56 protein-coding genes and 1 tRNA gene (2 of these 57 running past the window's edge) are annotated in these 57,671 nt (G+C 32.4%); 24 read left to right on the forward strand and 33 right to left on the reverse strand.

Annotated features, from left to right (window positions below; translation table 11 throughout):
- The 13 genes from ACN0WI_RS03535 to ACN0WI_RS03595 all read right to left on the reverse strand — a co-directional run.
- Nucleotides 1–350, reverse strand: the beginning of a protein-coding gene (locus ACN0WI_RS03535) for a hypothetical protein (RefSeq protein ID WP_417885242.1). Its footprint begins 1,186 nt before the window's first position; 350 of the gene's 1,536 nt are visible here — the first part of the coding sequence; it begins with the start codon at nucleotides 348–350; its stop codon lies off the left edge, out of view.
- Nucleotides 351–671: 321 nt separating this feature from the next.
- Nucleotides 672–980 carry a GDP-mannose 4,6-dehydratase gene (locus ACN0WI_RS03540; protein WP_417885243.1) on the reverse strand — a complete coding sequence of 103 codons (309 nt, stop codon included), beginning with the start codon at nucleotides 978–980 and terminating at the stop codon, nucleotides 672–674.
- Nucleotides 981–1,736: 756 nt separating this feature from the next.
- Nucleotides 1,737–2,753, reverse strand: coding sequence for an NAD-dependent epimerase/dehydratase family protein (locus tag ACN0WI_RS03545; protein ID WP_417885244.1), 1,017 nt, complete (start codon nucleotides 2,751–2,753; stop codon nucleotides 1,737–1,739).
- A gap of 164 nt (nucleotides 2,754–2,917) precedes the next feature.
- Nucleotides 2,918–3,808, reverse strand: a complete 891-nt coding sequence (gene rfbA / locus ACN0WI_RS03550; protein ID WP_417885245.1) for a glucose-1-phosphate thymidylyltransferase RfbA — start codon at nucleotides 3,806–3,808, stop codon at nucleotides 2,918–2,920.
- 113 nt (nucleotides 3,809–3,921) lie between these two features.
- The gene (gene gmd / locus ACN0WI_RS03555; RefSeq protein WP_417885247.1) at nucleotides 3,922–5,046 is read right to left on the reverse strand and encodes a GDP-mannose 4,6-dehydratase; all 1,125 of its coding nucleotides are present in this window, start codon (nucleotides 5,044–5,046) and stop codon (nucleotides 3,922–3,924) included.
- A 41-nt stretch (nucleotides 5,047–5,087) separates the two neighbouring features.
- Nucleotides 5,088–6,038 carry a GDP-L-fucose synthase family protein gene (locus ACN0WI_RS03560; protein ID WP_417885248.1) on the reverse strand — a complete coding sequence of 317 codons (951 nt, stop codon included), beginning with the start codon at nucleotides 6,036–6,038 and terminating at the stop codon, nucleotides 5,088–5,090.
- 69 nt (nucleotides 6,039–6,107) lie between these two features.
- Nucleotides 6,108–7,502: a nucleotide sugar dehydrogenase gene (locus tag ACN0WI_RS03565; RefSeq protein ID WP_417885249.1), complete on the reverse strand. Its 1,395-nt coding sequence runs from the start codon at nucleotides 7,500–7,502 to the stop codon at nucleotides 6,108–6,110.
- Between the two features lie 39 nt (nucleotides 7,503–7,541).
- A complete protein-coding gene (gene cysQ / locus ACN0WI_RS03570) occupies nucleotides 7,542–8,327 on the reverse strand; it encodes a 3'(2'),5'-bisphosphate nucleotidase CysQ (protein WP_417885250.1) in 786 nt (261 codons plus the stop codon).
- A gap of 11 nt (nucleotides 8,328–8,338) precedes the next feature.
- Complete coding sequence (locus ACN0WI_RS03575) at nucleotides 8,339–9,595, reverse strand: sulfate adenylyltransferase subunit 1 (protein WP_417885251.1); 1,257 nt, start codon at nucleotides 9,593–9,595, stop codon at nucleotides 8,339–8,341.
- 24 nt (nucleotides 9,596–9,619) lie between these two features.
- Nucleotides 9,620–10,525 (reverse strand): sulfate adenylyltransferase subunit CysD, encoded by a 906-nt coding sequence (gene cysD, locus ACN0WI_RS03580; RefSeq protein WP_417885252.1) that lies wholly within the window; start codon nucleotides 10,523–10,525, stop codon nucleotides 9,620–9,622.
- Nucleotides 10,525–11,118, reverse strand: a complete 594-nt coding sequence (gene cysC / locus ACN0WI_RS03585; protein ID WP_417885253.1) for an adenylyl-sulfate kinase — start codon at nucleotides 11,116–11,118, stop codon at nucleotides 10,525–10,527. Before cysC ends, cysD begins: the two co-directional genes overlap by 1 nt.
- Nucleotides 11,119–11,121: 3 nt before the next feature.
- Nucleotides 11,122–12,120, reverse strand: a complete 999-nt coding sequence (locus tag ACN0WI_RS03590) for a mannose-1-phosphate guanylyltransferase (protein ID WP_417885254.1) — start codon at nucleotides 12,118–12,120, stop codon at nucleotides 11,122–11,124.
- Between the two features lie 323 nt (nucleotides 12,121–12,443).
- On the reverse strand, nucleotides 12,444–12,920 hold the full coding sequence (locus ACN0WI_RS03595) for a UpxY family transcription antiterminator (RefSeq protein ID WP_417885255.1): 477 nt from the start codon (nucleotides 12,918–12,920) through the stop codon (nucleotides 12,444–12,446).
- A 251-nt stretch (nucleotides 12,921–13,171) separates the two neighbouring features.
- Here ACN0WI_RS03595 and ACN0WI_RS03600 point away from each other — a divergent pair, with 251 nt between their 5' ends.
- The 3 genes from ACN0WI_RS03600 (at nucleotide 13,172) to ACN0WI_RS03610 (ending at nucleotide 15,661) form a co-directional block, all read left to right on the forward strand.
- The gene (locus tag ACN0WI_RS03600) at nucleotides 13,172–13,705 is read left to right on the forward strand and encodes a YceI family protein (protein WP_417885256.1); all 534 of its coding nucleotides are present in this window, start codon (nucleotides 13,172–13,174) and stop codon (nucleotides 13,703–13,705) included.
- Between the two features lie 27 nt (nucleotides 13,706–13,732).
- On the forward strand, nucleotides 13,733–15,022 hold the full coding sequence (locus tag ACN0WI_RS03605; protein ID WP_417885257.1) for a hypothetical protein: 1,290 nt from the start codon (nucleotides 13,733–13,735) through the stop codon (nucleotides 15,020–15,022).
- Nucleotides 15,023–15,085: 63 nt separating this feature from the next.
- Complete coding sequence (locus ACN0WI_RS03610; RefSeq protein ID WP_417885258.1) at nucleotides 15,086–15,661, forward strand: YceI family protein; 576 nt, start codon at nucleotides 15,086–15,088, stop codon at nucleotides 15,659–15,661.
- A gap of 142 nt (nucleotides 15,662–15,803) precedes the next feature.
- On the opposite strand, the gene ACN0WI_RS03615 is transcribed toward ACN0WI_RS03610, so the two are convergent.
- Nucleotides 15,804–17,594 (reverse strand): sodium:proton antiporter, encoded by a 1,791-nt coding sequence (locus tag ACN0WI_RS03615; RefSeq protein ID WP_417885259.1) that lies wholly within the window; start codon nucleotides 17,592–17,594, stop codon nucleotides 15,804–15,806.
- A 314-nt stretch (nucleotides 17,595–17,908) separates the two neighbouring features.
- Nucleotides 17,909–17,981 (reverse strand) — tRNA-Gln (locus ACN0WI_RS03620).
- 203 nt (nucleotides 17,982–18,184) lie between these two features.
- Between ACN0WI_RS03620 and ACN0WI_RS03625 the strand changes: the two genes are divergently transcribed.
- The gene (locus tag ACN0WI_RS03625; RefSeq protein ID WP_417885260.1) at nucleotides 18,185–21,487 is read left to right on the forward strand and encodes a DUF2723 domain-containing protein; all 3,303 of its coding nucleotides are present in this window, start codon (nucleotides 18,185–18,187) and stop codon (nucleotides 21,485–21,487) included.
- Between the two features lie 57 nt (nucleotides 21,488–21,544).
- Nucleotides 21,545–22,186, forward strand: coding sequence for a polysaccharide deacetylase family protein (locus tag ACN0WI_RS03630; RefSeq protein ID WP_417885261.1), 642 nt, complete (start codon nucleotides 21,545–21,547; stop codon nucleotides 22,184–22,186).
- 8 nt (nucleotides 22,187–22,194) lie between these two features.
- Here ACN0WI_RS03630 and ACN0WI_RS03635 read toward each other — a convergent pair whose 3' ends face one another.
- Nucleotides 22,195–22,491, reverse strand: a complete 297-nt coding sequence (locus ACN0WI_RS03635; RefSeq protein ID WP_417885262.1) for a thioredoxin family protein — start codon at nucleotides 22,489–22,491, stop codon at nucleotides 22,195–22,197.
- A 72-nt stretch (nucleotides 22,492–22,563) separates the two neighbouring features.
- Nucleotides 22,564–23,781: a metallophosphoesterase gene (locus tag ACN0WI_RS03640; RefSeq protein ID WP_417885263.1), complete on the reverse strand. Its 1,218-nt coding sequence runs from the start codon at nucleotides 23,779–23,781 to the stop codon at nucleotides 22,564–22,566.
- Nucleotides 23,782–23,993: 212 nt separating this feature from the next.
- On the opposite strand from ACN0WI_RS03640, the gene polA reads away from it, so the two are divergent.
- From polA to ACN0WI_RS03675, 7 genes are all read left to right on the forward strand, one after another.
- On the forward strand, nucleotides 23,994–26,822 hold the full coding sequence (polA, locus tag ACN0WI_RS03645) for a DNA polymerase I (protein ID WP_417885264.1): 2,829 nt from the start codon (nucleotides 23,994–23,996) through the stop codon (nucleotides 26,820–26,822).
- Between the two features lie 461 nt (nucleotides 26,823–27,283).
- Nucleotides 27,284–27,739, forward strand: a complete 456-nt coding sequence (gene rplM / locus ACN0WI_RS03650; RefSeq protein ID WP_417885265.1) for a 50S ribosomal protein L13 — start codon at nucleotides 27,284–27,286, stop codon at nucleotides 27,737–27,739.
- Nucleotides 27,739–28,125, forward strand: a complete 387-nt coding sequence (gene rpsI, locus ACN0WI_RS03655; RefSeq protein WP_417885266.1) for a 30S ribosomal protein S9 — start codon at nucleotides 27,739–27,741, stop codon at nucleotides 28,123–28,125. Before rplM ends, rpsI begins: the two co-directional genes overlap by 1 nt.
- Nucleotides 28,126–28,289: 164 nt before the next feature.
- Nucleotides 28,290–29,174, forward strand: a complete 885-nt coding sequence (rpsB, locus tag ACN0WI_RS03660) for a 30S ribosomal protein S2 (RefSeq protein WP_417885267.1) — start codon at nucleotides 28,290–28,292, stop codon at nucleotides 29,172–29,174.
- A 93-nt stretch (nucleotides 29,175–29,267) separates the two neighbouring features.
- Entirely contained in the window at nucleotides 29,268–30,092 is an 825-nt protein-coding gene (gene tsf, locus ACN0WI_RS03665) for a translation elongation factor Ts (RefSeq protein WP_417885268.1), read from the forward strand.
- Between the two features lie 63 nt (nucleotides 30,093–30,155).
- On the forward strand, nucleotides 30,156–30,875 hold the full coding sequence (locus tag ACN0WI_RS03670; protein ID WP_417885269.1) for a tRNA1(Val) (adenine(37)-N6)-methyltransferase: 720 nt from the start codon (nucleotides 30,156–30,158) through the stop codon (nucleotides 30,873–30,875).
- 355 nt (nucleotides 30,876–31,230) lie between these two features.
- Nucleotides 31,231–32,004 (forward strand): DUF3050 domain-containing protein, encoded by a 774-nt coding sequence (locus ACN0WI_RS03675; RefSeq protein WP_417885270.1) that lies wholly within the window; start codon nucleotides 31,231–31,233, stop codon nucleotides 32,002–32,004.
- 317 nt (nucleotides 32,005–32,321) lie between these two features.
- Here the strand turns inward: ACN0WI_RS03675 and ACN0WI_RS03680 are convergent, their stop codons facing one another.
- From ACN0WI_RS03680 to trmB, 7 genes are all read right to left on the reverse strand, one after another.
- Complete coding sequence (locus ACN0WI_RS03680; RefSeq protein ID WP_417885271.1) at nucleotides 32,322–32,657, reverse strand: 2Fe-2S iron-sulfur cluster-binding protein; 336 nt, start codon at nucleotides 32,655–32,657, stop codon at nucleotides 32,322–32,324.
- 51 nt (nucleotides 32,658–32,708) lie between these two features.
- Entirely contained in the window at nucleotides 32,709–33,770 is a 1,062-nt protein-coding gene (locus ACN0WI_RS03685; RefSeq protein WP_417885272.1) for an NAD(P)/FAD-dependent oxidoreductase, read from the reverse strand.
- A gap of 21 nt (nucleotides 33,771–33,791) precedes the next feature.
- On the reverse strand, nucleotides 33,792–34,037 hold the full coding sequence (locus ACN0WI_RS03690) for a NifU family protein (protein ID WP_417885273.1): 246 nt from the start codon (nucleotides 34,035–34,037) through the stop codon (nucleotides 33,792–33,794).
- Nucleotides 34,038–34,040: 3 nt separating this feature from the next.
- Nucleotides 34,041–35,180, reverse strand: a complete 1,140-nt coding sequence (locus ACN0WI_RS03695; RefSeq protein WP_417885274.1) for a P-loop NTPase — start codon at nucleotides 35,178–35,180, stop codon at nucleotides 34,041–34,043.
- A 182-nt stretch (nucleotides 35,181–35,362) separates the two neighbouring features.
- Nucleotides 35,363–35,698 (reverse strand): MGMT family protein, encoded by a 336-nt coding sequence (locus ACN0WI_RS03700; RefSeq protein ID WP_417885275.1) that lies wholly within the window; start codon nucleotides 35,696–35,698, stop codon nucleotides 35,363–35,365.
- Nucleotides 35,698–36,321, reverse strand: a complete 624-nt coding sequence (locus ACN0WI_RS03705; protein ID WP_417885276.1) for a LysE family translocator — start codon at nucleotides 36,319–36,321, stop codon at nucleotides 35,698–35,700. Before ACN0WI_RS03705 ends, ACN0WI_RS03700 begins: the two co-directional genes overlap by 1 nt.
- A 6-nt stretch (nucleotides 36,322–36,327) precedes the next feature.
- Complete coding sequence (trmB, locus tag ACN0WI_RS03710) at nucleotides 36,328–36,999, reverse strand: tRNA (guanosine(46)-N7)-methyltransferase TrmB (RefSeq protein WP_417885277.1); 672 nt, start codon at nucleotides 36,997–36,999, stop codon at nucleotides 36,328–36,330.
- Between the two features lie 171 nt (nucleotides 37,000–37,170).
- Here trmB and ACN0WI_RS03715 point away from each other — a divergent pair, with 171 nt between their 5' ends.
- Entirely contained in the window at nucleotides 37,171–38,250 is a 1,080-nt protein-coding gene (locus tag ACN0WI_RS03715; RefSeq protein ID WP_417885278.1) for a glycosyltransferase, read from the forward strand.
- Here ACN0WI_RS03715 and ACN0WI_RS03720 read toward each other — a convergent pair.
- Together ACN0WI_RS03720 and ACN0WI_RS03725 are read right to left on the reverse strand one after the other, a co-directional pair.
- Complete coding sequence (locus ACN0WI_RS03720; protein ID WP_417885279.1) at nucleotides 38,233–39,276, reverse strand: sensor histidine kinase; 1,044 nt, start codon at nucleotides 39,274–39,276, stop codon at nucleotides 38,233–38,235. The two genes, ACN0WI_RS03715 and ACN0WI_RS03720, sit on opposite strands and share 18 nt — an antisense overlap.
- Nucleotides 39,276–39,959 carry a response regulator transcription factor gene (locus ACN0WI_RS03725; RefSeq protein ID WP_417885280.1) on the reverse strand — a complete coding sequence of 228 codons (684 nt, stop codon included), beginning with the start codon at nucleotides 39,957–39,959 and terminating at the stop codon, nucleotides 39,276–39,278. Before ACN0WI_RS03725 ends, ACN0WI_RS03720 begins: the two co-directional genes overlap by 1 nt.
- A gap of 173 nt (nucleotides 39,960–40,132) precedes the next feature.
- On the opposite strand from ACN0WI_RS03725, the gene ACN0WI_RS03730 reads away from it, so the two are divergent.
- The 4 genes from ACN0WI_RS03730 to ACN0WI_RS03745 all read left to right on the forward strand — a co-directional run bounded on the left by ACN0WI_RS03730 (nucleotide 40,133) and on the right by ACN0WI_RS03745 (nucleotide 45,837).
- A complete protein-coding gene (locus tag ACN0WI_RS03730; protein WP_417885281.1) occupies nucleotides 40,133–42,907 on the forward strand; it encodes a TonB-dependent receptor domain-containing protein in 2,775 nt (924 codons plus the stop codon).
- An 88-nt stretch (nucleotides 42,908–42,995) separates the two neighbouring features.
- Complete coding sequence (locus ACN0WI_RS03735; RefSeq protein WP_417885282.1) at nucleotides 42,996–44,237, forward strand: hypothetical protein; 1,242 nt, start codon at nucleotides 42,996–42,998, stop codon at nucleotides 44,235–44,237.
- Between the two features lie 172 nt (nucleotides 44,238–44,409).
- On the forward strand, nucleotides 44,410–44,751 hold the full coding sequence (locus ACN0WI_RS03740) for a T9SS type A sorting domain-containing protein (protein ID WP_417885283.1): 342 nt from the start codon (nucleotides 44,410–44,412) through the stop codon (nucleotides 44,749–44,751).
- 108 nt (nucleotides 44,752–44,859) lie between these two features.
- Nucleotides 44,860–45,837: an acyl transferase gene (locus ACN0WI_RS03745; protein ID WP_417885284.1), complete on the forward strand. Its 978-nt coding sequence runs from the start codon at nucleotides 44,860–44,862 to the stop codon at nucleotides 45,835–45,837.
- Nucleotides 45,838–46,040: 203 nt separating this feature from the next.
- Here ACN0WI_RS03745 and tyrS read toward each other — a convergent pair whose 3' ends face one another.
- A complete protein-coding gene (tyrS, locus tag ACN0WI_RS03750; protein ID WP_417885285.1) occupies nucleotides 46,041–47,336 on the reverse strand; it encodes a tyrosine--tRNA ligase in 1,296 nt (431 codons plus the stop codon).
- Between the two features lie 81 nt (nucleotides 47,337–47,417).
- Here tyrS and ACN0WI_RS03755 point away from each other — a divergent pair, with 81 nt between their 5' ends.
- Complete coding sequence (locus tag ACN0WI_RS03755; protein ID WP_417885286.1) at nucleotides 47,418–48,437, forward strand: NAD-dependent epimerase/dehydratase family protein; 1,020 nt, start codon at nucleotides 47,418–47,420, stop codon at nucleotides 48,435–48,437.
- 13 nt (nucleotides 48,438–48,450) lie between these two features.
- Here the strand turns inward: ACN0WI_RS03755 and ACN0WI_RS03760 are convergent, their stop codons facing one another.
- From ACN0WI_RS03760 to ACN0WI_RS03770, 3 genes are read right to left on the reverse strand one after another with little or no spacing between them, the layout of a single operon-like run.
- Entirely contained in the window at nucleotides 48,451–48,930 is a 480-nt protein-coding gene (locus ACN0WI_RS03760; protein WP_417885287.1) for a DUF4296 domain-containing protein, read from the reverse strand.
- Nucleotides 48,930–50,273: a dihydroorotase gene (locus ACN0WI_RS03765; protein WP_417885288.1), complete on the reverse strand. Its 1,344-nt coding sequence runs from the start codon at nucleotides 50,271–50,273 to the stop codon at nucleotides 48,930–48,932. The genes ACN0WI_RS03760 and ACN0WI_RS03765 overlap by 1 nt, the downstream gene beginning before the upstream one ends.
- Nucleotides 50,273–51,004 carry a polyprenol monophosphomannose synthase gene (locus tag ACN0WI_RS03770; RefSeq protein ID WP_417885289.1) on the reverse strand — a complete coding sequence of 244 codons (732 nt, stop codon included), beginning with the start codon at nucleotides 51,002–51,004 and terminating at the stop codon, nucleotides 50,273–50,275. The genes ACN0WI_RS03765 and ACN0WI_RS03770 overlap by 1 nt, the downstream gene beginning before the upstream one ends.
- Nucleotides 51,005–51,103: 99 nt before the next feature.
- On the opposite strand from ACN0WI_RS03770, the gene ACN0WI_RS03775 reads away from it, so the two are divergent.
- Nucleotides 51,104–51,769: a DUF4271 domain-containing protein gene (locus tag ACN0WI_RS03775; RefSeq protein ID WP_417885290.1), complete on the forward strand. Its 666-nt coding sequence runs from the start codon at nucleotides 51,104–51,106 to the stop codon at nucleotides 51,767–51,769.
- A 21-nt stretch (nucleotides 51,770–51,790) separates the two neighbouring features.
- On the forward strand, nucleotides 51,791–52,537 hold the full coding sequence (locus tag ACN0WI_RS03780) for a uroporphyrinogen-III synthase (protein WP_417885291.1): 747 nt from the start codon (nucleotides 51,791–51,793) through the stop codon (nucleotides 52,535–52,537).
- A gap of 62 nt (nucleotides 52,538–52,599) precedes the next feature.
- On the opposite strand, the gene ACN0WI_RS03785 is transcribed toward ACN0WI_RS03780, so the two are convergent.
- Nucleotides 52,600–52,992 carry a DUF423 domain-containing protein gene (locus ACN0WI_RS03785; protein ID WP_417885292.1) on the reverse strand — a complete coding sequence of 131 codons (393 nt, stop codon included), beginning with the start codon at nucleotides 52,990–52,992 and terminating at the stop codon, nucleotides 52,600–52,602.
- Nucleotides 52,993–53,252: 260 nt separating this feature from the next.
- Between ACN0WI_RS03785 and ACN0WI_RS03790 the strand changes: the two genes are divergently transcribed.
- From ACN0WI_RS03790 to ACN0WI_RS03800, 3 genes are all read left to right on the forward strand, one after another.
- Nucleotides 53,253–53,723, forward strand: a complete 471-nt coding sequence (locus ACN0WI_RS03790; RefSeq protein ID WP_417885293.1) for an Lrp/AsnC ligand binding domain-containing protein — start codon at nucleotides 53,253–53,255, stop codon at nucleotides 53,721–53,723.
- A gap of 39 nt (nucleotides 53,724–53,762) precedes the next feature.
- Complete coding sequence (locus tag ACN0WI_RS03795; protein ID WP_417885294.1) at nucleotides 53,763–54,068, forward strand: hypothetical protein; 306 nt, start codon at nucleotides 53,763–53,765, stop codon at nucleotides 54,066–54,068.
- A 78-nt stretch (nucleotides 54,069–54,146) separates the two neighbouring features.
- The gene (locus ACN0WI_RS03800; RefSeq protein WP_417885295.1) at nucleotides 54,147–54,680 is read left to right on the forward strand and encodes a ferritin; all 534 of its coding nucleotides are present in this window, start codon (nucleotides 54,147–54,149) and stop codon (nucleotides 54,678–54,680) included.
- A 67-nt stretch (nucleotides 54,681–54,747) separates the two neighbouring features.
- On the opposite strand, the gene ACN0WI_RS03805 is transcribed toward ACN0WI_RS03800, so the two are convergent.
- Entirely contained in the window at nucleotides 54,748–56,289 is a 1,542-nt protein-coding gene (locus ACN0WI_RS03805; protein ID WP_417885296.1) for a glycine--tRNA ligase, read from the reverse strand.
- A gap of 54 nt (nucleotides 56,290–56,343) precedes the next feature.
- On the reverse strand, nucleotides 56,344–57,228 hold the full coding sequence (locus ACN0WI_RS03810; protein ID WP_417885297.1) for a hypothetical protein: 885 nt from the start codon (nucleotides 57,226–57,228) through the stop codon (nucleotides 56,344–56,346).
- Between the two features lie 59 nt (nucleotides 57,229–57,287).
- Between ACN0WI_RS03810 and ACN0WI_RS03815 the strand changes: the two genes are divergently transcribed.
- A protein-coding gene (locus tag ACN0WI_RS03815) for a ComF family protein (RefSeq protein WP_417885298.1) crosses the window boundary here: on the forward strand, nucleotides 57,288–57,671 show its 5' portion. The gene runs 297 nt beyond the window's last position; 384 of the gene's 681 nt are visible here — the first part of the coding sequence; the start codon lies at nucleotides 57,288–57,290; the stop codon falls past the right edge of the window.

Genomic DNA, 57,671 nt, shown 5'->3' on the forward strand with positions numbered 1-57,671 from the left:
AAACCATTAAAAAGAAATGGTTTAGCACCCAAAAAAAGTAAAACTAAAATAATAGACATAAGTATATGTAAACCAAAACCTGAATTAAAAATTTGTTGAGTTCCCTTTTTATCCTCCTTACCTATAGCTACCGACAAATATCTTTGTGTAGACTGTAGCAGTGCCCCATTAAGAAACGATAACATTGCTACTACCCCGCCTATCAAACTATAAAGTCCAAAATCAACTTTCCCTAAAAATTCAAGTACAATTTTTGTAGTAAAAAAAGCAACAAAAACATTTATTATAATTTTTCCATATAAAGCCACTGCATTAATTACAGTTCTCTTTTTTATATTATTGTTACTCATATATCCTATTTATGATATCTATTTTTTTTCTTAATGCAAACATTATGAACATTTTTTGAATATTATGAGCTAACAAAAAATAGCCCATATCTAAAATAAAAGGTAAATATTTCATGTTCTACTTATTTTGTAATAAAACAGTGAAAACTAATTAATAGAGACATACACATATATGTTTTTATAGGAATAAAGATGACATGACATTTTAAAGTTAAACATGATATCTTACATCTGAAATAAAAACCTCTTTTTAGATTCTATTACTAGCATTCGAAAAATCAACAACAACTTTCTTCACCAATTTACCCCCACCATTATATCTTAAACCAAATCTTTTAAATAACACTCAGAAATCCATCCTAATTTCTCCTTAGATTTTGTAACATCTCCTAATAATAAATCTACTTCTGTAGGATGGTAATAGGAAGAATCTAAAAACAATACTTTGGCACCTATTTCTACCTGATAATTCTTATTTTTATAATCTACTACGTATGCTTTATCATCTACTTCTTTAAATTCTAACCTAATATCTATTTCTCCAAAAGCCATACGTAAATTTATAGTTACAACAATAGCAACACCCAATCTTCTGCTTTTTAAGCTTGAAGAATCATCCAAATCATACACACGTTATCTTTAACATGCCATAGTCACTTTGAGCTTCAAGATTCCCTATAATTTCATCTTGTAAACATAGTGCCATTTTAGCAACGCCACGGATAATTTTTCTTTTAACAAATCTAACCTCGCCTAGGTTATTCATGATTAAACTAGATACCATTACAAGCTTAGATATCATATGCATAGCTATAGTCTTTACTACCCCATAAGAAAAACTTAGATAAAACGGCAAGTCTTATCATGAAAACCATTTACATTTTTATTTTCAGGTAGCCCTAATTATAAATTCAAAGCTTGATATTTTTAAACTAATATGTGAACATTCCAAATATGCTCAAGAAAATCGATAGAAACTTTTACATGTGAGACATTGCATTAGGTTATAAATTTAATCTGATTGATTTTCTTGAATGATACAGATAAAATTAATAGAGTCTGTTAAATTTCAATCATGAAATTTCAATTTTCGTTTTTGTATTGTTAGAATCTTGATACAAATAATCAATTTGATTAAGATTCTCTCTTAATACCATTTACAATGTATCCTTTTCTAATAATAGTTCTACCAAATAAAACATTATCGCTCTATAATAGCTGTAATATGTATGACCATAACTTTAATAAATGTAACATTAAATCATTTAGTTTTTATTCTATTAATTTATTCTCAAATAGCAATATATATGATAAACTTTTATATTATTAAAACTAATTTCAATTTATTTTTTTGCTTAACTATAACTAATAACTCCTAATATAAAATTAAACGCTATAGAACTCTTTGTACCAATTAACAAACGATTCTACTCCTTCATTTATAGAAGTATTGCTTTTATAACCTAACTTCGTTAACTCACTTGTATCTGCCGAAGTTCTAAGCACATCTCCTGGCTGCATAGGTAAATAATGTTTCTCTGCTACTTTACCCATACTGTATTCAATAGCATTTACAAATGACATTAATGGTTGTGGATTCCCATTACCTATATTTGATAAAAAGAACTTCGGATTATTTTTCTTCGCTGGCTCTTTTTTGAGTAGAATTGTAATTCCCGTTATAATATCATCGATATAAGTAAAATCTCTGCTCATATCACCATTATTAAAAATTTTAATCGGCCTATCTTTTGCAATTGCATCAGTAAATAAAAATATAGCCATATCAGGTCTACCCCATGGCCCGTAGACCGTAAAAAATCTTAATCCTGTTGCTTGAAGCCCATACAAATGGCTATAAGTAAAAGCCATTAATTCATTACTTTTTTTAGTAGCAGCATACAAACTAATAGGATGATCTACCCTATCACTAACAGAAAAAATTTCTTTTTCACTCTCACCATAAACACTTGAACTACTAGCATATAATAAATGCTTAATATTATTATGGCGGCAACATTCTAAAATATTAAGAAATCCAACTACGTTACTATCAATATAGCTTTCAGGATTCTCTAAACTATAGCGCACACCCGCTTGAGCAGCTAGGTTACACACTATTTCAATTTTTTTAGATTGAAATAATTCAGGCAACCCAACTCTATCCTCTAAATTCATACGAATAAAAGAAAAATTCTCAAATTTAGAAGATTCACAACGAAAATTCCATTGTTCCGCATGCTCTCTAGAAACACCTAATTGATTTAGTCTTGCATATTTCAGATTGGTATCGTAGTAATCATTTATATTATCTAGACCTATAACTATATGTCCTTCTTCTAATAATTTCTTTGCAAGAAAAAAGCCAATAAAACCTGCTGTACCAGTAACTAATATTTTCATATTACTATTTTTTATTCTTTTTAATATACGGTCTTCAGAATACCTTCTTCAAAATTTTCATTATTATAAAGTCTAGGAATAATATAAACTATACCTGAAATATTTTATTATGTAAAGATTAAACATCATTATTTATTCATTATTGAACAAGAAATCTTTTAAATCTAATTATTAGAGCTACTCTTTTTTAATTTTTTAAATAAATATTGACCATAAGTATTTTTCTGAAGAGACTCCGCTAATTTTGCTAGTTGATTTTTATTAATATATCCTTTATCGTAAGCAATTTCTTCAATACAAGCTATTTTTAAACCTTGCCTCGTTTCGATAGTTTGAATAAAGTTTGACGCTTGTAACATCGATTCATGAGTACCGGTATCTAACCAAGCGTATCCTCTTCCCATTAATTCAACTTTCAATTTATCTTTTTTCAAATATTCTTCATTAACCGAAGTGATTTCTAATTCCCCTCGATTACTTGGTTTTATGCTTTTAGCTATCTGAATTACTGAATTTGGATAAAAATACAAGCCTACAATTGCGTAATTACTTTTTGGCTCTTTTGGTTTTTCTTCAATTGAAAGCACATTTCCATCATTATCAAATTCTGCCACTCCGTAACGTTCCGGATCATTTACATAATATCCAAATACTGTAGCATCTTTATTTTCAGTTACGTTTTTCACAGAATTGGCTAACAATTCTGTCAAGCCGTGTCCATAAAAAATATTATCGCCTAAAACTAAACAAACATCATCATTTCCTATAAAATCTTCTCCAAGTATAAAAGCTTGTGCCAATCCATCGGGGCTTGGTTGTTCTTTATATTCAAAATGCATTCCTATTTCATTTCCATTTCCTAGAAGGCGTTGAAAATGAGTTAAATCCTGAGGAGTAGATATAATTAATATATCTCGAATACCTGCTAGCATCAAAACCGATAAGGGATAATATATCATCGGTTTATCATAAACATTTAACAACTGCTTAGATACCCCTCTAGTAATTGGATAAAGCCTAGTACCCGAACCTCCGGCTAAAATAATTCCTTTCATATTTAGCTATATATTAAATAGGATATAATTTTGTTGAAAATGTGTAATCATACAAACGGTTCAATAAAACAACAATTGTATTTTATTTTTTTCAAGAAATATAAAATCTAATGTTATTCCAATTGCTTTAAAATGGTATGACCAGCTTTTAGTAAATCAACATCTCTCTTCATCAATTTAACATCACCTTCCATCATATCATGTACCAAAGCTTTTAAATCATATTCCGGCACCCATCCCAATTTTTCTTTAGCTTTAGAAGGGTCTCCTAACAACAAGTCTACCTCGGTAGGACGGAAGTAAGAAGGATCTACAGAAAGCACCTCTTTTCCTGTTTCAATCTTATAATCTCCATTACAAGCAACTACGTAAGCTTTTTCATCAACTCCCTCTCCTTTAAATTCCAGCTCTATACCTACTTCGTCAAAAGCCATACGTACAAATTCCCTTACTGTTGTAGTCACTCCGGTGGCAATCACCCAATCCTCAGGTTTATCTGCCTGCAAGATCATCCACATCATACGAACATAATCTTTGGCATGCCCCCAATCACGTTGCGCTTCTAAGTTTCCTAAATAAATTTTATCTTGTAAACCTAAGGCTATTTTAGCAACAGCACGGGTGATTTTTCTTGTAACAAAAGTTTCCCCTCTTCTTGGCGATTCATGATTAAACAGAATACCATTACATGCAAACAGATCATAGGCTTCACGATAATTTTTTGTTATCCAAAATCCATAAATTTTAGCTACACCATAAGGAGAGCGTGGATAAAACGGACAAGTTTCATCATAAAAACCATTTGCGTTCTTATTTTCTGGTAAACCTCCATATAACTCCGAAGTGGAAGCTTGGTAAATCCTTGTTTTTTTCTCTAAACCTAATAAGCGCACTGCTTCGAGAATTCGTAAAGTTCCTAAACCATCTACGTTACCTACGTATTCCGGGGAATCAAAAGATACTTTGACATGAGACATTGCTCCTAAATTATAGATCTCGTCCGGTTGCGTTTCCTGAATAATACGGGTCAAATTCATAGAATCTGTTAAATCACCATAGTGCAACTTTAACCTTTGTTCTGGATCATGTGGATCCTGATATAAATGATCTATTCTATCGGTATTGAATAAAGAAGCTCTTCTTTTAATTCCATGGACAATATAGCCTTTTTCTAATAATAATTCGGCTAAATAAGATCCGTCCTGACCTGTAATTCCTGTAATTAGTGCGACTTTCATATTTAAAGTATTACGTATGTATTAATTTTCTACTATTAATATTATAATTTCACTTCTTTAATATTATCAATATTGTCTAGAAACCAATTATAGGTTCTTTCAATCCCTTCGTCCAGCTCGACTTTGTGTTTCCATCCTAAATCATGCATCTTGGAAATATCCATAAGCTTACGAGGCGTTCCATCAGGTTTAGAACTATCCCATATTATCTCTCCTGTATGCCCTACTTCTTTTTGTATGGTTTCTGCCAATTCTTTTATAGTAATATCCAACCCAGTACCTATATTGTATAAATGTTCTGGTAGTTTATTTTCTAGAGCGAAAACGACACTTTCTGCCATATCATCTACAAACAAAAATTCTCTCATTGGAGTACCACTTCCCCATAACGTTACCGGTGCATTCCCGTTTTCTTTTGCCTCATGAAATTTGCGAATCATTGCCGGTAACACGTGTGAAGTTTCAAGATCGAAATTATCATGTTTTCCATATAAATTTGTAGGCATTAAACTAACAAAATCTTTACCAAATTGTTTTCGTATTGCTTGGCAGCTCTTTACTCCGGTAATTTTTGCTATGGCATACCATTCATTGGTTGGCTCTAAAGGACCCGTAAGCAAATATTCTTCCTTTAATGGCTGTGGGGCTAATTTAGGATAGATACAAGAGCTGCCGAGAAATATAAATTTCTTAACATCTAATTCATGAGCTGCATTAATTAGATTGTTTTGGATTTGCATGTTTTCCATAATAAACTGATATGGATACTCATTATTAGCTAGAATTCCCCCAACGCGTGCTGCTGCATCTATGATAACATCTGGTTTTTCTTCTGAAATAAAATGAATAACTTCACTTTGATTTCTAAGATCCAGCTCTTTACTTGTTCTTCCTATCAAATTCGAATAGCCTTTATTCTCTAAAGTCCTCCATATAGCCCCTCCTACCATACCACGGTGACCTGCAATATAAATTTTAGCAGTTTTCTCCATAACAGTTATTTTTATTCAATTCCTTAAAACAATCTTATTTTTTAGCGATTAATACAATCCAATTAGCATCTAATTTCCTATGGTATACAATTTAAAGCCTAAATCTTCCATATCTTTTTTATTTAATAGGCGTCTACCATCAAATAAAAATGCAGGTTTTAACATTGATTCATAAATTTTTTCCCAGTTTAATTCTAAGAATTCATCCCACTCGGTCATAACGGCAACTGCATGAGATTCACTACAAGCAACTTCTGGATCGTTAACGACAGTAATTAATTTTCTATTTTCTTCTGAGCTTCTAGTACCCAAATAATCTAAATCTGCATAAATCTGCTCTTCCGTCACTTTAGGATCATATACTACAATTTCAGCTTGTTCATTTAGTAAATAATCGGCCACATAAATTGAAGCTGCCTCTCGCGTATCGTTGGTATCTTTTTTAAAGGCCCAACCTAGCATGGCTATTTTTTTACCCGATACGGTATTAAATAATGTCTTTACAATATTAGCCGCAAATCGACGTTTTTGATGATCGTTTAACAAGATAACTTGCTCCCAATAATCAGCTACTTGATTTAATCCAAAAGATTTAGCGATATATACTAAATTTAGTATGTCCTTCTGGAAACAAGAACCACCAAAACCAACAGAAGCTTGTAAGAATTTAGGCCCGATTCGGGTGTCCATTCCGACTGCTTTGGATACTTCATTCACATCTGCACCAGTTGCCTCACACAGTTCGGACATCGCATTGATACTAGACACACGCTGTGCTAAAAATGCGTTTGCCGTTAATTTGGATAATTCTGAAGACCATACATTAGTGGTTAAAATATGTTCTGGTTTTACCCAATGCCCATATATATCGACAAGTGTTTGTACTGCTTTTTTTCCTTTTTCTGTATCAATATCTCCTCCAATAAGTACTCGATCTGGAGCTAATAAATCAGTTACCGCAGTTCCTTCCGCTAAAAATTCTGGATTTGAAAGTATCTGGAAATTAACACCATTACCAGTATTGTCTAAAATATTCTTTAACGCTTGTGCTGTACGTACTGGCAATGTAGATTTTTCAACTACAATTTTATCATTTGTAGCAACTCTCGCTATTTGCCGTGCACATAACTCTATGTATTTTAAGTCTGCCGCCATCCCTTTACCTATTCCATAGGTTTTAGTAGGTGTATTTACAGAAATAAATATCATATCTGCTTTATCAATAGCCCCATCTACATCCGTAGAGAAAAATAAGTTTCTATCTCTCGCTTCCTCAACTATTTCGGCCAATCCTGGTTCGTATATTGGTATATTATTAACATCTGTATCATTCCAAGCTGCGATACGCTTTTCATTGATATCGACTACAGTTACGGTAATCTCAGGACACCTTTGGGCTATTACAGCCATTGTAGGCCCCCCAACGTAACCGGCACCTATACAACAGATATTCTTAACTTTCATATTATATTCTTTTATAGTTGGATAAATTAGTACTCAAAATCATTTTGCCAAAAACCAATCGTTTTTCAGGCTTTCTTTATTATACACAAGCGCTAAATTTGTAGTATAATTTTTTATATTTTTTTTTGCACTTAAACAAATGGCATGGGCTGCAGCTGTATCCCATTCCATAGTGGTTCCTAAACGTGGATAACAATCTACTGCTCCTTCTGCAACCATACACATTTTCAGAGAACTCCCTTTAGCTAAAATTTCAACTTTAGTTTTTTTTGATTTTTGTTGTATAAAATCTTTTGTTTTTTCTGAAAGATGGGATTTACTAGTTGCGATTATATAATTAGGATGCATTTTTTGAAGCGGCAATACCTTAGCTGTATCAACTGCTGCTTTAAAATCAGCATAGCTATATATATTTTGAAGTTTGTAGGCATTCTGAAAAGAATCATTCCAATAAATAATTCCCAAAGCAGGAGCATACACTACTCCTAAAACCGGTTTATTTTGAGTTACTAAGCCTATATTGATAGTAAACTCTCCGCTTCTTTTTATAAATTCTTTGGTCCCATCAATAGGATCGACTATCCATAATGTTTCCCAGAGCTTCCGTTTTTCAAAAGGAATTTTTTTTCCTTCTTCGGATAAAATAGGCAAATCTGCCTTTTCTAACTCTTTTTTTATAAGTTGATGCGCAGCAAGATCTGCTTTTGTTAATGGAGAGTCGTCTTCTTTCCACTGAATTTCAAAATCAGAAGTAGAATAGATTTTCATAACCGATTCTGCAGCTTTAAAACAGGCTTGAAGAGCAATCTCCAAATAATTATTCATCAGCATGCCCATTATATAATCATCCCGGCTGCTACCGTTTCATTAGTGTTTTCATCAATAAGAATAATGCTCCCTGTATTTCTGTTATCACGATACGCATCAATCATTAATCGACGAGTAGTTCGTATTTTAACTCTGGCAATATCATTCATATTTAAATTACTATCGCCTTCTTTTCGCTCATAACTATTAATATCTATTTTATACACTACTTCTTTAATCATTGCTCGTTCTTCATTAGAAGTATGAAGTATGCTATATTTAGCTCGTGGTTTGGCTGCATCGTTATTTAACCAACATAGCATTACATCAAACTCTTGAGAAGGCTCTGGCTGATTATTCTTTTTAACAATCATATCACCACGACTAATATCGATATCATCTTCTAGTGTTATTGAAATAGACATTGGAGCAAATGCTTCTTGCACACCCTTTTCACCACTATTAATAGATTCAATTTTCGAATTAAATCCAGAAGGTAAAACAGTAACCTCATCACCCACTCGGTAGATTCCACTAGCAACTCTACCGGCATATCCTCTATAATCCCTAAATTTTTCGTTTTGAGGACGCAAAACTGTTTGTACAGGGAAACGAGCATCAATTTTATTGATATCGCTGCTAATATGTAATGTCTCCAAAACATTTAATAATGTTCCACCCGAAAACCAAGTCATATTTTCAGAGGTATTAACTACATTATCTCCAACTAATGCACTAATTGGCAAAAAACGAACATCTTTTACTAATAACTTACTACTAAATTCTTCAAATTGATGCGTTATTTTATCGAAAACCTCTTCTTGATAATCGACCAAATCCATTTTATTAATACAAACAATTAAATGAGGAATGTTTAATAAAGATGCTATAAAAGCATGTCTTTTAGTTTGTTCTATCACTCCATTTCTAGCATCGATAAGTATTACCGCTGCATTAGCTGTTGAAGCGCCAGTAACCATATTACGAGTATACTGAATATGCCCAGGCGTATCGGCTATTATAAATTTTCGTTTAGGAGTTGTGAAATATCGATAAGCAACATCTATAGTTATACCTTGTTCTCGTTCATCCTTTAAACCATCGGTAAATAATGCTAAATCGACTCCATCGAAACCTTTTTTGGTGCTCGTTGCTGTCACGGAAGCTAATTGATCTTCAAATATAGATTTCGAGTCAAACAAAAGTCTCCCGATTAGGGTACTTTTACCGTCATCTACACTTCCTGCGGTTGTAAATCTAAGTAACTGATTGGTACTAATCTCCATTAAAAACTCTTTATCCAATAATAATTAAAAATAGCCTTGCTTTTTTCGATCTTCCATTGCGGTTTCCGAACGCTTATCATCCGATCGATCGCCTCTTTCTGTCTTACGCATGGCTGCTACTTCTTCTGCTATTTTTTCTAGCGTATCGGCATCCGATTCTATACCTCCAGTAATTGTAATATCACCTAAGGTTCTAAAACGTATTTTTTTACGCTCTATTTTTTCTCCTTCTTCTAATTTCAAAAATTCAGAAACCGGAATCCAAGAATTGCTTCTCCAAACCACTTCCCGATCATGAGCATAATATAAGGATGGTATTTCAATATTCTCTCTCTTTATATAATTCCAAACATCCATCTCAGTCCAGTTACTTATCGGAAAGGCTCTAAAGTGTTCTCCTTCAAAACACTTTCCGTTTAATAAGTTCCATAATTCCGGACGCTGATTTTTAGGATCCCATTGCCCAAAATCATCTCGATGCGAAAAGAAACGTTCTTTTGCTCGAGCTTTTTCTTCATCTCGGCGACCACCGCCAATGGCACAATCTATTTTATGATTTTCGATTGCATCGAGCAAGGTTGTAATTTGCAAGGCATTTCGAGTGGCATTTTTTCCTTTTTCTTCTGCTACGCGACCTTCATCTATAGATTCCTGCACAGAACCTACTAACAAATTAACCCCAAGTTTATTTACTAAACGATCTCTAAAAGCAATTGTTTCAGGAAAATTATGCCCGGTATCTATATGCATTAATGAGAATGGAATTTTACTCGGATAAAATGCTTTTTTTGCTAAATGAGTAACCAAAATAGAATCTTTTCCTCCTGAAAAAAGGATCACCGGATTTTCAAATTGCGCCCAAACTTCTCGTAATACGAAAATTGCTTCTGATTCTAATTCGTCTAAATAATTTAGATAATATTTCTTCATTATTCGCCTTCGATTATAAAGGGTCTAATATAGTTATATATTAGACCAATACTTTCTTTTATTGATTCTTCTTCAGTTTTAATTGTAAGATCCGGATGAGTTGGCGTTTCAAAGGTACAACTCACTCCTGTAAAATTAGCAATTTCACCTGCTCTTGCTTTTTTATATAAGCCTTTTACATCTCGCTTTTCACAAACTTCGAGCGGCGTATCCACAAAAATATTAATTAGAGATTCTCCTAATATCGATTTGATCAACTTTCTATCTTTTTGCTTTGGGGTAATGAATGCTGCCAACACTATAATGCCTGATTTTAAAAATAGCTGAGCTACTTCGGCAATTCTTCGTAAATTCTCTTTTCGATCTTCTAATGAAAAACTTAAATCTTGACTTAACCCCATACGGATATTATCGCCGTCTAGTACAAATGTATGGAATCCATCTTGAAATAGTTTATTTTCTAATAGATTTGCAAGCGTCGATTTACCTGAGCCCGAAAGACCACTAAACCAAATAACTTTGGGACGTTGATTTTTGAGTTTAGCTCTATCTGTATTTGTAATATCATAATAATGTGGAATTATATTCCCCATTTACTATTGAATTAAAGCTGAATTAGCGTCGGTTAGTTCTTGATATATTCCTTTTACATCTTGCGAAGCTTCTTTTGAAAGAATTAGATTCGCATCTTTAGTACACACAAAAATACAATCTTTCAAACCCACAAAAGCGGTAAAATTATTAGCTCCAATTACCATATTCCCATTTTCATCTACCGGATGACCGGTCTCCTTCAAATAATCATATACCGCTTCAAAACTTCCCATGTCGCTCCATTCAAATTCCGCATTCACTACCTGTATATGCTGACTGCGCTCCATAACCGCATAATCCACACTTATGGATGGAATTTCATTTGATAAAGCTTCGTCTAAATATCCATTTTCCGCATTTTCAAAAGCTTTTTTTGAAGCTTCGTATACTTTTGGTTCGTATTGTTTTAATTCTTCTAAAAAAACACCCGCTTTAAAACAAAACATACCACTATTCCATAGAAAATTACCTTTATGTAAAAAACTTTTAGCTGTTTCTAAATTAGGCTTTTCTCTAAATGATATAACATCTTGCCCTTTAGATTCTATGTATCCATATCCCGTTTCAGGACGCGTAGGTTTCACACCAAAAGTAACAATAGCACCGCTTTGAGCTAACTGTATAGCATCACTTACTGCTTTTTCGTAAGAGTCATCTGCTTTAATAATATGATCTGCCGGTGTTACTAGAAGAATATCTCCCGGAGCTGCCTGAAAAGCCGAAAAAGCAATTGCAGGTGCTGTATTTCTTGGCGTTGCTTCTACAACTTCCCCATAATCTTCAACACCCATCTTATGAAGACTATTCAAAGATAATTCTCTATTATCTTTATTTCCTACTACAATTAAACCATTAGTCAATTTTTGATTTCTTTCAACGGCAAGTTCGAAAAGCGACTGATCGTTAAAAATCTCAAGGTATTGTTTTGGTTTAGACTTACGGGATAATGGCCAAAGTCTACTTCCCACTCCACCGGTTAACACCACATGATACACATTCATATTTTGGATAAGTTAGATTTCACTTTCAATATAACAGAAGAATTCATTTTTTTATACAGCTTCGCAAAATGAATCCCACTTACACTTGTAAAAGACTCATTGTTAAAAACATACATTCTACTTAAAAAATAGTATAATTTTAGTAATACTCAAAAATTAGTATATCATACAACTAATAATGAAAAACCAAAACTATTTATTTAACAGTAAGAAACAAATAATTCTTTGTTAATTTATTTAAGTTAAAATTTAACATTTTCTTATAAGAAGAAAAAACAAAAAGAAGATTAACTTACAAATAAGAACTATTCTTAAAATAAAGATTAAATATTAATGATATCACATAATTTAGCTTCTATTTTATAGCCTAATTTTGGAAGTATCAATTTTGCTTTTCCTCGACAAATTTCTTCTATTATCAATTTATTTTTATCTATCGTATTCGCTAATTGAACCTCATCTCCAACCTTAAATGAAGTCGCTTTTATTTGTGTCAGATCTTTCCTACTAAGCCATTGCTTTAAATCTTCAATTTCACAGTTTCTAACTATAGCAGGCTTTCCTAACCAGAAAAGATAGCGTACTACCCCCGGAACGTCAAAAACAATAGGGCGTTCTTTTTCTTTCAGCCGAACAAATACATAAGATTTAAATAAAGGTGTGGTAATTTTCTTTTTTCGATCACTCCATTGCCGAATTTCTTCAAAAGTTGGACAATAAACTTCTACTCCTAACTTCTCTAAAGTATTAGTTACTTTAAGTTCAGCTTTAGGTTTTGTATAAATTACATACCACTTCATAATAATATCCTTATTTATTCAAACACCTCAATATTATTTTAATAACAAATTGAAGATAAATACAATTAATCCAAAGGTAATAAAAATTAAAATTTCACTTTAATTAGATCAAAATGAAGCATTAAAACAAATAACGAAATCCATATTGTTAATAAATAGTTGAAGGGAAATACTAAAACATGACATTAGTCATATTCACAGTGGTACTTCTTACCTAATTTTGCTTCAAATACTTTTAAAAAACAATAATTATGATTTCAAAATCCCTTACCAAATTAGCTGTTTTAGTAACATTTATTTTAAGTGTTTCTTCCATATCTGCTCAAAATTTCACACTTGAAAAAAGTGATATTTTAGTAGAAGGTACTTCTAACATTCACGATTGGGAAATGGAAGGAAATAAAGCACAAGGAACTCTTGTTGCTGAAAATGGAAATATAACTTCAATAAAAGTTCAAATCCCTACCGAATCTTTAGATAGTGGCAAAGGAGGAATGAATAAAAATGCTTTTGAAGCTTTAAAATCTGATGATAACCCAAACATTACTTTCAAATCTAAAAATGTAACCGACAAAAAAGTTACTGGAATTTTACAAATTGCTGGACAGCAAAAAACAGTAACCATTCCATTCACTACTTCAGAAACTAATCAACAAATTACTGTAAAAGGAAAGAAAACAGTAAACATGACTCATTATGGAGTTGAACCTCCTACAGCTTTAATGGGAACTATCAAAACTGGAGAAGAGGTAACTATTAACTTCGAATTCAACTTTAAACAATAATCACTATATCTATTAAACATTATTACGATGAATAAATTATTAAAAATCTCCGCAATTGCTTCTTTATTCCTCTTTGGAATAAAGAATACCCAAGCACAAGAAATAAATAGTTCTAGAATTTTAGATAACTATAGATTACCCGACCAAAGAGGTATTAATGTGTTTGAAGCACCAAAAGATACAGTTACTTCTTTTGATGGAATCGATGTTAGAATTGGTGGAGCATTTGCTTTACAATTTCAAGCAATTGACAATGAAAACTCAAATACAGAACTAAATCAAGTTCAGGGTGTTGGTGAAAATTTCAATCTACCTACGGCAAATTTCGATTTAGACGTAGTTCTTTATGATGGAGTTAGATTACACCTTCGTACTTACCTATCTTCTAGACACCATCACGAACCTTATGTAAAAGGAGGTTATTTATTAGTGGATAAATTAGATTTTGTTCAAAAAGGCTTTTTGAAAGACTTTATGAAATATACCACCATTAAAATTGGACATATGGAAAACAACTATGGTGATGCTCACTTCCGTAGATCGGATAACGCAGAAGCCATCTACAACCCATTTGTTGGAAACTTAATTATGGATGGTTTTACTACTGAAGTAGGAGCTGAACTTTACTACCGCCGTAACGGTTTTATAGGAATGGTTGGTTTTACTAATGGTAAATTAAACCAATCTGTTACTGAAAATGAATATAACAAAACTGGCGGTGCTTCTTTCTTAGCAAAACTAGGATACGACAAACAACTAAATAATGATTTACGTGTTCGTCTTACAGGATCTATCTATAATACCGGGTACATTCCTGAAACTCACTTATACAGTGGAGACAGAGCTGGTGCAAGATATTATAGCGTAATGCAAGAATTAGGTAGTACTAATGATAACTTTAGAGCATCAAGATACGACCCTAAATTAGAAAATAAAATTAGAGCTATAATGATTAATCCTTTCGTTAAGTATAGAGGACTTGAATTCTTTGGAACTATTGAAACTTCTACAGGTAAAGCAAGTAGCGAAATTGATGATCGTACTGTTAACCAGTATGCTGGTGAATTAGTTTACCGTTTTGGACTTAACGAAAATCTATACGTTGGAGCTCGCTACAACTATGTAGACTCAGAAGATATCTCCGGACAAGATGTAAGTATCGATAGATTTCAAGCCGCTGCAGGTTGGTTTATGACTAAAAACATCCTATTAAAAGCTGAATATGTAGTACAAAATTATAATGATTTTGGAGAAGGCAGCCTTTTAAATGGAGGTAAATTTGACGGTGGAATGGTTGAAGCCGTAATTAGTTTCTAAATATAACACTTCAAAAGCCGGACAACCTTCAACAGTTGTTCGGCTTTTTTAATTTATTTTATTATGAAAACTTTGCTAAGTACAATTTTAATACTAATTGGCATGTTTTCAAACGCTCAAATCCCTAAAAAAGAAGGAAATATTAAAATATCGCCTAAATCTAGTTTAACGATAACCGGCGATACTAATATCAACTCTTTTACTTGTGTATTTAATCCGAATTTATTGCCTTCGGAATTAAACATTATCTATAAACAAACTGCAGATAATGAATTTCTACTAAAAAACACAAAACTTATATTAGCTTCTGATGGATTTGATTGTGGAAGCAGAGCTATAAATAAAGATTTTCTATCTCTAATTAAAGCGAAACAATTCCCTACTATAGAAATTGAAGTTCGGCAACTTAAAAATCTAAAAGTAAATAATGCTGAAGCTATATTAGAAATCACAATTGCCGGAATATCTAAAACCTTCAAAACACTTATTCATTTTAATGAAAGTGATAATAATTACAAAGGCTCTTTAGAATTAAATATCAATGATTTCGAACTTAGTCCTCCTTCAAAAATGTTTGGTCTGATTAAAGTAAAAAAAGATATAGATATCGATTTCAATCTATATCTAGATATTCCTTAGAAAGAAATAATAAACACAAAAAACACGTCTCTTTTCTAAAAATTGGGGCGTTTTTTATTCAATATAACTTAATAAGCTTTCCAAACAGATAATTAAATTATCCTTCTCTAAATCTCACATTTAATTACTACTGAAAATTATATTAAAATTTATAGAATAGCGGAATTAGAAAAGTAGCCATAATCCAAAAAATTATATTAAGTAGAGTTCCTACTTTTATAAAATCCATAAATTTATACTGTCCCGCACTATAAACCATAGTATTAGTCTGATATCCCACGGGCGTCATAAAGCTTGCTGAAGCGGCAAACATAACAGCCATTAAAAAAGGCATCGCCTCTAAATCTAAATTAGAAGCGGTAGCTATTGCTATTGGTGCTAACAATGCCGCCGCCGCAGTATTAGACATAACTTCTGTAAGTAAAGAAGTTCCTATATACAAACCAGAAAGTATTGCTATTGGTCCCCAAAATCCTAGATTATCTACTAATAAATCTGCAATCTTGATATCCAAGCCTGTATTATGCATTGCTGTACCTATACTTAAAGCTCCTGCTAGTAAAAATACAATTCGCCAGTTTATTGCTTTATATAACTCTTTCATTGAAAGAACACCAAACAAAACTAAAAAAATTGCTCCGCTTAGCGCGCCAACCATAATATCTAACACCCCTAAGGAAGCTAATAAAACCATTATAGCAATTACTGCTATAACCATTAAAAATTTCTTCTTATCAAAATCAACTAAAGTATCTTCTGAAAGTAACACAAATGGTGCATTCTGAGAGTTCTCTTTTCTTTTAAGAACACGTAAATAATGACTTTTAACTTCTGCTAAAACTACATCTCCTGCTTTTAGAGGAACTTTATAAAGATGATCGTGTTTTATATCTTCACGATGTCTAATCGCTAAAGGAATAGCTCTATAACTTCTTCTAAAATCTATTTCTTTTAAAGTTTTACCATCTATTTCAGAGTTTGCAGTAATAACCATCTCCACTATTGTGGAATCGGTTCCTTTTAAATTATCATCACCAATCATTACATCGTTACCCACCAATATTTTTGCGCGATCTTTAAGAGATTTTATTTTTTCTACATCACACCTAACTTTTAAAACATCGTTTTCTTCTAAGTAAAAATCCCCAGGTGGTAAAGTAAATTTTTTATCCCCCCTACGAACTTCTATTACATCCATTTCTAATTCTTTCACCAAAGAAGACTCCATTATTGGCTTTCCTATAGATTTTTGTTTTTCTAACAACTTAATCTCTGTTATATAATCACTCATCCGAAACCTCTTACTCAGATTTTCATCTTGCCTATTTTCGGGAAGTAGATTAATACCTAAAAGAACCATATATAAAATTCCCACTGCCAGAAAAACAACACCAAGAAACGTCATATCGAACATTGAAATTGAAATACCTGCTTCTTTTGCTATACTTCCTACTAATATATTGGTGGAGGTTCCTATTAGGGTACAAGCTCCTCCAAAAATTGAAGCAAAAGAGAGTGGAATCAACATTTTTGAGGGGCTACGTCCTGAAGCATGAGCAATTTGAACTATAACCGGGATAAAAACAGCAACTACTGGTGTATTATTTACAAAAGCAGAAATCAGTGCTATTAACAACATCATAAGTGTCATTCCTATATAAAAATGATACCTAAAAATACTGGAAAGTCGATGCGCTACGTATTGAAGCGCACCTGTTTTAAGCAATGCATTACTTAGAACAAACATAAAAGCAACGGTTATTGTTGCTGTATTGCTAAAGCCTTCCACTCCTTGCTGAGGAGAAATCACTCCAGACAATACTAAAATAATCATCGCTAAAAGCGCTACCAAATCGATAGAAACTAATTCTATTGCAAAAAGAATTATTGCTCCTATAATTACAAGAATGGTAACAATAGCACCTGTTGTCATCTATAAATATTTAAATTCCTAGTGGAAAGATAGGGTTCTGCAATTAGCAAATATAAGTAATTGCATTTAACAATAATTAAGATATTAGAAAGTTCTAGTTCAAAGATCAACTTAGCATCATAACTTTTTATTTTCAGTAATTCCAAAGTCTATTTTAATTAAAAACATATATAATACTTCATATATGGAAACGTTGCACTACAGAAATGATAAAAGAATTATGCAATACTAATATTTCAATAAGAGAATTTACCTATTTAAGAATGAATAGTTCTAAAACAAAAAATCCCCAAACGTTAGTTTGAGGATTTGTGTTGGCCTACTAGGGCTCGAACCTAGACTCTTCTGGACCAAAACCAGACGTGTTGCCAGTTACACCATAGGCCATTGCTTGAATGCGGATGCAAATTTAAAATAAACTTTCATTTACACAAAACTTTTTTTATTTTTTTTTGAAAAACTAATAAATTTAAAATTCAACTAACTCAAAACAAAATATTTAAAAAATAAATCTATATTCAATTACGTTATTCAGGCGTTCAACATTTTTATTATTAAATTCGCCACACAAGTTTTCAACGTTTCAAAAAATGACAACATTTAATTTTAAAAAGTGGAATATAATTGTAGGATGGTGTGTTTTTGCTGTAGCACTTTTTACTTATACTTCTACTTTAGAACCTACTGCAAGTTTCTGGGATGCAGGTGAGTATATATCAACTTCTTCCAACCTTGAAGTTGGTCACCCTCCAGGAGCTCCTCTATATCAAATGCTTGGTGCATTTATTTCCGTTTTCGCCCCCGATAATTCTAAAATTGCCCTTATGGTTAATTTTATGTCGGGCTTAGCTAGTGCATTTGCTATATTATTCATGTTCTGGTCAATAACTTTATTAATCAGAAAGGTTTCTAAACCTATTTCTGAACTAGATTTTGGAGGAAAATTAATAATTTTAGGAAGTGCTGCCGTAGGGTCGTTAGCATTTACATTTACAGACAGTTTTTGGTTTAGTGCTGTAGAAGCTGAAGTATATGCCGGCGCAGCCTGCTTGATGTCTGTAATGTTTTACTTGGGACTTCTATGGGAACGCGATATGTTTAAGCCCAGAGGAAATAAATGGGTTATTTTAATCTCATTTGTAATTGGACTTACATTCGGTATTCACTTTATGGGGCTATTAACTATTCCCGCTATAGGTTTTCTATACTTCTTTAAAAATTACCCAAAGGTTACCGTAAAAAACTTCTTAATAGCAAATGTAGTTGTAGTAGCAGTACTTTTATTTATATTTAAATTACTACTTCCATACACTCTTACATTTTTCTCTGCTTCCGAAGTATTTTTTACCAATTCACTAGGAATGCCTTTCAACACAGGTACTATAATTGCCTTTTTAGTAATTATAGCTGCTTTTTATTTTGGGATTAATTACACTCGAAAACATCAAAAATCGCAATTAAACACATTGCTTTTATGTATTCTATTTATACTTATTGGTTTTTCTAGCTGGATTATGTTACCTATACGATCTAATGCTCCAACCATAATCAACGAAAACAACCCTGATAATGCAAGAGAATTATTAGCATATTACAATAGAGAACAATATGGTGAAACTCATTTATTTTACGGGCCGCAATGGACAGAAATGTATGCTGGTTTAGATAAAGACAACCCATATAAAGATGCTAAACCAAAATATGAAAAGAACGAGAAAGCTGGAAAATATTTAGTTGTAAACGATTGGAAAAATGCTAGACAGAATTTAGATGATGGACACAAAACATTCTTACCGAGAATGTGGAGTACAGAACATGCTGTTAATTATATGGATTATACCGGTCCATTAAAGTTTACTATAAAACCAGAATATCAAAGTGAAGAACGATTAATACAGGCTATTAATCAATTTAAACAACGTTATAATAGTGGTGAGCTAGATAATAGTGATTACCATCAATTTTTAAAGCAATTTGGAGATTACATTAATGTAGAACCTCCTTCATTTGCTTCAAACATGTACTACTTAATAAATTATCAATTTGGTTACATGTATTGGCGCTATTTTATGTGGAATTTTGTAGGACGCCAAGATGATATTCAAGGCAAAAAAAACGATTTACACGGAAATTGGCTAAGTGGTATTCCTTTTATTGATGAAATGCATTTAGGCCCTCAAGATAATTTACCGGATGATGTTAAAAATAATCCGGCTAGAAATACTTATTATTTCCTTCCATTCATTTTAGGAGTAATTGGTTTCGTTTTTCATTTCAAAAAAGATTCAAAGAGATTTTGGGTATTATTAGTATTCTTTTTATTTACAGGAATTGCCCTTAAAATATACCTTAATGAACGTCCATTTGAACCTCGAGAACGAGATTACGCTTTAGTAGGATCTTTTTATGTATTTGCCATGTGGATTGGCTTTGGGGTTTATGCTATTTACGATAAACTAAAACAATTTGTTGCTCCAAAAATTATAGCACCAGTTGTCATTGCACTTTCATTAATTGTACCTTCCATTATGGCTGCTGAAAATTGGGACGATCACGATCGTTCTAATAAATATTCAGCCTTAGCAATGGCTAAAATGTATCTAGATTCGGTTGACGAAAATGGAATTATATTTACCATTGGAGATAATGATACTTTTGCACTTTGGTACGCGCAACAAATTGAACGCTACCGAACCGATGTACGAGTAATAAACACCAGCTTATTTGCTACAGATTGGTATATCGACCAAATGAAACGGAAAGCATTTAAAAGTGATCCCATACCTTCCCAGTTAACACATGAATTTTATAGTGGAAAAAACGATGTGGTATTTCTTCGAGAAATAACTCAAGACACACTAAATATAAAAAGTTGGATGAATTATATTGAAAGTGATGATCGCAGAACAAAAGCAGAAGTTTCATCAAATCAATTAATGAATACTTTCCCTACTAAGCACGTTAGCATTCCGGTTAATAAACAAAAAGTTTTAGAAAATAGAATTGTAGATAAAAAAGATGCTGATAAAATAGTTGATAAAATAGATCTTGAAATTGGGAGCTCGGTTATTTACAAAAACCGATTACTAATGCTAGATATTATTGCAAATAATAATTGGGATCGTCCAATATATTTTACCGGAGGAAGCTTTGGTGACGATGATTATCTTTGGATGAAAGATTACTTAGAATTAGATGGAGTTGCTTATAAATTAGTACCTATTAAAACTCCTATAAACCCAAGAAACCCATACGAAATGGGCCGTATTGATACTGAAAAAATGTATAATATCGTTAAAAATTGGGACTGGGGTAATATGGGAGATCATGAAATTTATCATGATCCTGAAACTCGAAAAAATTCGATAACCTATAGAAGTAATTTAGCACGATTAGTAGAAAGCTTATTAAAAGAAGGAGACACTAAACGAGCTGAAGAAATACTAGACATAGGCATGGATAATTTACCGGTAAATTATTATGGATACTACAGTTTATTAGAACCATTTATAGATGGGTATTACAAAGTAGGAAACGAAGAGAAAGCGCGAAAACTTTGGAAAAATGTTGCTATTAAGTATAAACAACGATTAGATTATTATAGCACATGGAGTTTTGAAAGACAAAGAGCGTATGCTCAGGAAATTTTTGGCAGCATTGAACGTTACCGAAGCTTAGTTGATATTTTAGTTACTAATCAAGATGAAGAACTAATAAAACCTGAAGCTGAAACATTTAATAATTATCTAAAGAAATTCAGACATTTTTATGGTCAAGATGAAGAGTTAGATACTGAAACAACAGTTCCTCAAGACAAAGCCATTGAACAGCAATTAGACAATAAATTACCGAGTAAACCAGATTCATTGCAAATGGATTCAAACGCTAACTAAAATTTATTTAATGCCCGAAATCATCATTAAAAATTGATAATTTCGGGCATTATTTTTATGAACCGGTTTATCTTAAAATATCCGACAATACTCCAAAAATTATATCCTTCAAGAATTTCTAAAATAACGAAGGAGAAAACAATTTACCTAAGTTTTGATGATGGGCCAATACCTGAAGTTACCCCTTGGGTATTACAAACATTAGCTAACTTTTCAGCAAAAGCTACCTTTTTTTGTATTGGAAATAACATAAAGAAACATCCGGATGTTTTTCAGGAAATAATTACTAGCAATCATACAATTGGTAACCACACTTTCAACCATTTAAATGGCTGGCGAACCAAATTAGATCATTATATAGAAAATATTGCTAAAACAGATGCTATTATTAATGAGTATAAAGCAAAAACCATATCTGAAAATAAATTTTTTAGGCCTCCCTACGGAAGGATTAAAAACAAACAGGCTAAAAAGCTTCAAAAATTAGGTTATAAAATTGTAATGTGGGATGTAATATCTGGTGATTACGATCAAACTTATGATGCTGAAAAATGCCTAAAAAATTGCATAAAATTAATTACACCAGGTAGCGTAGTTGTATTTCATGACAGTTTAAAAGCCCAAAAAAACCTTATATATGTACTACCAAAATTAATGGAATACTATGCAAAGAAAGGCTGGTCTTTCGAAAATTTATAATAAAAACACTATTGAAATTCATTCAATTTAGATAAAATAGAATCGGCATCTTGCTCTCCACTTTCTCGCCATTTCATCTCTCCATTTTTATAAATCATTAAAGTAGGTAACCCCTTTACACGTAAAGCTTCTGCCAACTGCGTATTTTTATCAACATCAATTTTAATAACACGTGCTTTCTCTCCCATAGTTGCGGCAACATCTCGAAGTACTGGATGCATTTTAACCGAAGCTTCATTCCATTCGGTATAAAAATCGAGTAATACAGGAATTTCTAAATTAACTAATTCTCCAAATTTTGACATGTTGTAATTCCGTTTTTTTACGTGTTCTGCTATACCTAATAATTAACGCAACATCAAATATAGCAATTTATTTTACGATACTGGTTTTGTCCCTTTTTTTAATGTTATAACACTCACTTCTGGCCACATTCCCACTCTTCCGGGAAATGCTAAATATCCAAACCCCCTATTCACATTAATATAACGTCCATTTTCTTGATATATTCCTACCCAGTTTTTATATCTATATTTAGCCGGACTCCATTTTATAAAACCTGGAATTTCAATTCCAAATTGCATACCATGTGTATGCCCGCTTAGTGTAAGATGGTAAAATTTTTTGTTGTTTTTTATCTTTTCCTGAAAATGAGAAGGATCATGACTTAATACTATTTTAAAATCCGCATCAGCTACATTTTTTCCGGCTTTTTCTAAATCTCCTGCTTTTTTAAAATGCCCTTTCCCCCAATTTTCAACTCCTAAAACAGCTATTTTGTCCACTCCTCGTTTTAAATATCGGTGTTCATTTAAAAGCAAATCCCAACCCATTTCTTTATGAATGTTTTTTAAACGTTGTAAATTTTCTGCTTTTTCTTCTTTAGTATTCCATCCAGCATAATCTCCATAATCATGGTTTCCTAAAATAGAGTATACTCCATCTTCAGCCTTTAATGCAGAAAAAGTGTTTGTCCAATCTTCCATTTCAGAAGCTACTCTATTCACTAAATCTCCTGTAAAAAAGAGAACATCTGCATTCTGTTGATTAACAAGATCTATCCCATACTCTACTTTCTCTTTATTATCGAAACTACCACTATGGATATCACTTATCTGTGCAACTCTATACCCATCAAAAGCATCGGGCAAATCATCAAAATACAATGTATAATTTAATACTCTAAAATCATATTTCCCTTTAAATATACCATACAAAACTCCTAAAAAAGGTATTGAAGCAACACCTAACGCCAACGTACTTATAAATTTTCTTCGCCCGGGCGTCTTAAAAAACTCTCCACTACTTAAGTGAAAAATACCTATAAAAAATCTAGAAATATCTTCTCCAAATAAAAACAACACTAGTACTAATTTAGCTAAAAATACCGCCAAAAAAACACCAAATTCAACACCTAAGGCACTAAAAAAATTTCCGTTAGAAGTATATAATTTATATATAAAACTACCAACAACCACAGCAGTTATAAAAAAATAAAGCACTAACAACAATGCACTCCTATTAAGAGTTCGAAATGCCTGATAAGCATATACATCAACTAGAAGTGTAATTATAATTAATAATAGCCAACGCATGAAGTTTTTTTTGCGAAAGTAATTTTAATAGTATAGCATAAGTATGGATTTAAAGATAATTTAACGTTCAAAACGTCATATAATATTGAAAAAGTAAAAGCTTATTTTAGGATTTCCCGATATCAACTACAAAGATAAAATTAGACCCTTAACTCTCGGTCTAATTTTATCTTTGTAGTTTTGAATTTATTCTGAAAAAATTTCCAAATACTATGGCAACTCAAAAGCGACTCTTTTTAGTAGATGCGTATGCATTAATTTTTCGTGGCTACTATGCTTTTATAAAAAACCCTAGAATAAATTCAAAAGGTTTCGATACTTCAGCTATTATGGGTTTTATGAATTCTTTATTCGATGTAATTCGAAGAGAAAAACCCGATCATTTAGCTGTTTGCTTCGATAAGCAAGGAAGTAAATTACGAACAGAATTATTTTCTGAATATAAAGCAAATAGAGACGCTACACCAGAGCCTATTCAACAAGCCATCCCGATTATTCAGGATATTTTAAACGCTATGCATATTCCGGTTGTTGAATTAGCTGGATGTGAAGCCGATGATATTATTGGAACACTTGCCAAGCAAGCAGAAAAAGAGAATTATCAGGTTTTTATGGTTACACCTGATAAAGATTTTGCACAGTTAGTCTCTGAAAATATATTCATGTATCGCCCGGCAAGAATGGGAAATGGAATTGAAATTTGGGGAATTCCTGAAGTTCAGAAAAAATTTGAAATTGAACGCCCTGAGCAGGTAATCGATTATTTGGGAATGATGGGTGATGCTGTAGATAACATTCCCGGTCTACCTGGCGTAGGAGACAAAACAGCTAAAAAGTTCTTGAAGCAATTCGGCTCTATGGAGGAGTTACTTGCCAATACCGATAAGCTAAAAGGCAAAATGAAAGAAAAGGTTGAAGCCAATGCAGAACAAGGCATGCTTTCTAAAAAACTAGCTCGAATTATTATTGATTGCGATGTAACATTTCAAGCAAAGAATTACGAGCTTTCTATGCCTGATTCAGAAAAAGTTCAGGCTATTTTTGACGATTTAGAGTTTAGACGTTTAAAAGATCAATTCATTAAACTCTTCAATAACGAGGAAAAAGAAACAGTTACTCAAGTTAGCAATTCCCCTTCTGCTAAAGAAAATGCTAAAGTCGCAGGGTCCGGACAGTTTTCTTTGTTTGGAGGAGATGGCAACGAAAAAATTGAAGAATCTAGCAGTCGTAGAAATTTAGAGACCACACCTCATGTTTACCAGAAAGTAGATAGTGGTTTAGCTTTACGCTTGTTCATTCAGAAATTAATGAAACAAAATTCGGTTTGTTTTGATACTGAAACAACAAGTCTTAATCCTTTAGAAGCCCAACTTGTAGGTATTTCTTTTTCTTGGGAAGCTGGTAAAGGTTACTATATTCCTTTTGAAGAAGACTTCGAAAAAGCACAGCAACATATCGAATTATTAAGACCCTTTTTTGAAGACCCAAAAATTGAGAAAATAGGTCAGAATTTAAAATACGACATTAAAGTTCTTGCTAAATACAACATCGAATTAAAAGGACCTACCTTCGATACTATGATTGCGCATTATCTAATTAATCCGGATATGCGACATAACATGGATATTTTAGCAGAAACTTACCTAAATTATACGCCTAAGCCCATTTCAGACTTAATTGGTAAAAAAGGTAAAAACCAAAAAAGCATGCGTGATGTTCCACTAGCCGAACAAACCGAATATGCTGCTGAAGATGCTGATATTACCTTTCAACTTAAAGAATTTTTTCAACAAGAATTAGAAGAAGCAAAAACCAAAAAACTGTTTAAAGACATAGAAATGCCTTTAGTTGAAGTGCTTGCCGATATGGAAATTGAAGGAATAAACCTCGATTTAGACTTTTTAGAATCACTTTCAGATGCTTTAGATCGTGATATTAAAGAATTGGAAGCAAAAATTTACGAAGCTGCCGGCGAGGAATTCAAAATTAGCTCACCTAAGCAACTTGGGATTATTCTTTTTGAAAAATTAGCGTTAGTCAAAAAACCAAAAAAAACAAAAACTGGACAGTATTCTACTAGTGAAGATGTACTTTCCTATTTAGCCAGCGAGCACGACATTGTTCAGTATGTATTAGATTATAGAGGTTTAGTAAAATTACAAAACACCTATATAGATGCATTACCAAATCAGGTTGAAAAACCTACAGGACGTGTGCATACTGAATATGTACAAACCATTGCTGCTACCGGAAGATTAAGTTCCAACAACCCTAATCTTCAAAATATTCCTATTCGTACGGAAAGAGGTCGACAAGTTAGAAAAGCATTTATCCCTAGAAATGAGGATTACATTTTAGTAGCAGCCGATTACTCACAGATTGAACTTCGTATAATTGCTGCATTAAGCGAAGAAGAAACAATGATTAAAGCTTTTAAAGATGGTGAAGATATTCACGCTTCTACCGCTTCTCAAGTATTTAATGTGTCAATCGAAGAAGTAACTCGAGAACAGCGTAGTAATGCAAAAACAGTAAATTTCGGGATTATTTATGGTGTATCTGCTTTCGGATTAAGTAACCAAACCAGTTTGAGCCGAGCAGAATCAAAAGAATTAATTGACACTTATTATAAAACATATCCAAAACTTAGCAATTATATTGCAGACCAAGTAGCTTTTGCCAGAGAAAATGGCTACGTGCAAACAGTATTAGGAAGAAGGAGATATTTAAAAGATATTAATTCCCAAAATGCAATAGTTCGTGGAGCTGCAGAACGAAATGCGGTAAATGCACCCATTCAAGGAAGTGCTGCAGACATTATTAAAATAGCTATGATCGATATTCATAAAAAACTAAAAGAAAATAATTATAAAACCAAAATGTTACTACAAGTACACGATGAATTGGTTTTTGATGTTTACAAGCCGGAATTAGAGAAAGTAACTACTCTTATTAAAGAAGCTATGGAAAATGCTTACAAGCTTAACGTTCCACTTGATGTAGATTTAGGAAAAGGACAAAATTGGCTAGAAGCCCACTAAATAAAGAAAACCCCGTCTGTTTACCCTACATATAACAGACGAGGTTTCTTATCTAACACTAAAAAATTAATCTTAAAAACAAGTATAAGTTTTGCCTCAAGTAATTCTTTTTTCTAGATTTTAAATTTAATTCATTTAAACATTTTTTTAGGCTTTTATTAACACAAAAAATACCACTTATCGTTAATTATTACTTTTTGCCTGGATTCAATCATTAACTAATTTTCATAAAATTCCCTCATCTGCATATATTAATTTTTTCTTTTAGGGCTCTCATCATGAGCGTTTCGTATTCCTTAAAATGCTAGCTAGTTGAAAATCAACTTTTTTTACACTAAATATTTTAAAAGTCTTATTTGCTATATAAATTTATAATTGTACATTTGCACCCCTGAAATTCCCCTAGTTATATCTTTGGGATTCAAGGAATGGAATGTTTAATATTAGTAAATTTAATTAGTGTGGACACTTTAAGCTACAAAACAGTATCAGCCAACAAGGCTACAGTAACCAAAGAATGGGTACTTGTTGATGCTGAAGGGCAGACTCTTGGCCGCCTAGCTTCTAAGGTTGCAAAAATCATTAGAGGTAAGCACAAGCCAGACTTTACCCCACACGTTGATTGTGGAGATAACGTAATTGTTATTAACGCAGAAAAAATCAACTTAACCGGGAAGAAATGGGATAGTAAAGAATACATCCGACATACCGGTTATCCAGGTGGGCAAAGGAGTCTAAACGCTTCAGAATTATTCGAGAAAGGACCAGAGCGATTGGTTGAAAAAGCAGTAAAAGGAATGCTTCCTAAAAACAAATTAGGAGCAGCTCTATTTCGCAATTTAAAGGTTTATACAGGTTCTGAGCACGATCAGGAAGCCCAAAAACCTAAAACTATTAACTTAAACGATCTTAAGTAATGGAAGTAATTCACAAGATTGGCCGTAGAAAAACAGCAGTGGCTCGTGTATATGTTTCTGAAGGTTCGGGAAACATTACAATCAACAAAAAGAAATTAAACGACTACTTCACTACTGGAACGTTAGTTTACAAAGTAAATCAACCGCTTAACTTAACTGAAAACGGTGAAACTTTCGATGTAAATGTAAACGTATATGGTGGAGGAATCACTGGTCAAGCAGAAGCTATTAGACTAGCTTTATCTAGAGCAATGGTTGCTTTAGACGAAGAAAACCGTACTACTTTAAAACCAGAAGGATTACTTACTAGAGATCCAAGAATGGTTGAACGTAAAAAATACGGTCAGAAAAAAGCGCGTAAGAAATTCCAGTTCTCTAAGCGTTAATATTTATAGGGTTTTACCCTTAAAAGTACATTTAAATTATAAATATATTTTGTTGTTGCTCTGTCAATTTTTGGCAGAGGTTAGTTTAGCATCTAAACAGTCAAGGCCGATTTTAATCGCCACTTGATTGTTGCTATCTCAACAGAACGTAAACTATTACAAAAATGGCAAACAAAGTAGAAGTTAAAGAATTACTTGATGCTGGTGTACATTTTGGACACCTTACCAGACGTTGGAATCCAAACATGGCTCCTTATATCTACATGGAGCGTAATGGAATCCACATCATCAATTTATATAAAACTGCTGCAAAAATGGGAGATGCTGGTCAAGCTCTTCAAAAAATTGCAGCTAGCGGACGAAAAATTCTTTTCGTTGCTACCAAAAAACAAGCTAAAGAAATTGTAGCTGAACAAGCTGAGAAAGCTAACATGCCTTACATCACTGAAAGATGGCCTGGTGGTATGTTAACCAACTTTGTAACTATCCGTAGAGCTGTTAAAAAAATGGCTTCTATCGATAGAATGAAAAAAGATGGTACTTTCAACACTCTTTCAAAAAAAGAACGTTTACAAGTAGATCGTTTAAGAGCTAAGTTAGATAAAAACTTAGGTTCTATTGCAGACATGACGCGTCTTCCAGCGGCATTATTTGTAGTAGATATTACTCGTGAGCACATTGCAATTAAAGAAGCTCAAAAATTAAACATTCCTATTTTCGCAATGGTGGATACGAATTCTGACCCTCGTGAGGTAGATTACGTAATTCCATCTAACGATGATGCTTCTAAATCAATTCAAAAAGTAGTTTCTTACGTTTCTGATTCTATAGTTGACGGACTTTCTGAACGCAAAGCAAATAAAGATTCTAAAAAATCTGCAGAAAAAGCTGAAAAAACAGAAAAAGCTCCTAAAATGCCAGAGGCTAAAGCTGAAGTACCTTCAAAAGATGCTGAAGACAAAAAAGCCATGAGTGAAGCTAAAGAAGATGTAAAATTAGAATCTAAACAAGAGACTTTAGATAAAGCTTCTTCTAAAAACGAAGAATAAATAATAACATTTAGGTAAATTATATGAGTCGTTTAGTTTCTTTATTTACAAATTAACTAAACGACTTTATTCATTAAAACTAAAACAAATACTATGGCAAAGATAACCGCTGCTGAAGTAAATAAACTAAGAAAAGCTACTGGTGCCGGAATGATGGATTGCAAAAAGGCATTAGTGGAAGTTGATGGTGACTTTGATAAAGCTATCGAAATTCTTCGTAAAAAAGGGCAAAAAGTAGCTGCAAAAAGAGCTGACAGAGATTCTTCTGAAGGTGCTGCAATTTCAAAAGTAAATGCAGATGCTACTAAAGGAGTTATCGTTTCTTTAAATTGTGAGACTGACTTTGTTGCTAAAAACGAAGATTTTGTAAAATTAGCAAATGACTTTGCTGAAATTGCACTAACTAAATCTTCTAAAGAAGAACTTTTAGCTGCAGATTACAACGGTATTACTGTTGAAGAAAAACTTACTGAACAAACTGGTGTTATTGGTGAAAAAATCGAAATTGGAGATTTTAGAACTTTAGAAGCTCCATTTGTAGGTTCTTATATCCACGCAGGTAATAAAATTGCTGTTTTAACTGGACTTTCTAAAAATGTAGATGGCGCTGAAGAAGCTGCTAAAAACGTTTCTATGCAAGCTGCAGCAATGAACCCATTAGCACTTAACGAAGATGGCGTAGATCAAGCTACTATTGAAAAAGAAGTTGAAATCGCTAAAGATCAATTAAGAGCTGAAGGGAAACCAGAAGAAATGCTAGATAATATTGCTAAAGGAAAAATCAAACGTTTCTTTAAAGATAATACGCTGGTAAATCAAGCTTATATTAAAGAAAGTAAACAAACTGTTGCTCAATACGTAAAATCTGTTGATTCAGATCTTACTGTAGTTGCTTTTGAAAGAGTAGCTCTTGGATAATTAGTTTTCAAACTTATATATCAAAACCGCTTCCTTTTCGAAGCGGTTTTTTATTTTAGCAAAATGCCAAACAAACCCTTTTACTTTAAACAATTTAAAATTGAACAAGATCGATGTGCTATGAAAATAGGCACAGATGGAGTACTTTTAGGAGCTTGGGCTCCTATTAAAAATACAGAGAGTATTTTAGATATTGGAACAGGAACAGGGATTATAGCTTTAATGATGGCACAACGTTCCGAAGCAATGCTTATAGATGCTTTGGAAATTGATGAAGATGCTTACGAGCAATCTGTTGATAATTTCGAAAATAGTGATTGGGGCGATCGGCTATTCTGCTATCATGCGGAATTTGATGAATTTGTTGAAGAAATGAAAGATGAAGAAAAATATGACTTAATAATTTCTAATCCGCCATTCTACGGTCCAGAATTTAAAACAACTTCTGAAGCAAGAGATAAAGCACGCTTTCAAGATGCACTTCCTTTCGATTTACTTTTAGGTGGCAGCAGCAAATTATTAGCTGACAGAGGTACTCTATCTATAATAATCCCTAGCGATGCTGAAGCTTCATTATTAAAAATAGCAGAAAATTTTAAACTACATCCTTCAAAAATCACTTACGTTAAAGGAAACTCTAAAAGTAAAGTTAAACGATGTTTAATAAATTTTAAATTTAAAGTAGATTCTCTTGAAAAAGATGAATTAATTATAGAAACAGAAAGACATCTATACACTGAAGACTATAAGAATTTAGTAAAAGACTTTTATTTAAAAATGTAGGCTACTATCAATAACTTTTAATTAAAAAGGACTCTTGTAAAGTTATTTTGGCATTTTAACTAGCTTTAAACTAAATCAAAACATGGGCAACGCTTACAGCGTTTTCCCTTTTTATACTTCTCGCAACACTTTTTTTTTAATTCTAATTGCTTCATAGGCACTACCCCATCTACCCGTAAAAAATCTTTTGATTTGTCGGAATAAAAAATGATGATATTTACAATACTGAATTGCATTATTTTTTAGTTAAAGTAAATGGAAATTATTTAAATAACTAATTAAGAATTTTAAAAAGAGTGTTATAATTTTAATAATCCTGTTTTAGCTAGTATTTTTGCACAAAATTTCAAGTGAAATGATTGATAAAATAAAGCAACATATACAACCACAGGTTACTCAGTTATTAGACCATAGCCTTTATGCTCAAATAAAAACTCCAGAGCAGTTACAAATATTTATGGAACATCATGTATATGCTGTATGGGATTTTATGTCACTTTTAAAATCATTACAACAACATTTAACACAAACCAAATCACCTTGGTTTCCCATTGGTAACCCAGAAACACGTTATTTGATTAATGAAATTGTTTTAGCTGAAGAAACCGATGTGAACTTCTACGGAAAACGCCAAAGTCACTACGAGATGTATATTGATGCTATGCAAAAAGCAGGAGCTAGTACTATTAAAATAAATAGCTTTTTAAACCAAGTTATCCATGGAACCGATATCTATTTAATTATAGCTACTAGCGAATTACCTTGGAGTATAAAGCAATTTGTAAAGTTTACCTTTGAGTTAATTTATGAAGGTAAACCTCACAAAATAGCTGCTGCCTTCACCTTTGGAAGAGAAGGCTTGATTCCGGGAATGTTTAGTTCTATTATTAAGAATATTCAGCAAAATTTTCCTGAAAAAGATCTTCAACTTTTTAAATATTATTTTGATCGTCATATTGAATTAGATGACGATAAACATGGACCAATGGCTTTTGAAATGATTACACATCTTTGTGGTAACAATTCCGAAAAATGGAGAGATGTACAAAAAATTGCTACTAAAGCCCTAGAAGCTCGCATAAAATTATGGAATGGTATTGAAGAAGAAGTTCAAAAGACAGCTTCTTAAACTCCATCAAATAATAAAGTCTGTGGCCAATCATTAGCAGTAAAAATTTCATCAGAGCTTATGATTGTCTACTAGTTTGTCAATTATAAGTTACATCAACATCTAAATTTTCTGGAGGAAAAACTAAAAAAGTAATCAGTTTCTCTGGTTTAAAATAGAATAAACCAATTTTAAGCTTACAGAAATCGGTATTGAACTATTATGAAAGTGCATTGCAACTTACTCTATAATTTACACGAAATAAGCTTCGAATAAAAACAAAAAAATACCCATAGAGGGTATTTTTGTATAACTATATTTTTTTAATTACAGATATTTTAAGTAGATTCTGGAGCTAATTTAACTTCTAATCCGTCCAAATCTTCAGTAATTGGAATTTGACAACTCAACCTACTATTATCTTCTACAAAAAATGCCTGATCTAACATATCTTCTTCTTCAAAACTTTGTTCAGGAAGCATATGTTCTAAATTTAGAATATAACATTGGCAAGATGCACACATAGCCATACCTCCACAAATACCTATTGTTCCTTCCGGAGCTAACTCGTAAGATCGAATTACTTCCATAAGGTTCATATTCATATCTGTTGGGGCATCGACAATATGTGCCTCTCCTTCTCTATCGATTATGGTTACTTTTATATCAGACATACTTAAAAATCATCTCCTGTAAATATATTGGCTATACCACCAAATATTTATTTAACTTATACTTTTTACTACTTCTTTTTTTGCTTCTTTTTTACTACCGTCAAATCCGCTTACACCACTTACAGTAGTATATTTCATTACATATTTTTTATCAGGAAAAATACGCTGATAAGCACTTTGGCACATAATAGCTGCTTCATGGAAACCGCAAAGAATCAATTTAAGCTTACCCGGATATGTATTTACATCTCCAATTGCATAAACACCCGGAATATTAGTTTGATAATCGTAAGAATTATTAACCTTTATGGCATTTTTTTCGATTTCTAAGCCCCAATCAGCAATTGGTCCTAATTTTGGAGAAAGCCCAAATAAAGGGATAAAATGTTGCGTTTCTTTTCGTTCTTCGCCTAGAGCGGTATCCTTATGTCGAATCAGCACTGATTCTAATTCATTTTCACCTTCTAAACCAATTACCTCTGCTTCAGTAATTAATTTTATTTTACCAAGCTTTGATAATTCTTCAACTTTTTCTACTGAATCTAGAGCACCTCTAAATTCTTTTCTTCGGTGTACTAAGGATACTTCTGAAGCTACATCGGCAAGATAAATAGCCCAATCTAAGGCAGAATCTCCACCTCCGGCTATTACTACTTTCTTATTTCTATAAACTTCAGGATCTTTTATCATATAAGCCACTCCGTTATCTTCGAAATTGGCTATATTAGGAATAGGTGGCTTTCTAGGCTCAAAACTTCCCAACCCTCCAGCTATTACAACTACAGGTGCATGATGTTGAGTTCCTTTATTGGTTGTCACAATAAAAGTATCATCATCCTGTTTTTCTATAGTTTCAGCACGCTCTCCTAGGGTAAAACCAGGTTCAAACGATTTAATTTGTTCCATTAAGTTATTTACAAGGTCTCCTGCTAAAACTTCAGGAAAACCAGGAATATCGTAAATGGGCTTTTTAGGATATATTTCTGAACATTGACCTCCGGGTTGGGGAAGTGCATCTATTAAATGACATTTTAACTTTAACAAACCTGCTTCAAAAACAGTAAAAAGTCCTGTTGGCCCAGCGCCAACAATAATCATATCTGTTTTAATCATACTTTAAAAATTATTCGGAGTTTAAGCTTCTATATTAACAACTTGCTCCACTTGGGGTACATATTTCTTTATAGTCATTTCTACACCCGACTTCAACGTCATTTGGTTCACAGAACATCCTACACAGGCTCCTTTTAGCTGAACTTTAACTATGCGATTATCATCTTCAATAGAAACTAATGAAATATCTCCACCATCACTTTCTAAAAAAGGACGAATTTCGGCTAATGCCTTCTCTACATTTATTTTTACTTCTTCGTTCGTCATCTTTTATTTTTTAACTGAACTACAACCTGCCATAGTTGTTATCTTGATAGCTTCTGTTGGAGGCAGGGTTTCATTTCTATTTACAGTTTCTTGCACTACGTTTCTAGTAATCTCTTGGAATGCTTCTTCAAGCGGAGTTCCTTCTTGCATTGCTGCAGGACGGCCAATATCTCCAGATTCTCGTAAACTTTGTACTAATGGAATTTCACCTAAAAATGGTACTTGTAAATCTTCTGCCAAATTTCTTGCTCCATGCTCTCCAAAAATATAATATTTATTTTCAGGAAGTTCTTCAGGAGTAAAATAAGCCATGTTTTCAACGATTCCCAATACCGGAACATTTATACTTTCCTGTTGAAACATTGCTACTCCTTTTTTAGCATCTGCCAAGGCAACATTTTGTGGAGTACTTACTACAACAGAACCCGAAATAGGTAAAGATTGCATAATTGATAAATGAATATCTCCGGTTCCTGGAGGAAGGTCTACTAATAGAAAATCTAATTCCCCCCAATCAGCATCAAAAATCATCTGATTTAGTGCTTTTGCAGCCATTGGGCCTCTCCAGATTACTGCTTGATTTGGTTTTGTAAAGAAACCTATAGATAATATTTTTATTCCATAATTTTCAACAGGCTTCATTTTAGATTTACCATCAACGGTAACCGATAACGGTCGCTCCGCAGCAACATCAAACATCAATGGAACTGATGGACCATAAACATCTGCATCTAAAACTCCTACTTTAAAGCCCATTTTAGAAAGGGAGACTGCTAAATTAGCTGTTACAGTAGATTTCCCAACTCCTCCTTTTCCAGAGGCTACTGCTATTATATTTTTTATTCCAGGAATGGGTTTTCCTTTAATTTCAGGCTTTTTACTTTTAGTTTCTGGAGCATCAACCTTAATATTAACAGTAACTTTAGCTTTTTCGTAGACCTTTTGATGAATCGCCTTCATCACATCTACTTCAGCTCGTTTTTTAATATGTAATGCTGGTGAATTTAAAACTAAATCTACCACGACTTCGTCATCAAAAGTCATCACATTTTGCAAGGCACCACTTTCTACCATATTCTTGCCTTCTCCGGCAACAGTTATAGTCTCTAATGCACTGATTATCTCTTTTCTATCTATTTTCATATTGCTAATTCAGAAACATTCTTAATTAGATCGATTCTAAACACAAATATAAGTTGAAATGCTAAGAATAAGAAGCTTTTGCTTAAAATTGATTTAGATTCTGAAATAGAGTTTTCAGTTTGCACAGTTTAGTGCTGCTTCTAAGTTTTAATAGGAATCAAATGAGAATTTACAGCTAGATATCAACTTAACTCTTTGACTGGATCCCAAAAAATTGATTTAAAATCTATTATTTTAGAATCTGAAATTTGTACTCCTTCTTCTTCTAAAAGTTGTTGCATTGCAAAAGTTCCGCTAAAATGAGATTTTCCGGTAAGTAATCCGTTTCTATTTACAACACGATGAGCAGGAATATCCTCTTTCTTTTTGGATGAATTTAGTGCCCAACCGACCATTCGAGCACTCTTTGTAGCACCAAGATATTTAGCTATAGCTCCGTAGGAGGTTACTCTTCCTGAAGGAATTTTTCGAGTAACTTGATATACTCGTTCAAAAAAATTATCCTTTTCTGCTACCATTAATTATTATAAATTCGGAAAAGTGTTACTACAATAAGCACTAGCATTAGACCAGCCATAAAGTAATTAGAATACTCTGTAAACTTTTCAACTTTATTTTCAATTTTAACAAAAGAAAAAACATATAAATATAAACTGGTAAAACTACCTGCAGAAGCAGCTAAAGCAAAAGAAGTAATTTTTAACCAATTATAACTTACGCCTACGCCTACATTCATAGCTCCTGCAATAGCACAGAAATAAGGAATCGGAAATACATTTAGAGCAGCTATTAGCATACCCTTGTAAAAGTTGTTATTGAAAGATTTATTACTACTTTTCACTTCGGTTTTATTGTTCCGTGCTTGTATAAAGAAATAGATCCCTAAGATAATAAATATCACTAGTCCTGCACGTAGCATAATTCGCTGGACAAATGGATGATCGAAAATATATTTGGCTAATAATACTGCAATAAAACCCTGTATAAGGATCACTAAAGAAGCTCCTATAGCTACATACATTCCATTTTTCTTACCACGTTCCAAACAAGTTTTTGCTACCGTCATATTAACAAGACCTGGCGGCAAAACACCAAGAAATGCAGCAAAATAAACGATAAGAAAAATCTTTAGTTCTTCCAAAGGCTATTATTTAACTCTAAATTTTATATAGGTAATCGGCTTATTATTTTCTAAGTATTGCTTTTCGTAAAAAGTCTGTATTTGTGTAACTTCTTCCGGAGCTCCTTCATTTTTATAGACATTATGGTTTGCATAGATTACTTCTTGACCTTGACCGTGTAAAAGCCCTAAGGTATAACCATGCATAAATTCACTATCTGTCTTCAAATTAATAACTCCATCCGGCTTTAGAATTTTTTTATATTTCTGTAAAAATTCATCATTTGTAAGACGGTGCTTCGTACGCTTATATTTTATTTGTGGGTCTGGAAACGTAATCCAAATTTCATCTACCTCATTCTCTGCAAACGCATAATCTATTAATTCGATTTGTGTTCGTAGAAACATTACATTATTATTTCCTTCTAGTAAAGCAGTTTTTGCTCCTCGCCAAAAACGAGCACCTTTAATATCGATCCCTATAAAATTCTTGTCGGGATATTTTGTTGCAAGCCCCACACTATACTCACCTTTTCCACAACCTAATTCTAAAATAATTGGATTATCATTTTTGAATTTTTCACTCCATTTTCCTTTTAAGTCGAAATTTCCTTCAACTAGGGTTGCTCTATCAGGTTGTATAACATTCTCGAATGTTTCGTTTTCTTTAAAACGCTTTAATTTATTCTTACTTCCCACGTATAAAAATTGATTTTTGGCAAATTTAGTTATAAAAAAATGTTTTTTCTGTATAACTAGTTATTACAAATGTATAATTTCCATTTAAATAGCGACATAAACAAGACTCAATTCTATTTTTTATACTCAGAAATCATTTAATACTATTTTAGTAAATAGAAAAACAGATTTATGTCTACTTTTTCAGCCATAACTTTTAGTATGCGTAAAAAACGAATTTTAGTTGGTGTTTTAAATTGGGGCTTAGGGCATGCAGCCCGCAGTATACCAATTATTAATGCTTTACAGAAATATAATTTTGAACCAATTATAGCATCTGATGGCAATGCTTTAAAATTACTTCGGAAAGAGTTTCCGCATTTAATTGCAATACATTTACCTTCATACAACATAGCATATAGTAAAAATCCAGATTTTTTAAAATGGAAAATTCTTTTTGAAAGTCCTAAAATTTTACAAGCAATTAAAGCTGAAAAACAACAAACAAAATCGATTATTAAAAAATATGATATTTCAGGAATATTCTCAGATAACCGATTAGGAGTTCGCCATAAAGCAGTTAAATCGGTTTTTATGACTCACCAAATTCAGGTACTCTCTGGAATGACTACTTATTTTAGCAGTATTGCGCATCAAAAATATATTAAAAAATTTGATGAATGTTGGATTCCGGATACTCCAAACGAAAATAATTTAAGTGGAACTTTAAGCAATACTGATACAATTAAATTTCCAACAAAGTATATTGGAATACTTAGCCGATTCAAGAAAAAAAACTGCCCCATAATTTACGATTATCTCATGCTATTATCGGGACCGGAACCTCAACGTACTATTTTAGAAAAAAAACTTTTAGAAACCTTTAAAAACACAACAAAAAAAATCTTGTTTATTCGAGGTGTTTTTTCCAAAGAAAAAATTGAGAGCAAAAACCCAAACATCGATATTAAAAATAACTTATATGGCGTCCGCTTACAACAAGCTATAAATAGTTGCGATTTAGTAATATCCCGATCGGGATACACAAGCCTTATGGACTTAGCAAATTTAGAGAAAAAGGCATTTTTTATACCAACACCCGGACAATTTGAACAAGAATATTTAGCAAATCGACTAATGAAATTAGGAATTGCTCCCTATTGTTCGCAAGATAATTTTAATATGGATAAATTAAAAAATGTAAAAGAATATACTGGATTCAGTAAATTTGATTATCACTATCCTTTCGAGGAATTATTTGGCCTTTTCTAAGGTAAAAGAAAATTCGCTACCTACACCAAATACACTCTCTATGTAAATTTTTTCATCGTGAGCTTCTATTATATGCTTTACAATAGATAATCCTAAACCAGAACCTCCTTCTTTTCGAGATCCACTTTTGTCTACACGATAAAAACGTTCAAAAAGGCGCGGAATATTTTCTGCTTCAATGCCTTCACCATTATCGGTTACTCTAACAATTACTTTATTTTTTATTAGATTTTCGATACTTATCTCCGTAGTCCCCCCTTCTTTGCCATATTTAATGGAATTAACTACTAAATTAGTAACTATTTGCTGTATCCGTTCCTTATCTGCTTTAACAGTAATAGGCTCTTTATAAGCCATATCGAAAGTTAAGGTGATATTTTTTTTAGCAGCTTTCATTTCTAAAAGATCAAAAGAGTTTTGAATACATTCTACAATATCAAAATCTTCTACCACCAAATGTAAATCTCCCGTCTCTAGCTTCGTAATCATATCTAGATCTTTCACAATATAAATAAGACGTTCTACACCTTTACTTGCACGTTGTAAATATTTTTTTCGAACTACTTTATCTTCCATCGCACCATCTAATAGGGTTAAAATATACCCCTGAACGGTAAAAAGAGGCGTTTTTAATTCATGAGAAACATTCCCCATAAATTCCTTTCTATAATTCTCCCTAACTTTTAATGTCTCAATTTCAAGCTTTTTATGTTCTGCAAATTTTTCTACTTCACGAGTAAGTGTAGCCATATCTGTAGTAACACGGTTAGGCCTTAATGTAGAAGAATCTAGTAACGAAACATCATCGTAGATTTTTTTTATTCTTTTATAAATAAAATTCTCTACTCGATATTGAATTGTAAAAAATGAAAATGTATAGCAAATTACAGCAAAACCAATTAAAGCCCACCAATAAAAATGCCCTGAAAAATAAGAAAAAGCGGTCCATAAACCGCTTAAAAACAAAGTAATATATAATGATGTTTTTACTGCAAACGTATATGATTTTTTAAATTTCTTCGCCATTAAACTACAAACTTATACCCCACGCCCTTTACTGTTTTAAAGCTATGGTCTCCTATTTTTTCTCTTAATTTTCGAATATGCACATCAATGGTTCTGCCACCTACTACAACTTCATTACCCCATACCTTATCTAAAATATCTTCTCTTTTGAAAACTTTTCCTGGCTTTGAAGCTAGAAGTGAAAGCAATTCAAATTCTTTCCGTGGTAAAATCATTTCTTCTTCATCCTTAACCACTTTATATTCATCTCTATTAATTACAATATCTCCAACTTTTACAATATTGGCAGCACTACTATCTTCTCTAAAACGCCTTAATAAAGCTTTTACTTTACTAACTAATACTTTTGGTTTTACAGGTTTTGTAATATAGTCGTCGGCTCCTGCATCGAAACCGGCCATTTGTGAATAATCTTCTCCTCGTGCGGTTAAAAAGGTTATTATCGTATCTTCCAATTCCGGAATTTTACGTATTTGTTCACAGGCTTCAATACCATCCATTCCCGGCATCATTACATCTAGAATAATTAGATGTGGTGTTTTTTTTCTTGCCTGTTTTACGGCATCTACGCCGTTATCTGCAGTAAATACTTGATATCCTTCCGAGGAAAGGTTATATCCTACAATTTCAAGAATATCTGGTTCGTCGTCTACAAGAAGGATTCGGATGTCTTTTTTCTTCATTTTGGAATTGATTTTTGCAAATATGGGAGTAAAAGTAGTTATTAATTTCAATTCACAATTTAATGAATTATTTAGTAACCTTTACATAACACTATAATCACAAACCGTTAATTTACGGTTAACACAAGCTTTACATTCTCCGCTTTTCTTTGCAGCAAGAACTAAACAAAAGGATGAATAAATTTTTTTTACTAATTGTGTTTTTAATAACGAATGTTATTAACGCTCAAGAAACAACAGGTTCCATCGCGGGTAAACTCGCTGACCGTGAAATGAACGGTGAACCATTAGCATTTGCCAACGTTACTATTAAAGGTACCTCTATAGGGACAACTTCAGATTACGATGGACTATATGTATTAAAAAACTTAGAACCAGGAACGTATACTGTAGCTTTCAGTTTTATAGGGTACGAAACTTTAGAAATTCCGGATGTAAAAGTTGAAGCTGGAAAAGTAACAGAAATAAATACTGATTTAGGTTCTAGCGCTGCAGCCTTAGACGAAGTAGTAATAACAACCGTATCTAGAAGAGATAGTGAAGTAGCATTGTTGCTAGAACAGAAAGACGCTATCGAGATGAAACAATCAATAGGTGCTGAAGAACTTTCTAGAAAAGGAGTGAGTGATGCAGAATCAGCTGTTACTAAGAGTACTGGTATTTCAAAAGTAGCTTCGAGAGGTGTTTTTGTTAGAGGATTAGACGAACGTTACAGTTTTCTTACTGTAAATAATTTACCTATTTCTCCAGTAAACTGGGAAAATAAAATACCTTCTTTAGATCTTTTCACTTCTTCTATAATTAGTAAAATAGATATCAATAAAATATTTTACTCAAAATTATACGGAGATTTTGCAGGTGCCTCTATAAACGTAGATACTAAAAATATGCCTAGAAGCAGTAAAACTAAAATTTCGTTTAGTACAGGTATAAATTTACAATCTATCGACAACGACTTTTTAACCGATAAAGAAGATGGTGATTTATATTATTTCGGTTTCGGCGGAGCAGATGCAAGAAAAGCTCCTAATGCACTAAGCAATAGCAACTACAATTCAAAAAACGTATTCCAAGCAACTGGTCAAGAAGCTGTCAACGCCTTTGATTCAGACTGGAATTCGGAACAAATAGATTCGCCTATCTCTACAGGAATGAGTATTTCAAACCAAGGTATACTCTCTAAAAATTCTAATGATAATAAAACAGCCTATTATTTTGGAATGAGTTTTAGCAACGATTACGATTCGAAAATAGGCTCTAGCTTTTTAAGAAATCCTCAAGGTAATTTACAACGAACAATTAATAGAAATAATAATTTTTCTTACGATACAAATGCAAATGCATTGCTAGGATTATTTCATAAATCGGAAAAAAATTACATCAATTTTAATTATTTATTCTTAAAAACAACAACCAATTCCGTTGCTGACAATTTTGGACGCTATACTGAAGTTAACTCTAATTTACTAGGTCGAGATAGTAAATTTACACAATCTTACTTAAGCCAATTTCAATTACAAGGCCAGTATAATTTTAATGAAGCAAGCAATTTAGAATATGCTGCTACTTACGGAAGTTCAAATTACGGACAACCTGACAATAACATTATTACACTTCAAGAAGTAGGAACTGATCAGTTTGCTTTTGCTAGCAACTCTGGTAGATTATATAAATATTTCTTAGATTCTGAAAATGATAATTTAGCTGCCCATTTAGGGTATAATCTAAACTTTGAAAACAACCAAAGTGAAGAAATGAATTCGCTAAAAATTAGTGGTGATTTTAATACTGAAAATCTAGATATATACAACCGATTTGTATTAGTTAATTTAATTAATACTGGCAGAATTAGTATTGACCCCGAAAACATTGATAACAGCTTAACTACTGCATTTTTAGAAGGAGATGCTCGTTACGATGAATTGGTAGATACCAGATACTTAGATATTCAAACCGATATAGTTGCCGGTAATGCAAGCTACAGCCATAACTTTAGTGATAAATTTAATATGCTAGCTGGTGTTCGTCTTGAAAATTTCAAACGCACATTAGGAGAGAATGCTTTTGGAGAAAATGGCTCTTTTGAATTTAAAAAATTCTTTGTGCTTCCATCTTTAAACCTACGCTATTCGCTATCAGAAAATTCGAACCTTCGTTTTGCAGCAAGTAAAACCTACACAAAACCAAAAAATATCGAAATTGTAAATATTACCCGACAAAACTCATTAGGAGATCTTATTAAGGGTAATCCAAATCTTGAAAATTCAGACAACTATAATATCGATTTAAAATACGAAATTTTCCCTGATAATAATAGTCTATTCAGTGTAAATGTATTCGCTAAATATATAGACAAGCCAATAGAAAGACTAGTTCAAAACTCAAATTCCTATGTACAAACCGTTTTTGCAAACACCGATGAAGCCTATATTTACGGGGCTGAGTTCGAAATAAGAAGTACATTAGGATTTTTAACAAGCAACAAACAATTAGACGACCTATCTTTTGGAGCCAATGTAACTGTAATGAGTTCGGAGACGAATATTTCTGATGAGTTACGATCAAATTTGAATCTTACGCACTCTAAAAGAAGATTACAAGGTGCTTCCGATTTTCTTTTAAATGCCGATATCTCTTACAAACTAGATGTAACCGAAAACTACGAATCTATTTTTACGTTTTTATTCAATACGTATAGCGAAAGAATTTCTAGAGTCGGTTCTGGTGCTTCAAAAGTTAAATATGATGATGAGTTTGAACAACCTTTTAATAACTTATCGTTTGTATGGCAAAATAGCTTTAACGATCATCTTTCTGCTTCAGTTAAAATGAACAATATTTTAGATGACACTTACGAAAGAACCATAGAAGGCGCCAACCAACAGGTTAGTAATCTATCGTACACACTAGGAAGATCGCTCTCATTATCGGTAAGTTATCAATTTTAAAGTTAGCACTAACTTAATACTGACTTAACAGCAAGTCAACAATACTTCATTTTATTTACACCATTAAATTTTAAATTAAACAAACACCATGAAAAAATTAATTTTATCAGGCTTAGCAGCATCCGCTCTTTTATTTGCATCTTGTAGCGATGATGATGATAATAACCCTACTCCAACTCCAGGAGGTGACGATGATGGAGGCCAAACTACTCAACTATACAATGAGGACGGTACATGGACAGATGAAACCTTAGCTTCTTTCGAAGAAAAAGTAACCATGAATCCAAATGCTACTGGAGCAGATCAATCTGTTTTTGACTGGACAATTGCCAAAGGTGGCATCACTCTTAATACTGATATGGGCGATGCTCAACAGTTGACTGAAATTACTGAAAATACTACTTTAGATCAACCTAAATACGAAATTCAGGGGGCGGTATTTGTTCGTTCGGGAGCTACCTTAACTATTCCTGAGGGAACTTGGTTTTATGCTGATCCATCTAACAATGCTGAAGGTAATGAAGGAGTAAATTCTGCAGACGTTCTTATTATAGAACAAGGTGCTAAAATAATGGCTGAAGGTACTGCCGAAAAGCCAATTGTATTTACATCTACCGATGAAACTAGCGGAAGCTGGGGTGGTATTGTTATACTTGGAAAAGCGCCGATTAACTTAGAAGGCAATACAGGTATTGCTGAAGTTTCTGATAACGCTGGTGAAGATCTTACCTATGGAGGAGATGCTGCTGATGACAATTCAGGATCTTTAAAATATGTAAGTTTAGCATATCCTGGAACTCAAATTAATACTGATGCTGAATTTAATGGTTTCTCTTTCTACTCAGTAGGTAGAAAAACTATATTAGAAAACCTAGAAGTATACGAAGGTAAAGACGACGGTTACGAATGGTTTGGTGGAACAGCCGAAGCAACTAACTTATATTCTCATGCTTACGACGATTCTTTTGACTGGACTGATGGATGGCAAGGTGCACTTACAAATATTGTAGCCGATCAACCAGAAAATGCAGGGTATTGTATAGAGGCTGATAATTTAAAAGCTGATCCTAACGCTACACCTCGTTCCAACCCAACTATTAAAGATGCTACTTTAATATCATCTGGAGCACAAGATGCGGCTATTCTATTTAGATTAGGAACAAGTGTTAACCTTTCTAACGCAGTTATCGAAATTAACAAACCAGATGTGGTTAACATCAATATTAGTGATTTAGTAACTGGACAATTATTATTAGATAATAGTACAGTATTAAAAGATATTAAATTTGATGAAGAAAACCCGTATTTTACTGGGAATGCTAACAAATAAGATTTTCTTTGAAAAATAGCAAAAAGCCATCCAAATTTGGATGGCTTTTTTATATAAAATTTAAAAAATAAAAATTTTTATCTTCTTTTAATCAAATTTTAGGGTTTTAAACTATTTTTATATAGTTTATCTAACATAAATATTTTAGTTTTGTAAAAACGGACGTAAAAGAATGAAACAAAAGTACTTGCTTACTTTATTATTTAGCATTTTCTTGTTGGTTGCAGCACCTGCTACAGCCCAACAAGATAACTCACGTCGTCCTCAAAAAACAGAAGAAGCCATAGATGGTCTTAGTATTTACCCTAATCCAGTAACAGGAGGCAAGGTTTATATTACAACCACTAAAAATCTTGAAAAAGAAATCGAGATTTTTAATGTTCTAGGCAAACCTGTACAAAAAACAAAACTTCGTGGCAAAGAGTTAGATGTATCTAATCTAATTGCAGGAATATATATTGTAAAAATTAAAGAAGATAAAGACATTGCGACGCGCAAGCTCGTCGTTAAATGAAGAGGAGAGGCTTCGGCCCACGAAGTTAAAAATGCAACACCCAAACTGCATTCTAAATAATTCTTTCAGTGATTAAACTAAAAACTTGCTACCTTTGCTTAAAAAGTAATGCTGAAAGACACGATTTTTACTATCAAATCGGAAAGTGAATTTATCGATGCTAGCCTAAAAGTTTTTAACTTTCAATATCAGCATAATAAAGCATATCAAAATTTTTGTAATCTTCTTCAAAAAACACCAAAATTGGTTACAAACATTCAAGATATTCCGTTTTTACCTATAGAATTTTTCAAATCTAAACATATTGTTTCTTCAGAAAAGAATGAAGAAATTATATTTACTAGTAGTGGTACCACTGGTACAAAAACCAGTAAGCATTTTGTTACTGATCTTGCCATTTATGAAAAAAGCTTCTTAGAAGGTTTTAAAACATTTTACGGAAATATTGAAGAATATACGGTGCTAGCATTACTTCCTTCTTATTTAGAAAGGACAGGCTCTTCTTTAATTTACATGGTCGATTCTTTAATTTCCAAAAGCAATAACCCAGAAAGTGGTTTTTACTTACATAATTTAGAAGAACTAGCTAATAAGCTTCAAAAACTCGATCGGCAAGGAAAAAAAATATTATTAATAGGCGTTTCGTTTGCTTTGTTGGATTTAATTGAAAATCATCAATTTTCTTTACAAAATACGGTTATCATGGAAACTGGAGGAATGAAGGGAAGAAGAAAAGAGATGATCCGACAAGAACTTCATCAGGTTTTAAAGGAAGGTTTTGGCGTTTCAGAAATACATAGTGAATATGGAATGACGGAGCTTTTATCCCAAGCTTATTCAAAAGGAAACGGTATTTTTGAGTGTCCACCCTGGATGCGTATTCTTACGCGAGACCCAGAAGATGCCCTTACTCCTACGAAACCCAATAAAACAGGTGGAATTAACGTGATAGACTTAGCAAATATTAACTCTTGTTCATTTATTGCTACACAAGATTTAGGCAGAATAATTTCTCAAAATGAAATAGAAATCTTAGGAAGGTTTGATGATAGTGATATTCGAGGATGTAACCTTATGGTTTTATAAATTCAGAATAAGGCAAGCACATTAAACAATTGTTATAATTTGAATACGTTGTAATGGAACATTCTCTTTTACGACCTAATAGGTGTTAGGATTGGTTTTATTTGAAACTAAATTCTAAAGCGAAGTAAATTTTTCATATTTAGATTGGTTAGTTAGTTAATTGAAATCCCCTTTTGGAAAAACCAAAAGGGGATTTGCAGTTTTTAAGATACAACCAAAATATATGTATTCTTTTTTCCTTTATTTATAATAACGTATTTACCGTTAATTAAATCACTCTCTTTAAGCGTATAATCTTCCTTTACCTTTTCTTTATTTACAGAAACTGAATTTTCTTTCAAAGCTCTTCTAGCTTCTCCATTAGATTTTAGAAAACCCGTTTTGGCAGAAAGTACAGCAATCATATCTAAACCTTCCTCAATATCAGCTTTACTTACTTCTGCTTGCGGAACACCTTCAAAAACATCCAAAAACGTTTTTTCATTTAAAGATTTTAAATCTTCTGCTGTACTCTTTCCGAATAAAACTTCAGAAGCTTTTACTGCATTGTTATAATCTTCTTCAGAGTGTACCAGAACTGTAACTTCTTTAGCAAGCACTTTTTGCAATTCTCGCAAATGGGGCGCCTCGTTATGTTTTATCACTAACTCTTCTATTGCTTCTTTACTTAAGAAAGTAAAGATTTTAATATATTTTTCAGCATCAACATCACTAGTATTTAACCAATACTGGTAAAATTTATAAGGTGAAGTTCTATTGGCATCTAACCAAATATTCCCGCCTTCTGTTTTTCCGAATTTTGTACCATCTGCTTTTGTAATTAATGGACAAGTTAAGGCATAACCTTTTCCATCTCCAATTCTACGAATAAGCTCAGTTCCGGTTGTTATATTTCCCCATTGGTCACTTCCTCCCATTTGCAAAGTACAACCATGTTCTTTATACAAATGAAGAAAATCGTAACCTTGTACCATTTGGTAAGTAAACTCTGTAAAAGACATGCCTTCTGAAGCATCTGCAGAAAGTCTCTTTTTTACAGAATCTTTTGCCATCATATAATTTACGGTAATGTGCTTTCCTACATCTCTAATAAAATCAAGAAACGAAAAGTCTTTCATCCAATCGTAATTATTTACTAAAACAGCCGTATTTTCTTCAGCACCATCAAAATTTAAAAAACGAGAAAGTTGTTCTTTAATAGATTGCTGATTATGGCGTAAAGTTGCTTCATCTAGCAAGTTTCTTTCTGCAGATTTCCCAGAAGGATCACCAATCATACCGGTAGCTCCACCAATTAAAGCAAATGGTTTATGTCCGGCAATCTGAAAGTGGCGTAACATCATTACTCCTACTAAATGGCCAATATGTAACGAGTCTGCAGTAGGATCAATCCCTACGTAAGCAGCTCGCATTTCTTCATTTAAATGATCTTCAGTTCCTGGCATTGCATCATGTACCATTCCGCGCCAAGTAAGCTCTTCAACAAAATTTTTATTCATAAATATATATTCTTCCGATAATACGTCGTAAAGATACCATTTACTGTTAGTTTTCCTAAGTGCTTTACTTATATTTACTGCATGATTTTAGTTACCGGAGGAACAGGCTTAGTAGGTGCTCATTTACTCTATAGATTAGCATCTGAAGATAGAGAGATAAGGGCTATTTATAGAACGCATAGCAGCTTACATAAAGTGCTCGAAGTTTTTACGTATTATACTACTACAGAAAAAGCAGAACATTTATTTAAAAAAATTGAATGGCTAGAAGCCGATATTATTGATATTCCTCAATTATTCCTAGTTTTTCCAAAAATCACTGAAGTATATCATTGTGCAGCATTAGTTTCGTTTTCCCCTCGAGATTATAGAAAACTTCGAAAAGTAAATATTGAAGGCACTGCTAACGTTGTGAATTTATGTATTGATTTTAAAGTAAAAAAACTCTGTTTTGTAAGTAGCATAGCTACACTAGGAAAGCCTATTTCGGATAAAAAAATGATAACGGAACAGTTAAATTGGAATCCGGAAACCAACCATAGTGATTATGCAATTACTAAATATGGTGCTGAAATGGAAGTTTGGCGTGCTTCACAAGAAGGCATTAAAACTTTAATTGTAAATCCTGGAATTATTATAGGACCAGGTTTTTGGAATAAAGCTAGCGGACAACTATTTACAAGGATTCACCATGGTTTAAATTATCATTTCCCGAAAGTTACTGGTTTTGTAGGTGTTAATGATGTTATTGATGCGATGCTAAAATTAATGAATTCTGATAATTTTAATGATCGTTATATTTTAGTTTCAGAAAATAGCAGCTTTAAAGATGTTATGAAGTACACCGCTAACAGTCTCGAAAAACCTGAACCTAAAAAAGACTTACAAAAATGGATGATCGCCACAGGTTGGATTTTTCAAAAAATCGGAAGCATTTTTGGCTTTAAACGAAGTATTACAAAATCAGATATTAATGGATTATTCGCCACTAGCTACTACGATAATTCCAAAATCAAATCGGCTATTAATTTTAACTTTACTCCCATAGAAGACGTTATAGAAGAAACTGGGCATTTATTTTTAAAAGATAATGCTAAATAGAAATTTAAAAAATTTACTCTGCCTTTTTAAAAGAAGTTTTTCTATCTTTCAATCTATCTATAGCCAACGAATCTTTAGGATCTTTATTCGATAAATCTGTTTTAATAGGTTTTATTTTTTTAATAGAATCTGCTTTTCTTTCCTCTTCTACCCGATCTTTATACTCGCTTTTTAGCGCATCTAACGTGTCTTTTACCTTTGTATAAATGCTTTGATACTCATTATAGTTATCGGCATAATAAGTGTTGCTTTTTTCAAACTGCAAACTATCGATACCAAACTTAGTATAGATATATTCGTTAGGTTTTAATCCTGTTTGCTCTAAAAGAAATTTATTATAATTACGCGCAGCATTTAACAATGCTATTTCGGTAAGTATATTAGCCATTTTATCTTCAGGAATTAAATTATCAGGACGTTTAGGGTGATTAACATCTTGACAACTTAAGCCTAAAAAAATAATTAGAATTCCTAAAATTTGAAACTTCTTCATTACCTATCGAATTCCAATTGCTCTGCCACATTTAAAAATGGCTGATGTTTAAAGTTTTTATACACTAAATTCCCATTTACAAAAGTGTGTGTAATACGAGATTTAAAGGTAAAGCCTTCAAAAGGAGACCAACCACATTTATATAAAATATTATCAGATTTTACTTGCCAAGGAGAATTTAAATCGACTAACACTAAATCAGCTTTATAGCCTTCTCTAATAAATCCACGATCTTTTATATTGAATAATTTTGCCGGATTATGGGACATTTTTTCAACAATTTTCTCTAAGGAAATTTTATTTTGATGATAAAATTGAAGCATTGCCGGCAGCGCATGTTGTACTAAAGGCCCTCCACTTGGAGCTTTAGTATATACATTTTGTTTCTCTTTTTTAGTATGCGGAGCATGATCAGTTGCAATAACATCTATTTTATCTTCTAGCAAAGCTTTTAGCAAGGCTTCCTGATCCTTTTCTGTTTTAACAGCTGGGTTCCATTTTATAAAAGTTCCTTTTTCTTTATAGTCCTTATCATTAAACCATAAATGATGTATGCATACTTCAGCTGTAATTTTCTTTTTCTCTAAAGGTTTTTTATTGCTAAATAATGCTAATTCTTTAGCTGTAGAAATATGGAAAACGTGCAATCTTGCTCCTGTTTTTTTGGCTAGTGCTACTGCTTTAGAAGAGGATAAATAACAAGCTTCTTCGCTTCTTATTTTTGGATGCATTTCAATAGGAATATCATCACCATATTCTGCTACATACTCTGTCAGATTATTTTTTATTGTTTCTTCATCTTCACAATGTACGCAAATCATTAATGGAGATTTCGAGAATATTTCCTCTAAAACTTTCTCATTATCCACCAACATATTTCCGGTGGAAGAACCTAAAAACAATTTTAAAGCTGCTGTTTTTTTAGGATCCACTTTTAAAACTTCAGCTAAATTATCGTTTGTACCTCCAAACATAAACGAATAATTTGCGTACGACTTGCTTGCTGCAGTACTAAATTTATCTTCTAGAGCCTCAATTGTAGTGGTTTGCGGCAGTGTATTTGGCATTTCTATAAAAGAAGTAATTCCCCCTGCAACTGCGGCACGACTGCCACTTTCAATATTTTCTTTATGGGTTAATCCCGGTTCTCTAAAGTGTACCTGATCGTCAATAACACCGGGTAACAAATAACTCCCCTCGGCATCGTATAGTTGAAGATCCGGAGATTTTGCACTTATAGTTTCCGCTATTTCTTTAATAACACCATCTTCAATAAAAACGTCTCCTTCAAAAATTTCGCCTTCATTAACTATTTTAGCATTCTTTATTAGAACCTTTTTCATCACAACTTTATTCTGTTAAACAGACTTTTAACTTTCATTTTTATTACTCCAAAAACAGCTTCATAAATTATGGAGCCACTCATTTTAGAGGTTCCTCTTGTTCTATCGGTAAAAATTACAGGTACTTCTTTTAAATTATAGTTTAATAAGTAAGTTTTAAACTTCATCTCTATTTGAAAAGCATACCCTACAAATTGTATTTTTTTTAAATCTATACGCTCTAAAACTTCTCTTCTATAACAAACAAAACCTGCGGTTGTATCGTGAATATCCATTCCTGTTATAAATCGAACATACTTAGAGGCTAACCACGATAACAAAACCCTATTCATAGGCCAATTTATTACATTAACCCCTGTTACATACCGAGAGCCTATTGCCAGATCTGCTCCTTCTCTCCGGCATGTATTATATAAACGAACTAAATCTTCAGGATTATGAGAAAAATCTGCATCCATTTCAAAAATAAAATCATAGGAATGCGCCAAAGCCCATTTAAACCCATGAATATATGCAGTTCCTAACCCTGTTTTTCCTGTTCTTTCTTCAATAAAAAGTTTTTCCGGAAACTCTGCTTGCAATGTTCGTACACGACTTGCTGTACCATCCGGAGAATTATCATCTACCACTAAAATATGAAATTCGCGAGGCTGAGAAAAAATTTCCCGAATTAGCTTTTCAATATTCTCAATTTCATTATAAGTGGGTACGATGATTATCCCATCAACCATTCTAAAAAATTTTGCACAAATGTAGGCATTTTAACTTATGCTTTCTTTCGTTTTTAATGCTTAGTTTATTCTGAAACTAATAAATTTGTAAAAAAAACTGTGTTGCAAGCTATCGAAAGGCATACTGAATATTTAGATTGGGTAACAATTGTTTTCCTCATCTGCTTTCTATTACTGGTAATCGTTAGACAACGTTTCCCTAAAAAATTCTACAATTTTGCTTCGATTCTTACTTCTAACAAATTTATGTTGTTTCGCGGAAAGGAAAGCAATCCTTTTCATGGTTTTAACATTCTCCTTTTTATTGTAAATGCACTTTCGGTATCGGTACTTATTTATTGGATATTGGATTTTTATAACTTAATTAAAGCGGATAATTACATATTAAACTACGTACGGATAGTTACTGCATATGCATGTTTTATACTTATAAAGTTTGGGGTGGAAAAAATTATTTCAAATATTTTTGACATCGATGATGCTATAGATTACTATTTATTTCAAAAACTTGCCTATAGAAACTATATTGCATTATTAATCCTACCTATAACATTATTAACCGTTTACAGTATAAAAATTACCGAATCACTAGTTTATATAATATTTACAGTAATTATTATTGCTAATTTAACAAGCTTTTTTAACATCTTTAAAAAACAGCAAAAGTTAATTATCAACAATTGGTTCTATTTTATTTTGTACCTTTGCGCTCTCGAAATTGCACCGTATTTTATTTTATATAAGCTAATTACGGTTAAATATTAGGACCTAATAAAGAATTGATATATGAAAGTGAAAACAATTTTGATTTCTCAACCAGAACCTAAGGTCGAGAATTCACCTTATTTTGATATAGAAGAAAAACAAAAAGTAAAAATTGATTTCGTTCCCTTTATACATGTAGAAGGAGTTTCTTCAAAAGAGGTGAGACAGCAAAAAGTAGATCTTTCGAAACATTCTGCAATTATACTAACTAGTAGAAATGCTGTAGATCATTTTTTTAGAGTAGCTGAAGAAATGCGTTTTAAAGTACCAGACTCTTTAAAATATTTTTGTTTAAGTGAAGCTGTTGCTTATTATCTTCAGAAATATGTAGTATACAGAAAACGTAAAATTTATGTTGGTAAACGCACTTTCCCAGAACTTTTACCGATGATAAAAAAGTATAAAAACGAAAAGTTTTTTCTACCGTCTTCTGATGTTTTGAAACCTGCAATTCCTAAAGCGCTTGATAAATTAGGCGTACAATGGAAACAAGCTGTTTTTTATAAAACAGTAGTAAGCGACCTTTCACATTTAAGTGATGTAACTTATGATATTTTAGTATTTTTTAGCCCTAGCGGCATTAAATCTCTTTTTGAAAACTTCCCTGATTTTAAACAAAACGATACTAGAATTGCTGTATTTGGAAACACAACTGTAAAAGCAGCTAAAGACCATGGACTAACTGTTAACATACAAGCTCCAACACCTAAAAACCCATCTATGACGATGGCACTTAACAAATACATTGCTGAAGCAAATAAAAAATAATTACTTTATTAATGATAATAAAGAAAGCCATTGGTCTAGACTAATGGCTTTCTTTATTATATCTATTTAAGTTCTTCAGGAGAGGCATTTTTTATTCCTCTAACTACAAGTAACGTCCATCCTATTATTAAAATGGCTCCTCCAACCGGTGTGGTAAGGGCAATCCCGCTTAAGTTTACTCCTATTAACTCATCTAAACAAAGCAAATAAATAGAACCACTAAATAAACAAACCCCTATTGTAAAACACCAATACAGTATACTAGAAGAATATTTTTTAGAATTGCCTAAAATCACTAATAACAGTGCATGATACATTTGGTACCGCACACCCGTTTCAAAAGAAGTAATTGTAGCACTATCCAATACTTTTTTTAAACCATGAGCTCCAAAAGCTCCAAAAATAACAGCCAATAAACCAAACATGGCCCCTGTAATAATATATCGTTGTCTCATAAGTAAATATTAATAAACCTCTAGTTCAAAATTACTGAAATAAGGCTTTTTGTACTATTAATAAGACTTAGAAATAAAATTATACGCTATTTCAGCAAAAAACAAAAAATTAAAAATATTTCTTTTTTTTACTAAAAACAGAATATAAATCAATCAATTATATTAAAAAATTAATTTTTTACAACGCTAAAATGATTAACCTATATCAAATTAGGATTTACAATCTAATTTATTAATTTAGCTTCATAAGCTAAACCGAAATGAAAATTATAGACCAAAATGTAATTATAGATGGAATCGATAAAACCATCTTAAATTTTTTGATGGAAAATGCCAAGCGTCCAATTTTAGAAATTGCTAAAAACATAGGTATTACTGGCGCAGCCGTTCACCAAAGACTTAGAAAATTGGAAAAATCGGGACTTATAGATAGCTCCAAACTAATTATAGATCCTAGAATTTTGGGATATAAAACCATGGCCTTTGTGGGAGTTTATTTAGATAAAGCTGTAAGTAATCCTCAAGCAGTAAATAAGCTACGTGAAATTCCTGAAGTTACTGAATGCCACTACACTACTGGTAATTGGTCCATTTTTATAAAGGTTTTATGTAAAGATAATGAACACTTAATGCATGTTCTTAATAAAAATATTCAAGGTATTGAAGGGGTCTCAAGAACCGAAACCTTTATTTCTTTAAATCAACAAATAAATCGTCAAATTAAGATTTAATATTTGTATTTATTCTAAATAAGAATTAAGTTTGACGCCATGGAAGCAGTCTTTACTTCAAAATATTACGCAGCTTACCAATGTAACCAATCTCGAAAGATCTATATCGATTTTGGCCAAAAAACCATTGCTTTTACATTTTGCCAATTATTAGCCTTTCGACATAAATTAAATAAACTAACAATAGAAGATCATATCAACGGATCTAACAAACATGGTATTGAAATTTTAAGCCTTTGTAATAGACAACATATTCTTATTTTCAACACCTTAGAAGTATTAGATGCAAAAGAATTATTAATAGGTACATTTGCAATGTTCGAGCTTCAATCCATCCTTTATTAGTTTTAGACTACTTCTAAATTTCAGTTTAAAATAGCTAATCTGTGTTTTTTTAACTATTTTTCAAAAAAAGACAGATTTATGAAAGATATAGTAAGACAAAATTTACTGATCCATGTTGATATCATGGATTTGTTAAATGAACAAATAAAAAAAGAAAGCCACTCCTCTGCTACATATTTAGCTATGGCATCTTGGTGTGATCACAACGGACTTGTTAATAGTGCGGAATTCTTCTACGAACAATCTCTAGAAGAAAGAGAGCATATGATGAAGATTTTTCATTTTATTAATGATAATGGAGGTACTGCTTATTCCCCAGAAGTAGGAAACATAAATCATGATTATGGTTCTCTAGAAGAAATTTTTAGAGCTTCATTAGACCAAGAAATCGCTATTACAAAAAGTATTCATAATATAGTTTACGAATGCAGAAACAAGCGTGATCTTACTACCGAAAACTTTTTACAGTGGTATGTGAATGAACAAATGGAAGAAGAACAAACAATACGTAGAATTCTTGAATTGTTTGATTTAATAAATGTTGAAAATGTTGGACTACTATTTTTAGATGAACGAATTAAAGATATTCGATCTAACACTAATCCTGAGTAAGTTCAATTAAACTAAAAATAAAAAAGGCGGTTTTCAACCGCCTTTTTCTATATACTAAAATAGTATTTTATGCTTTTTGCAACCAATACTTATAGTTCACTTCCTTATCTATAATTGAAGCTAATTCGTTAATTTTTACTCTTTTCTGTTCCATAGTATCACGGTAACGTACCGTAACCGATTTATCTTCTAGAGAATCATGATCTACTGTAATACAAAGTGGAGTCCCATTAGCATCTTGGCGGCGATAACGTCTACCAACTGCATCTTTCTCATCGTACTGTACTTTAAAGTCCCATTTCAGTTCGTCTACAATTTCTTGTGCTAGTTCCGGTAGCCCATCCTTTTTCACTAATGGCAAAATAGCTGCTTTAGTTGGTGCTAATACGGCTGGTAATTTTAAAACAGTACGTGATTTTCCTTCCCCTAAATCTTCTTCTTTTAAAGATGCTGAGAAAACAGCTAAAAACATTCGATCTAAACCTATAGAAGTTTCTACTACATAAGGAACATAATTTTCTCCCATTTCCGGATCATAAAAACGTAGTTTTTTACCTGAATGTTCTTCGTGCGCTTTTAAATCGAAATCCGTTCTAGAATGAATTCCTTCTAATTCTTTAAATCCGAAAGGAAAATCAAATTCAATATCGGTAGCAGCATTTGCGTAATGTGCTAATTTCTCATGATCGTGGAAACGATATTTCTCTTCTCCTAAACCTAATGAAGCATGCCATTTTTGGCGCGTTTCTTTCCATTTTTCAAACCAATTTAATTCTTCTCCTGGACGCACAAAAAATTGCATTTCCATTTGCTCGAATTCTCGTTGACGAAAAATAAACTGTCTAGCTACAATTTCATTTCTAAAGGCTTTACCAATTTGTGCAATCCCGAAAGGAATTTTCATTCTTCCGGTTTTTTGAACATTTGCAAAATTTACAAATATTCCCTGAGCCGTTTCTGGTCTTAAATAAAGATCTGTCGCACTATCAGCAGAAGCTCCAAGCTTTGTCCCAAACATTAAGTTGAATTGCTTAACGTCTGTCCAGTTTTTAGAACCACTCTCTGGGCAGGCAATACCTAACTCTTCAATCAAAGCTTTTACATCAGCTAGATTTTCTTCAGTTAAAGACTTTGCTAAACGTTCAAGAATTTCTTTCTCTTGTGCCTTGTAACGTTGTACTCTTGGATTGGTTGCTACAAACTGCGCTTCATCGAAATCTTCTCCAAATCGCTTTTTAGCTTTTGCGATTTCCTTCTGTGCTTTTTGGTTAATTTTTTCAGCATAGTCTTCAACCAAAACATCGGCACGATATCTCTTTTTAGAGTCTTTATTATCAATTAGCGGATCGTTAAATGCATCTACGTGCCCAGAAGCTTTCCAGGTTGTTGGATGCATTAAAATTGAAGCATCAATCCCGACAATGTTCTGATGCAATTGCACCATACTTTTCCACCAATATTCTTTGATATTTTTCTTTAATTCTGCACCATTCTGACCATAATCATAAACAGCACTTAATCCGTCATATATTTCACTAGACGCAAAAATATACCCATACTCTTTAGCATGGGATATTACATTCTTAAATGAATCTTCTTGTTTTGCCATATAGCAAAAATATAAAAACCGCCTAGATTTCAACTAAAAGCGGTCTGTAAAATTTTATCGTAATCGGAAAGAAGCTGTACCAATAAGTGTTGCATCGTTATAAACATAGGCTTTATAAATTCCTTCTATAAGTTTATTTTCTAAAGCATTGGCTAAAACACATACGTCTAACTCGTTATTTTCATAGTAAACAGTACTTTCTGCACTATAAACCATAATACCTCCATCGTGTTCTACAGGAATTTTATCCCCTACCAATTCATTTTCCGGATTATAAACCTGAACATATATTTTTTTATCACCGGCATCGGCTAACTCGTTAGAAGTAATGGTAAAACATGTTCGGATTTTATCGATTCTACGTGTTTTATCGTTCTCTACAAGTTTACCACTGTTTCTTACTATTACTCCTTCTGCACGTAAATTAGATATTTTAAGCCTTGAGGCTTTATCTATTTTATTTGATAAATCGGTATTTTTTAGCTGTAATGAATCTGATAAACGAGTTTTTTCAAAAAGTTCAGTTTGAGTACTATCAATCGTCATTTCCATCTGTCTGTTTCTAGCACTTAAACTATCTACTACTCGAAACAAGCGTTCTTTCTCTGCTTTCAAGTTACCAATCTCTCGCCGGTAACGCGTAATTAGCACCAGATTAGCTTCATATTCTTTTACTGAATCTAACAACATATTAATCCGATGGCGCGCATTAACTAAATCTTGATCCATTATCTGATTTTCAGCAATAGCTTCATCATATTTTACAATAAGCTCGTTTAATTCATTTTCAATAGCCGCCTTTTCTTTTTTTAGGATGGCTGTATTTTCTTTTTCTTCGTTATAAAACTTAATTGTAAATATTATAAGCCCTATTAAAGCTACTGCTAAGACGCCAATCAGAACTTTTAAAGCTGTATTATTCTTCTTTTCAGTCATCATATAAAATATTATTTTCTAAATTTAGTAGTTTAAGGTAGTATGCCGTAATCACTTAACAAATGTTTCACGATTTACTTAATCTATTTTACCCTAAAACTTGCCAGTGTTGTGATGTGGCATTGGTTAAAAACGAATATATTGTCTGTACTTCATGCTTACACCGCTTACCGTTAACGTATTATATTTCTGATAACGAGAATCCTGCTAAAAAAGTATTTAAAGGCAGGGTTAACATTAAACATGCTTATTCTCTTTTAATTTTTAAAAAGAAAAGTATGGTGCAACACTTGCTTCATAACCTCAAATATAAAGGACAATTTGAAATTAGCAGCTTTTTAGGGACTTGGGTTGGTGAAATTTTAAAAGAAAATGAAGATTTTTTAGATATAGATGTGGTTATACCTGTTCCATTACATCGTAAACGACTAGGAGAGAGAGGGTAT

It is taken from the genome of Zunongwangia sp. (assembly GCF_048269745.1).
In the GTDB taxonomy this organism is placed as follows: domain Bacteria; phylum Bacteroidota; class Bacteroidia; order Flavobacteriales; family Flavobacteriaceae; genus Zunongwangia.

Excerpts from the sequence above, each read along its gene's own strand:
- ACN0WI_RS03545 (WP_417885244.1), bottom strand. The coding sequence starts at position 2,753 with ATGAAAATATTAGTTACTGGTACAGCAGGTTTTATTGGCTTTTTTCTT.
- rfbA (WP_417885245.1), bottom strand. The coding sequence starts at position 3,808 with ATGAAAGGAATTATTTTAGCCGGAGGTTCGGGTACTAGGCTTTATCCA.
- gmd (WP_417885247.1), bottom strand. The coding sequence starts at position 5,046 with ATGAAAGTCGCACTAATTACAGGAATTACAGGTCAGGACGGATCTTAT.
- ACN0WI_RS03560 (WP_417885248.1), bottom strand. The coding sequence starts at position 6,038 with ATGGAGAAAACTGCTAAAATTTATATTGCAGGTCACCGTGGTATGGTA.
- ACN0WI_RS03565 (WP_417885249.1), bottom strand. The coding sequence starts at position 7,502 with ATGAAAGTTAAGAATATCTGTTGTATAGGTGCCGGTTACGTTGGGGGG.
- cysQ (WP_417885250.1), bottom strand. The coding sequence starts at position 8,327 with ATGAATAATTATTTGGAGATTGCTCTTCAAGCCTGTTTTAAAGCTGCA.
- ACN0WI_RS03575 (WP_417885251.1), bottom strand. The coding sequence starts at position 9,595 with ATGGAGATTAGTACCAATCAGTTACTTAGATTTACAACCGCAGGAAGT.
- cysD (WP_417885252.1), bottom strand. The coding sequence starts at position 10,525 with ATGAAGAAATATTATCTAAATTATTTAGACGAATTAGAATCAGAAGCA.
- cysC (WP_417885253.1), bottom strand. The coding sequence starts at position 11,118 with ATGGGGAATATAATTCCACATTATTATGATATTACAAATACAGATAGA.
- ACN0WI_RS03590 (WP_417885254.1), bottom strand. The coding sequence starts at position 12,120 with ATGAATGTGTATCATGTGGTGTTAACCGGTGGAGTGGGAAGTAGACTT.
- ACN0WI_RS03595 (WP_417885255.1), bottom strand. The coding sequence starts at position 12,920 with ATGAAGTGGTATGTAATTTATACAAAACCTAAAGCTGAACTTAAAGTA.
- ACN0WI_RS03600 (WP_417885256.1), top strand. The coding sequence starts at position 13,172 with ATGATTTCAAAATCCCTTACCAAATTAGCTGTTTTAGTAACATTTATT.
- ACN0WI_RS03605 (WP_417885257.1), top strand. The coding sequence starts at position 13,733 with ATGAATAAATTATTAAAAATCTCCGCAATTGCTTCTTTATTCCTCTTT.
- ACN0WI_RS03610 (WP_417885258.1), top strand. The coding sequence starts at position 15,086 with ATGAAAACTTTGCTAAGTACAATTTTAATACTAATTGGCATGTTTTCA.
- ACN0WI_RS03615 (WP_417885259.1), bottom strand. The coding sequence starts at position 17,594 with ATGACAACAGGTGCTATTGTTACCATTCTTGTAATTATAGGAGCAATA.
- ACN0WI_RS03625 (WP_417885260.1), top strand. The coding sequence starts at position 18,185 with ATGACAACATTTAATTTTAAAAAGTGGAATATAATTGTAGGATGGTGT.
- ACN0WI_RS03630 (WP_417885261.1), top strand. The coding sequence starts at position 21,545 with ATGAACCGGTTTATCTTAAAATATCCGACAATACTCCAAAAATTATAT.
- ACN0WI_RS03635 (WP_417885262.1), bottom strand. The coding sequence starts at position 22,491 with ATGTCAAAATTTGGAGAATTAGTTAATTTAGAAATTCCTGTATTACTC.
- ACN0WI_RS03640 (WP_417885263.1), bottom strand. The coding sequence starts at position 23,781 with ATGCGTTGGCTATTATTAATTATAATTACACTTCTAGTTGATGTATAT.
- polA (WP_417885264.1), top strand. The coding sequence starts at position 23,994 with ATGGCAACTCAAAAGCGACTCTTTTTAGTAGATGCGTATGCATTAATT.
- rpsI (WP_417885266.1), top strand. The coding sequence starts at position 27,739 with ATGGAAGTAATTCACAAGATTGGCCGTAGAAAAACAGCAGTGGCTCGT.
- rpsB (WP_417885267.1), top strand. The coding sequence starts at position 28,290 with ATGGCAAACAAAGTAGAAGTTAAAGAATTACTTGATGCTGGTGTACAT.
- tsf (WP_417885268.1), top strand. The coding sequence starts at position 29,268 with ATGGCAAAGATAACCGCTGCTGAAGTAAATAAACTAAGAAAAGCTACT.
- ACN0WI_RS03670 (WP_417885269.1), top strand. The coding sequence starts at position 30,156 with ATGCCAAACAAACCCTTTTACTTTAAACAATTTAAAATTGAACAAGAT.
- ACN0WI_RS03675 (WP_417885270.1), top strand. The coding sequence starts at position 31,231 with ATGATTGATAAAATAAAGCAACATATACAACCACAGGTTACTCAGTTA.
- ACN0WI_RS03680 (WP_417885271.1), bottom strand. The coding sequence starts at position 32,657 with ATGTCTGATATAAAAGTAACCATAATCGATAGAGAAGGAGAGGCACAT.
- ACN0WI_RS03685 (WP_417885272.1), bottom strand. The coding sequence starts at position 33,770 with ATGATTAAAACAGATATGATTATTGTTGGCGCTGGGCCAACAGGACTT.
- ACN0WI_RS03690 (WP_417885273.1), bottom strand. The coding sequence starts at position 34,037 with ATGACGAACGAAGAAGTAAAAATAAATGTAGAGAAGGCATTAGCCGAA.
- ACN0WI_RS03695 (WP_417885274.1), bottom strand. The coding sequence starts at position 35,180 with ATGAAAATAGATAGAAAAGAGATAATCAGTGCATTAGAGACTATAACT.
- ACN0WI_RS03700 (WP_417885275.1), bottom strand. The coding sequence starts at position 35,698 with ATGGTAGCAGAAAAGGATAATTTTTTTGAACGAGTATATCAAGTTACT.
- ACN0WI_RS03715 (WP_417885278.1), top strand. The coding sequence starts at position 37,171 with ATGTCTACTTTTTCAGCCATAACTTTTAGTATGCGTAAAAAACGAATT.
- ACN0WI_RS03720 (WP_417885279.1), bottom strand. The coding sequence starts at position 39,276 with ATGGCGAAGAAATTTAAAAAATCATATACGTTTGCAGTAAAAACATCA.
- ACN0WI_RS03725 (WP_417885280.1), bottom strand. The coding sequence starts at position 39,959 with ATGAAGAAAAAAGACATCCGAATCCTTCTTGTAGACGACGAACCAGAT.
- ACN0WI_RS03730 (WP_417885281.1), top strand. The coding sequence starts at position 40,133 with ATGAATAAATTTTTTTTACTAATTGTGTTTTTAATAACGAATGTTATT.
- ACN0WI_RS03735 (WP_417885282.1), top strand. The coding sequence starts at position 42,996 with ATGAAAAAATTAATTTTATCAGGCTTAGCAGCATCCGCTCTTTTATTT.
- ACN0WI_RS03740 (WP_417885283.1), top strand. The coding sequence starts at position 44,410 with ATGAAACAAAAGTACTTGCTTACTTTATTATTTAGCATTTTCTTGTTG.
- ACN0WI_RS03745 (WP_417885284.1), top strand. The coding sequence starts at position 44,860 with ATGCTGAAAGACACGATTTTTACTATCAAATCGGAAAGTGAATTTATC.
- tyrS (WP_417885285.1), bottom strand. The coding sequence starts at position 47,336 with ATGAATAAAAATTTTGTTGAAGAGCTTACTTGGCGCGGAATGGTACAT.
- ACN0WI_RS03755 (WP_417885286.1), top strand. The coding sequence starts at position 47,418 with ATGATTTTAGTTACCGGAGGAACAGGCTTAGTAGGTGCTCATTTACTC.
- ACN0WI_RS03760 (WP_417885287.1), bottom strand. The coding sequence starts at position 48,930 with ATGAAGAAGTTTCAAATTTTAGGAATTCTAATTATTTTTTTAGGCTTA.
- ACN0WI_RS03765 (WP_417885288.1), bottom strand. The coding sequence starts at position 50,273 with ATGAAAAAGGTTCTAATAAAGAATGCTAAAATAGTTAATGAAGGCGAA.
- ACN0WI_RS03770 (WP_417885289.1), bottom strand. The coding sequence starts at position 51,004 with ATGGTTGATGGGATAATCATCGTACCCACTTATAATGAAATTGAGAAT.
- ACN0WI_RS03780 (WP_417885291.1), top strand. The coding sequence starts at position 51,791 with ATGAAAGTGAAAACAATTTTGATTTCTCAACCAGAACCTAAGGTCGAG.
- ACN0WI_RS03785 (WP_417885292.1), bottom strand. The coding sequence starts at position 52,992 with ATGAGACAACGATATATTATTACAGGGGCCATGTTTGGTTTATTGGCT.
- ACN0WI_RS03790 (WP_417885293.1), top strand. The coding sequence starts at position 53,253 with ATGAAAATTATAGACCAAAATGTAATTATAGATGGAATCGATAAAACC.
- ACN0WI_RS03795 (WP_417885294.1), top strand. The coding sequence starts at position 53,763 with ATGGAAGCAGTCTTTACTTCAAAATATTACGCAGCTTACCAATGTAAC.
- ACN0WI_RS03800 (WP_417885295.1), top strand. The coding sequence starts at position 54,147 with ATGAAAGATATAGTAAGACAAAATTTACTGATCCATGTTGATATCATG.
- ACN0WI_RS03805 (WP_417885296.1), bottom strand. The coding sequence starts at position 56,289 with ATGGCAAAACAAGAAGATTCATTTAAGAATGTAATATCCCATGCTAAA.
- ACN0WI_RS03810 (WP_417885297.1), bottom strand. The coding sequence starts at position 57,228 with ATGATGACTGAAAAGAAGAATAATACAGCTTTAAAAGTTCTGATTGGC.